Source organism: uncultured Cytophaga sp. (assembly GCF_937863595.1).
Taxonomy (GTDB): domain Bacteria; phylum Bacteroidota; class Bacteroidia; order Cytophagales; family Cytophagaceae; genus Cytophaga.
In genome coordinates this window covers 1-45522 of record NZ_CALMGQ010000076.1, presented here as the reverse complement: position 1 = coordinate 45522, position 45522 = coordinate 1, and the positions used below count along the sequence as shown (strand labels likewise).

The 45522-nt window shown below is 34.1% G+C and carries 33 protein-coding genes; 9 read left to right on the top strand and 24 right to left on the bottom strand.

From position 1 onward, the window contains the following. The 18 genes from Q0543_RS06785 to Q0543_RS06700 all read right to left on the bottom strand — a co-directional run. Positions 1-2563 (bottom strand): hypothetical protein (locus Q0543_RS06785; RefSeq protein WP_299250666.1); only part of this gene is annotated, 2563 nt, incomplete at its 3' end. Then, the gene (locus Q0543_RS06780; protein WP_299250664.1) at positions 2560-6270 is read right to left on the bottom strand and encodes an ATP-binding protein; all 3711 of its coding nucleotides are present in this window, start codon (positions 6268-6270) and stop codon (positions 2560-2562) included. The genes Q0543_RS06785 and Q0543_RS06780, both read right to left, overlap by 4 nt. 43 nt (positions 6271-6313) lie before the next feature. Continuing rightward, positions 6314-6562: a hypothetical protein gene (locus Q0543_RS06775; RefSeq protein WP_299250662.1), complete on the bottom strand. Its 249-nt coding sequence runs from the start codon at positions 6560-6562 to the stop codon at positions 6314-6316. A 20-nt stretch (positions 6563-6582) separates the two neighbouring features. Beyond that, entirely contained in the window at positions 6583-7122 is a 540-nt protein-coding gene (locus Q0543_RS06770) for a DUF420 domain-containing protein (RefSeq protein ID WP_299250660.1), read from the bottom strand. Further along, positions 7109-7777, bottom strand: coding sequence for an SCO family protein (locus tag Q0543_RS06765; RefSeq protein ID WP_299250658.1), 669 nt, complete (start codon positions 7775-7777; stop codon positions 7109-7111). Before Q0543_RS06765 ends, Q0543_RS06770 begins: the two co-directional genes overlap by 14 nt. Before the next feature lie 40 nt (positions 7778-7817). Then, positions 7818-8168: a cytochrome C oxidase subunit IV family protein gene (locus Q0543_RS06760; RefSeq protein ID WP_299250656.1), complete on the bottom strand. Its 351-nt coding sequence runs from the start codon at positions 8166-8168 to the stop codon at positions 7818-7820. Between the two features lie 29 nt (positions 8169-8197). Then, positions 8198-8956: a cytochrome c oxidase subunit 3 gene (locus tag Q0543_RS06755; protein ID WP_299250654.1), complete on the bottom strand. Its 759-nt coding sequence runs from the start codon at positions 8954-8956 to the stop codon at positions 8198-8200. A 53-nt stretch (positions 8957-9009) separates the two neighbouring features. After that, positions 9010-9588, bottom strand: a complete 579-nt coding sequence (locus Q0543_RS06750) for a cytochrome c oxidase subunit 3 (RefSeq protein WP_299250651.1) — start codon at positions 9586-9588, stop codon at positions 9010-9012. 5 nt (positions 9589-9593) lie between these two features. After that, complete coding sequence (gene cyoE / locus Q0543_RS06745; protein WP_299250649.1) at positions 9594-10496, bottom strand: heme o synthase; 903 nt, start codon at positions 10494-10496, stop codon at positions 9594-9596. Continuing rightward, a complete protein-coding gene (locus Q0543_RS06740; protein ID WP_299250647.1) occupies positions 10489-11481 on the bottom strand; it encodes a heme A synthase in 993 nt (330 codons plus the stop codon). The genes cyoE and Q0543_RS06740 overlap by 8 nt, the downstream gene beginning before the upstream one ends. A 126-nt stretch (positions 11482-11607) precedes the next feature. Next, complete coding sequence (locus Q0543_RS06735; protein WP_299250645.1) at positions 11608-13431, bottom strand: cbb3-type cytochrome c oxidase subunit I; 1824 nt, start codon at positions 13429-13431, stop codon at positions 11608-11610. A gap of 53 nt (positions 13432-13484) precedes the next feature. Continuing rightward, positions 13485-14612 carry a cytochrome c oxidase subunit II transmembrane domain-containing protein gene (locus Q0543_RS06730; protein WP_299250643.1) on the bottom strand — a complete coding sequence of 376 codons (1128 nt, stop codon included), beginning with the start codon at positions 14610-14612 and terminating at the stop codon, positions 13485-13487. Between the two features lie 29 nt (positions 14613-14641). Beyond that, positions 14642-16030: a quinol:cytochrome C oxidoreductase gene (locus Q0543_RS06725; RefSeq protein ID WP_299250641.1), complete on the bottom strand. Its 1389-nt coding sequence runs from the start codon at positions 16028-16030 to the stop codon at positions 14642-14644. A gap of 23 nt (positions 16031-16053) precedes the next feature. Further along, positions 16054-16650, bottom strand: coding sequence for a cytochrome c (locus Q0543_RS06720; RefSeq protein ID WP_299250639.1), 597 nt, complete (start codon positions 16648-16650; stop codon positions 16054-16056). A gap of 24 nt (positions 16651-16674) precedes the next feature. Further along, positions 16675-17205, bottom strand: coding sequence for a DUF3341 domain-containing protein (locus Q0543_RS06715; protein WP_299250637.1), 531 nt, complete (start codon positions 17203-17205; stop codon positions 16675-16677). 26 nt (positions 17206-17231) lie between these two features. After that, on the bottom strand, positions 17232-18587 hold the full coding sequence (nrfD, locus tag Q0543_RS06710) for an NrfD/PsrC family molybdoenzyme membrane anchor subunit (protein WP_299250635.1): 1356 nt from the start codon (positions 18585-18587) through the stop codon (positions 17232-17234). Positions 18588-18607: 20 nt separating this feature from the next. After that, entirely contained in the window at positions 18608-21676 is a 3069-nt protein-coding gene (locus Q0543_RS06705) for a TAT-variant-translocated molybdopterin oxidoreductase (RefSeq protein ID WP_299250633.1), read from the bottom strand. A gap of 33 nt (positions 21677-21709) precedes the next feature. Further along, positions 21710-22981, bottom strand: coding sequence for a c-type cytochrome (locus Q0543_RS06700; RefSeq protein WP_299250631.1), 1272 nt, complete (start codon positions 22979-22981; stop codon positions 21710-21712). Between the two features lie 328 nt (positions 22982-23309). Between Q0543_RS06700 and murB the strand changes: the two genes are divergently transcribed. Next, a complete protein-coding gene (gene murB / locus Q0543_RS06695) occupies positions 23310-24335 on the top strand; it encodes a UDP-N-acetylmuramate dehydrogenase (protein ID WP_299250629.1) in 1026 nt (341 codons plus the stop codon). Between the two features lie 63 nt (positions 24336-24398). On the opposite strand, the gene Q0543_RS06690 is transcribed toward murB, so the two are convergent. Beyond that, on the bottom strand, positions 24399-24881 hold the full coding sequence (locus Q0543_RS06690) for a dCMP deaminase family protein (RefSeq protein WP_299250626.1): 483 nt from the start codon (positions 24879-24881) through the stop codon (positions 24399-24401). Positions 24882-25032: 151 nt separating this feature from the next. Between Q0543_RS06690 and abc-f the strand changes: the two genes are divergently transcribed. Together abc-f and Q0543_RS06680 are read left to right on the top strand one after the other, a co-directional pair. Continuing rightward, on the top strand, positions 25033-26931 hold the full coding sequence (abc-f, locus tag Q0543_RS06685; RefSeq protein WP_299250624.1) for a ribosomal protection-like ABC-F family protein: 1899 nt from the start codon (positions 25033-25035) through the stop codon (positions 26929-26931). Positions 26932-26942: 11 nt separating this feature from the next. Continuing rightward, entirely contained in the window at positions 26943-28205 is a 1263-nt protein-coding gene (locus tag Q0543_RS06680) for a DUF5103 domain-containing protein (RefSeq protein WP_299250622.1), read from the top strand. Here the strand turns inward: Q0543_RS06680 and cas6 are convergent, their stop codons facing one another. The 3 genes from cas6 to Q0543_RS06665 all read right to left on the bottom strand — a co-directional run bounded on the left by cas6 (position 28206) and on the right by Q0543_RS06665 (position 30612). Beyond that, positions 28206-29006, bottom strand: a complete 801-nt coding sequence (gene cas6 / locus Q0543_RS06675) for a CRISPR-associated endoribonuclease Cas6 (RefSeq protein WP_299250621.1) — start codon at positions 29004-29006, stop codon at positions 28206-28208. A gap of 46 nt (positions 29007-29052) precedes the next feature. Beyond that, a complete protein-coding gene (gene ychF / locus Q0543_RS06670; RefSeq protein WP_299250620.1) occupies positions 29053-30150 on the bottom strand; it encodes a redox-regulated ATPase YchF in 1098 nt (365 codons plus the stop codon). Between the two features lie 117 nt (positions 30151-30267). Next, positions 30268-30612, bottom strand: coding sequence for a DUF3276 family protein (locus Q0543_RS06665; RefSeq protein WP_299250619.1), 345 nt, complete (start codon positions 30610-30612; stop codon positions 30268-30270). A 76-nt stretch (positions 30613-30688) separates the two neighbouring features. Here Q0543_RS06665 and Q0543_RS06660 point away from each other — a divergent pair, with 76 nt between their 5' ends. Further along, a complete protein-coding gene (locus tag Q0543_RS06660) occupies positions 30689-31420 on the top strand; it encodes a septal ring lytic transglycosylase RlpA family protein (RefSeq protein WP_299250617.1) in 732 nt (243 codons plus the stop codon). 1 nt (position 31421) lies between these two features. Beyond that, the gene (locus Q0543_RS06655) at positions 31422-32318 is read left to right on the top strand and encodes a DUF58 domain-containing protein (protein WP_299250615.1); all 897 of its coding nucleotides are present in this window, start codon (positions 31422-31424) and stop codon (positions 32316-32318) included. Between the two features lie 148 nt (positions 32319-32466). Here the strand turns inward: Q0543_RS06655 and Q0543_RS06650 are convergent, their stop codons facing one another. Continuing rightward, positions 32467-34734 (bottom strand): aconitate hydratase, encoded by a 2268-nt coding sequence (locus tag Q0543_RS06650; RefSeq protein ID WP_299250613.1) that lies wholly within the window; start codon positions 34732-34734, stop codon positions 32467-32469. A 272-nt stretch (positions 34735-35006) separates the two neighbouring features. On the opposite strand from Q0543_RS06650, the gene Q0543_RS06645 reads away from it, so the two are divergent. Both Q0543_RS06645 and Q0543_RS06640 read left to right on the top strand, forming a co-directional pair. Further along, on the top strand, positions 35007-35390 hold the full coding sequence (locus Q0543_RS06645) for a hypothetical protein (RefSeq protein WP_299250611.1): 384 nt from the start codon (positions 35007-35009) through the stop codon (positions 35388-35390). Positions 35391-35506: 116 nt separating this feature from the next. After that, positions 35507-42604: a gliding motility-associated C-terminal domain-containing protein gene (locus tag Q0543_RS06640; RefSeq protein ID WP_299250609.1), complete on the top strand. Its 7098-nt coding sequence runs from the start codon at positions 35507-35509 to the stop codon at positions 42602-42604. A gap of 65 nt (positions 42605-42669) precedes the next feature. On the opposite strand, the gene Q0543_RS06635 is transcribed toward Q0543_RS06640, so the two are convergent. Further along, entirely contained in the window at positions 42670-43686 is a 1017-nt protein-coding gene (locus tag Q0543_RS06635; protein WP_299250607.1) for an acyl-CoA reductase, read from the bottom strand. A 92-nt stretch (positions 43687-43778) separates the two neighbouring features. Here Q0543_RS06635 and Q0543_RS06630 point away from each other — a divergent pair, with 92 nt between their 5' ends. Together Q0543_RS06630 and Q0543_RS06625 are read left to right on the top strand one after the other, a co-directional pair. Continuing rightward, positions 43779-44126, top strand: a complete 348-nt coding sequence (locus Q0543_RS06630) for a 4Fe-4S dicluster domain-containing protein (protein ID WP_299250605.1) — start codon at positions 43779-43781, stop codon at positions 44124-44126. A gap of 114 nt (positions 44127-44240) precedes the next feature. After that, positions 44241-45425 (top strand): phosphoglycerate kinase, encoded by a 1185-nt coding sequence (locus Q0543_RS06625; RefSeq protein WP_299250603.1) that lies wholly within the window; start codon positions 44241-44243, stop codon positions 45423-45425. Positions 45426-45522 lie beyond the last annotated feature (97 nt).

The following is a 45522-nucleotide window of genomic DNA, read 5'->3' as shown; positions in this document are numbered from 1 at the left end:
TTTTGATAAACTCTGCTGTATCGTTATAAATCTTGGTAACGAATTCATTTATTTGTTGTATTCCATCATCGTTATAATCTCTCCAAATATAATTCCCCAAGCCTGTTGCTACTGGCTGAAACACAAATTGTTGCTTTGCCTGCCTACCTACACCTGTCGTTACAGTTAATTCAGAACGTACATGTCGTTTAAATGCACTAATACCCCAATCAACGCGTGACATAATTGTTTCATCATTGGGGGTTGCTACCGGACCCAAATAAGTCAAATATCGATACGTAGTAATAAAATTAAGTTGATGATCTGGACTAAATGTAATGCCACTCGTAAAATTAGTTGTTTGTGCACGCGTTGCTGGAGCTAATTCTCCCAAGTAGAGTTGTTTGTCAGACCTATCACTATAATCAATTTTAAATCGAAATTTTGAAGTATCATTTGATTCTATGTAGTATTTATATTCATCAAAGTACATTAAGGAGTTCGCTAATCTACCAGCAGAATCAAGAACTTTATTGCGTTCTGTACTATATTGAAAGCCAGGTGTAAAAATCTTCGATCGATAATACATGTTTGCACTATACTTTTCCCAATCTGCTTTTCCTTTTACATTATTATTAAACATGTTAAATAAATCGCCTTTAAAATAAAGGTTTCCTTTTTTTTGATACAACTTTGCTTCTTGTTGTAATCCAGACAAATCATTTGCTTTATCACGATAATTCGCTGAATAACTAATTAATTCATTTGCATTTTTAGCATAGCTGATGTTTCCAACAACCATCTGATTATTTCCAAGTCGAGTGATATCTTCATTCCAATAGCGTTCAAAATCAGCACTTCTAAATCGATCAATTGCAACAAAGTTAGCCTGGTTAAACTCATACGATAAAGACGATGTAAGCAAATAATTATTCAGTAACCCAATTTTACGTTTCGAACTTCTTATTCCCCCTCTAACAGATACACCATTGTCATTTTCTTTGTCTTCAGCTGAATAGAGATTCACATCATTTGTCGAATAAGCAATATCCGTAAATAGTTCTTCATGCTTGGATACCTGCTGCACAAGGGAACCTTGTATCATTTGTCTTTTCTTAGGCGTAGCAATATATTGAACAGGCTCATAAATACCATTCCCCGCTCCTACATATTTAAAAATACGTGCATTCGCAGTCGAGTTATCCAAGATGTAGCTACCCAAACCTACACCAGTTTGTGAAAACTTCACTTGAAACAATGCGCTGTCTGGATTGGTGGAATATTGATACACTACGACTCCAGCGACATCAATTTTCTTATACAAGGATACACCAGCTTTATAGCCAATCGAATCTTCACCAGAAATAAATGCTTTTGTTAAATCATCCCCAATCGTTGATAGGTAATTTTTATCTGCCAATGACAAGTCAAGTAATAAGGGATTGTTGCGATTGTCTTTTTCTGAATAATAATAAAATCCAAATTGACTTGTTTTACTTTTAATCGTTTGAGAAGCTTCTACATTCGTACGCGCATAGTTTTTATCCGTATATTCAAAATCAACACGCATGCGATTGTATCGTGTTACTAAAACATAAGGTGTAAATGTAATCTCAGCAGTATTATAATCGATTACATAATCATAATCGAAGCCTCGAGTTAATAATCGGCCATCAAAATATACTTTTTCTGAATTCGCAATTATAGTAATGAACGCTTCATTGTTAGCGCCCCTCAAACGGTAAGGCCCTTGTACCCCTTCTTGCAAAAAATCCTTTGTGCCTGGAGAGAACTGTATCGTATTAAACTTCCCTTTTGATATACCAACACCTAATTGACTTACGCTTTCAAATGTTGAATCACGGGTAACAGTATGGCTTATTTGTCCACCTTGTACATTCCGATAATATTTCAAAAAATATGGATCGCGTTGCTTTAAAACAATATCACCTACTGTTAATGCTGTTTGAGGCGTTTTTAATTGCACATACACCCGATCAAATTGTTGTAATTGTTGCGTGTTACCTTCAGGCTGAAACGGAATATTTTGATCTGAAATTACTGCTGTTAAGGTTATATTATCTGTTAACTTCCCATCAAGCTGCAAGTTTAATGTAGAATTCACAAAAACACTTTGATTGTTACCCGCAGAAATACCTCTAGAAATAACACCTGTTTTATTAATTCCAGGAGTAGAGAATAATTCTTCACGTTGTTGAGGTACGTTACCGTAACCACGCAAACGCATGATTTCTCGATACCCACCAATGGAATCATATAACGATAAATCTCTACGATAAACAGGTTTTGCTAAATCAAATGGATATACACGATAACAGATTAAAATTGAATCTGGAAGTGGACTGGGTGAAATAAGCAGTGTGTTTGTTGAAATAGTATAATTACTTGTATATCCACCAGGATATTTTATTTCAATGCTGCTGGGTACTACTGTTAACGTATCAATCTTTACGCCTTGTTCTGTTGGTTTAATCCACTTACAACGCAAGTTGCTGTATTGCGCATGACTAACATGCACAACAACGAAAAAAAATAATACTAGAATAAAATGAAGTTTGTTCATTCGATATAGTAAGGCATTTCAATAAAAAAAGAAGTGCCGTTTTGAAAAGAAGTTTCAAACCAAATTGCACCTTTCATATCTTCAACCAATCTCTTCGCTAGGGCCAATCCTATTCCTGATCCAGAATACTTTGTACTAAAATAAGGGACAAATATTTTATCTTGTAATTCTTCTGGAATTCCCATTCCATTATCTTTAATTTCAATCAAAATGCAGTCTACTTTTGCTTTTACAAAAATATCTATTTGTCTCGCTCTTCCTTCTGGAATACTTTGAATTGCATTTAATACTAAATTATTTAAAATATTTACAAACATTTTTCTATCTGCTCGTATATACGTTAATTGACTTGGAAGATGTGCATGAATACCACTAAATTCAATTTCTTGATGTAATACAGTCAATTCATAAATCAATTGATTCAGTTCAACACTTTCCAAATTCAACTCAGGTAATTTATAAAAGGATGAAAAGGAACTCGCTATTTCACTTAACGAATCTATTTGGGTTAAGATTGTTTTAAAGGACTCTTTAAATTCTTCATCGCTAGGTTTATTTTGATCCTTACCCAATCGATGAAGCAAATATTGAAGCTTCAATTTCATAGGAGTCAACGGATTTTTAATTTCATGCGCTACTTGACGCGCCATTTCTCTCCATGCACTTTCTTTTTCGGAGTGCGCTAAAATAGATTTGCTTTCATCTAATTTCACCAGCATCGAATTGTATTCATGAACCAATCGACCTATTTCATCAGAGGATTCCCACTTTATAGGTTCATTATCATACAATCCTGTTTTCTTAATACCTTGGGTTATGAGTTTTAATGGATACGTCAAATAATAGGCAACTAAATAAGATAATAGCAAGAGCAAAATAAATCCAAGAGAGAATATATTTAGTACAACTTTTAAGTATGTAGAAATTTGCTTGGTTACATCTTCTTTCGATTCAAAAAAAGGCAAATGTACAATCCCTGTTATTGTTCCAGAACCTGGTGCGCGAATGAGTCTGTAGATTGATTTATATGACAACAGACCAACCTTCTCATTAGACACGATGTATTGATTTCTGCTTTCAAGTAAAGCGGCTATAGCCTCTGGCTGAATGTTGGTTGACAATATCCCCTTTCTAAATACTTCAGGCTGATTTGTTGCCAACAACGTTCCTGTATTTGAATAAATATTTATATCCAATTGCTCCACGCGAGTCAAATCTGATTCTAACAATAATTCTGTAACTAAATTCTTATTGATCTTATCATTTTGAATTGTTCTAGATGAAATCAATGCAGATAATTTATCCGAATTACTTATAAAGCGATTCAATAACGTTTGCTCATAATTCTTATTTACAAAACCTAACGTAATCAAACTTACCAGAATTAACGGAATAAAAAAGGCTAGATTTAAATAGATCTGAACTTTTGTAGCATAACTCACTTGTCTATTTTGAGCATTTATTCGATACATATGAATCAATACAATAACAAAAACACCCAAAATATGAAATAAAAAATATATGGATGCATTCGATAGCATGATGTCAATAATGCCATATGGCTTGCTAACAACAATCCATGTATTATTTTCTCCTTTCAATACTACATGATAATATCCTTCAAATCTAAAGTCGCTCGTATTTTCATTAATCCGTTTCCGTAAATAATTAATGAATTTTTGATCGTAATTGAAAAAACCATAACTCGTCTCAAGTTTCGTTCCATCAAAAATACAATAATCAAAATCTTTGTAATGTTCTTGTACTTGCTTTTGATCTAAGACCAATTCTGGGAACACACTGTTTTTACTATACTTGCCAGATTCCAATTCAATCAATATATAGGCAATAATAACATCATAGGACATTATTTTATTAACAGAAATATACTTTCGCGTATTTGTAATGTGATCTACATAACTATATAGATCTAATTTACTTAGATAGGTAGATTTTTTTAATACGGAATTGTAATATTCATTATACGTTATTTGTCCGGTTTGATTATTGAATGGTTCACCTGTTGCATCTAATAGTTCAACGCGTACAGAGTAGTCGTTAAAATAATTCGACAAATACTTTTTTTGAATTTTATCTTTTACAATGGATAAATCTGAAAAGGGAGATAGAATTTTTTCTCGTATAAAACCATCTTTCTGAATATTAGAAGAAGCTTCTTGAAGTAGAAACTCTGTAATTTCATCTCTATCATATAATAGACGTTCACCGTAGCGTGCCATCTGTTGAATGGCTTTATTTCGACCATTAAAAAACAATACAGAACCGATTACTAAAGAAGAAGACAAACAAAATATAAAAATATAAATAAATGATTGGTATTTCATTTTACCCAATAAAGAAGGATATCCTTGTGTTAGGCTTAATAATGAAAAAACAAAAAGACTTGAACTTACCAAAACTAATTGTGGGTCAATAAACCAGCTAATTATGATTAGCAGTGCATATACAATTGCTACTCTAAATGTTTTTTTAAGGGAATATCTTTTATGGAGTCTCCATATAACTTGGAGTGTCAAATGAATTAAATAGAAAAAAATAAATGAGATGCTAATGATTGTAAAAACCAATATTATCCGAACTTCAGATATATTTAAATCATCAATTAAATTTAGGGTAACTGTTGAGTTTTTAACAATATTTTTTAAAATTGAATAATAGACTAAAATAAATATCCACGATAAGACTATGCATGCAATTATTTTAAACTGCACCAGCTGAACCGATTTATTTATGTAAATATATCTATAACATTCTTTACGTTGAAAAATTTGAATGCCTTCTATCAATAAATATGTCGAGAAAAATACATTTAAAATTAGATCAAAAATTGATTCGCTAAAAAAAGATGAAGCGTAAAATTCAGAGGAAAATAATTGATCCGAAGAAAAATATTCAGGAATATTAAATTCCAACAACAATAATCTAAGTACTATAAATAATAAAACCCGAACGATAATTCTTTTGTAGCCTGAACGATGATGAAGGAAAATATCTAATATGAAATAACACCAAACGCATAATAAAAGTATGATAAAATTAAACGTTGCTACTTGTCCATACATGTAATCTTGCCCCGGATTGCTACATTCATAGCTAAATAAATATTTAGCTTGCTGTGCAACAAAATGTCCATTTTTAAATTTTTGCGTTGTAAAAATTCGAATGGGTATATTTTGAAAATAGAAACTATTGGTATGGCTTTTAATGAATGCATTTTCAACGGGATAATTACGTTCCAATTCAATTAAAAAAAACAACTCGAAGGGTTTATTTTTAATAAAAAAAGTATCCTGATATACAATATACTTCCCTGCAGTATTGCTTATATAATTCCATATATAATTGCCACGTATGGAGTTGTAATTTGGTATGTACTCACTTGTTGACCAATAAAATGGTTTCCCTTTATCAAAAATATAAAACAAGGATTTGGTGGGTATTTTATTTAAATCTGTAAATGTCCCACCTTCTGTTTTGATTTGTTCAACAATGAGATCACTTGTATGAACTACATCATCCATGGATTTAGATAACCGCTTCTCTACTCTTGAATAATAAATGGATTGATCAATCTTAATTACAGAATCCCGAAAAAATAAAAGTAGTAATAGACTGATTGACAAAAAGACAATAGCCCATCGGATTAGATTAAAAATTTTATTAAATAATTTATTGGGCAGTACCATATACCTTAAAAATACGGAAATATGACAACACTTTGTACTTTATTTAACCATTCGTAACGGCTTTGCTTTTTAAAGAAGAACGATACCACATATAAGCGATAATAGCGATAATAATATATGGAAATAGCATTAAATACAATATCCCAGAATTGATGCCGGTATTTTTAGCATCTGGATTACTTGCACTCGTTTCTAACTGAGCTCTGCACATCGCACATTGAGCTTCTACATCAACATGCATGAAAAACATTACAATGAAAATGATAGAGAATAATATAAGTACTTTTTTCATATAATTATCAATTTAATAAATTACTTATAATACGGGCTGATCATGAAATAAACCAATACACCTGTAACAGAAACATACAACCAAATTGGGTATGCCCATCTTACAATTTTCTTATGACGAATAAAATCACCATTAAATGCAAAATAAAGTGCTTTCAAAACAAAGTATACAACAACAGCCGCTAGAATAATATGTGTTATTAATAAGAAATAATATACATATTTAATATCCGTTGTACCACCATATCTAGTGGATTGATGTGTTAAATGATATAAAAGATAGGTTACTAAAAAAAACAAACCTAATACAACACAAATCAACATAGAAGCTCTATGGACGGCTATATTACCTCTTCTAATAGCAGCAAATGCAATGATTAAGAAAAGTGATGTCAAACTATTGACCAATGCATTAATGTGCGGTAAAGTACCTGTCCAATCGCCCAAATTTAATTTAACAGGTAATCCTAATAATATAACTACTACAAGAGGAATCCCTATAGCAACGATATTTATATTTTTATCGTTCAGAAACTTCACAAATGGGTTATTGCTTTGCATTTTGTTCAATGGATTGGAGCACTTTTAATTCAATAATGAGTCTGTCAACTTCAAATTCATCTGTACCGTTATAATATCCTCTTATCCAACCATGTTTATCGACTAACACCATGCGTTCGCTATGCAAGAAGTCAGTTAAATCTTCTTCATTTTGTTTTGCTGTTAAAAAGAATTGGCGTTGCCCTAAGGTATAGATTGAGTCTTTTTCACCTGTTAGAAAAAACCATTTGCCTGGAATAGCATTATACTCTTTAGCATAATGTTTTAATACTTCTGGAGTATCATATTCAGGATCTACCGTTAAAGACAACAAAACAACTTCTCTATCATCTTTAAATGCTTCTTGAATACGTACCATCTGACTACTCATTTTAGGACAAATGCCTTCACAACGCGTAAATACAAAGTCATATACTTTGAAATACGTATCAACACTTCTACTGTCAAAGATAGATCCGTTTTGATCTGTTAATTTATAGTCAGGAATTTTGTGGGCTTCCGTTATAACATATTCCCGATCTGTTTTAATAGAGTCGTAAGCAAAGAACACAGGTAGTTTGTGATGCGTCTGAGCAAAAAAAGTAAATATCAAAATTAAAAAGATCGGTATCATTAGCGCTAGGCCTAGATACACGATCTTCTTAGTAGTATTCATAATAGTATATTTTAATTCCTTTTACAAGGAAATTAATTAATTATTTTCCAAAGATAAATACAATTGCTTCACGAACGAAATGTCCTTCCATAAGCAATGCTAAAACCAACCATGAAATTAAAATGATTGGAAGTACAATGATAGCTAATTTAAGCATTCTAACTTCATAGTTTAAGTGCATAAACTCACCAACAATATAAAATGTTTTTACAAATGTTAGTAATACAAATAATAGTGTCAATAAATGACCTCTAGGCATTGTAAATGCTAATACAAACTCTACTCCAGTTAAAACTGCTAGATATAGCGTAACCGTTAATAAATGTTTTACTTTAGCAGGATTTCTTGGCTGAACTTCTGAAGTGTGTGCCGCGTGATGTGTATGTCCCATTTTTATATAACAATTTTAAATACGATAAATTAAACCAAGTAAAAGAATGTAAATACAAACACCCAAACTAAATCGATAAAGTGCCAGTATAAACCAACTTTTTCTATCATTTCATACGAACCTAATCGCTGATAAGTTCCAAATGCGACATTGTAAAATACAATAATATTAATTACAACCCCAGATAAAACGTGTGTACCATGGAACCCAGTGATAAAGAAGAATAAATCTGCAAATAAACGTGGACCATATTCATTTTGAATAAGGTTAGCGCCAAATATATGACGAACTGTACCATCAGGATCGTTCACGATTAATCCTTCTGGAGTACCTGTAATAAAGATTGTCCATTCCCATGCTTGGCAACCTAAGAAAGCCATACCACCTAGGATAGTCCATAACATCCATTTCTGCACATCATTTTTATCATTACGGTGACCCGCTTCAACTGCTAATACCATGGTAACAGAAGATAGAATCAATATGAAAGTCATTAATCCCACAAATACCAATGGTGCATCAATATGGAAAAAAGGAATGTGGGTGAATATTTTTTCAGGAATTGGCCAATAGGCTACTGAAGTTTTGAAAGATGCTAAAGCACCTGTATAAGCATCATGTGAAAAACGTGCGAAACCATAGGTAGATAACAAACCAGTGAATGTTAATGCATCTGATAATAAAAAGAACCACATCATCAGTTTACCATAACTGGCTTTCATTGGTTCTGCATCTCCACCCCAAAGGGCTTTGTTTTCATTTTCGTCTATAATTGCTGCTGTTGCCATATAGTTAACAATAAATAATAAATAATATTTTATATAAAATTAATTCCTAGTTCCTAATTATTGAATTGTAAAAATACAAACAAATAAATCCAAAGCAAATCTAAAAAGTGCCAATAAGTTGTACACATCTCAATTTGCAATAAATTAGTTGAATTTACTCTACCTCTAATGCTTGAATATAAAACAATTAATAAATATATCAAACCTGATATAATATGGAAAGCGTGTAGACCTGAAATTACATACACGAAAGATCCCGCAGGGTTGCTGTAACGCCCTCCTAAGAAGATTTTTTCATCTACTAATTGTCCCCAACCTTTTACTTGTAAATATAAGAATAACAAACCCAAAATAGTCGTTACTGCCATTGAAGCAATGAGTAAATTCATTTTATTATTTGTGGCAAACCAATAAGCAAATTGAATGGTTACACTACTTAATAATATAATTGCAGTACTAGCCATAAACATGGGAGGCAAATCAAATTTTAACCAATCGCCATCAGAACTTCTCACAAGGTAAGCACTTGTTAAAGCAGCAAACATCATGATTATTGTTACTATAAATAGCCACAATAAAAACCTTTTAGGGTTTACTGTGAATGTAGGTTTTGGTTCTTCTATGGTAAGCATACAATTCAATAAATTTTATCTAAAACAAATGCAATTTGTACAATTGGCAAATATAAGAAAGAGCCAAACATTAATAACAACGCAGCTTTAACGGTACATTCTTTCCACAAATATAAGGTTTGAAAAAAGAATAAAATACTACAAGCGAAGGCAATATAAGCGGAATAAATACCGCAAACACCAAATAGATATGGCAAGAAACTAAGCGGTAATAAACACAGCGTATAGGTCATGATAATGGATGCAGTATGCTTATTTCGTCCTTCTTTAGTTGGCAATAATTTAATTCCTGCTTTTTTATAATCTTCATCTAATACCCAAGCTATAGCCCAAAAATGAGGGAATTGCCAGAAGAATTGAATTGCAAATAATATTCCAGGTTCCCAGCCATATTCACCACTTACTGCCAGCCAACCAATCATAGGCGGAAATGCTCCTGGAAATGCTCCAACAAAAACTGCTATAGGAGAAATTGTTTTTAATGGTGTATAGACGAATGAATAAAGAATCAATGAAATTAATGAAAGTATGAGTGCATTTAAGGTGCTAAATACAGCCAATATAACAATACCAGCAATAAGAAATAATATGGATGTTACCATGGCTTCATTTAAACCAATCAAACCTAATGGCATTGGTCTATTGGCCGTGCGTTTCATTAATTTATCTGAATCGCGTTCAATTATTTGATTAATTATATTTGCCGATACAGTTATACAAAACCCTCCTATTAAAAATATACACAAATTTAACCAATCAACTTTTCCATGTTCAGCCAATATATAACCCATACCAGAGGAGAATGCCACGGTAGAAGTTAAACGAAACTTCGTTAATTTGAAATATGCTTTTATTATAGAAGCCAACGGTGTTTTGATATGTATGTTTTGAGTCTGCAAGTTACACACTCCTTATGTTTTGTCCTACCATAAACCTAAAAACAAATGCCATTTGTAGGCCTAATAATATCGTTGCTAATAATAAATGTATTGGCTGCACCCAAGCAGGTAATGCACAATAAGATAAAATTATACCCGCTAGTATTTCAAAAAACATAACAATACAAATTGCCTTTGCATAATTAAAAGCAATAGGGTTTAATTGTCGTGTTTGGTAAATTTTATATGCAAATAAAGCCGTTGCCAATGTTAATACGATCGAATAGCTTCTATGAATAATAAATGCAATACCTATTCGATCAATCCAAGTTTCTTTTTCTTGATAATCTAATGCAAATGAAAGTACATCAATTTCTGAACGAACTTCTGTACCCAAAAAAATCTGTATGGCTGTCAATACGATAAACACCCACATGATACGTGAATATATTTTCGGAAGAGTTTCGGAGGATTTATTTAAATCTAAATTTATAGACTGGGTATTTATTTCAATTTTAACTGCAACAACCAACCAAACTAAAATGCCTAAAATTACTAAAGCAAAAAACATGTGTAGGGTTATTAACAAAGGCGCTAATAATGAATACACAACTTTAGCTCCTAACACTCCTTGTAAACCCATTAAGATTACCAACAAAAAAGAATACCAAAAGAATTTCGATTTGCTTTTAAAAAAACGAATTGCGTAAATGCATTGAAAGATAACAACGAGTCCTGAAATAGCACCTATTAACCTATTTCCATACTCAGTCCAAGTCTTATAAACATTAAACTCCGCAGGATGTCCTTTTACACTATAACGCACTTTATAGTTTGCAGGTAATTGTGATTCATGTGTAGGGGGAATATATGTATCAAAACATTTAGGCCAATCCGGACAGCCCATTCCAGAACCGGTACTTCGTACGATACTACCAGCAATAATCACTATATAAATAGTAACTATTGTAACAAGTACAATCTTATAAAACCGTTTCAATTGGTTTAAATACATAATTAAATCCTATACAATTCCAATAAAAAATCCAAAAGGTGTAGTGAGACTATAAAAAATCTAGACTAGTTCTTTTGGATTTACATGCATTAAAAAGACCAACCCGAAAGTTGGTCTCTATATATTTTAAATTTCGTCTACTTCGTTCGGGAAGTTAGATTCTGGAGTTTCAGAAAAAGGAACATTTTGAGGAATGAAATCTTCTTTTGAACCCGGTTTACTATAATCATATGGCCAACGATAAACAGTTGGTATAGCACCAGGCCAGTTTCCGTGACCAGGATTAATAGGTGTAGTCCACTCTAATGCATTTGATCTCCATGGATTCGCAGTAGCAACTCTACCTTTGTACATGCTGTAAAAGAAGTTGAATATGAAAATAAACTGAGCTACAAATGTTATGATAGCAGCAATACTTATAAACTGATTCAAATCTGTAAATGTGCTAAAAGCATCAAACCCAGTCCAAGAATAATAACGTCTTGGGAAACCAGCAATACCTATGTAGTGCATCGGGAAGAATATTAAATATACCCCAATAAATGTCAACCAAAAGTGAATATAACCTAAACGTTCATCCATCATTCTACCAAACATTTTAGGGAACCAATGATATACACCCGCCAACATACCAAAGAACGAAGCAGAACCCATTACAATGTGAAAGTGAGCTACTACAAAGTAGGTATCATGCAATTGAATATCTGAAGCAGAGTTACCTAATATGATACCAGTTAATCCACCAGAAAGGAAGAACGAAACAAGACCAATAGAGAACAACATTGCAGGAGTGAATATTATATTACCTCTCCATAAAGTAGCTATATAATTAAACGCTTTAACAGATGAAGGAATTGCGATAATTAATGTTAAGAACATGAATATCGAACCTAGGAAAGGATTCATACCCGAAACAAACATGTGATGGGCCCAAACTAAGAATGATAAGAATGCAATTGCGATCAAAGAGAAAATCATGGCTTTATATCCAAAGATTGGTTTACGAGAGTTCGTAGAAACAATTTCAGAAGTAATACCCAGTGCAGGTAAGATTACAATATACACTTCAGGGTGACCTAGGAACCAGAATAAGTGTTGAAATAAAACAGGACTACCACCTTCATGATGCAATGCTTCTCCACCAATATAAATTTCAGATAAGAAGAAACTCGTATCAAATGCTCTATCGAAAATCAACAACAATACAGCTGAAACTAATACGGGGAAAGATAATATACCTAAAATAGCAGTGATAAAGAATGCCCAAATTGTTAAAGGTAAACGAGTAAATGTCATCCCTTTTGTTCTAAGATTGATGATGGTTGTAACATAATTTAAACCACCCAATAACGTTGATGCAATAAATAAAACCATTGCACCTAACCACAATGACATTCCGAAACCTGAACCATTTACAGCTTGTGGCAATGCACTAAGCGGAGGATAAACCACCCAACCACCTGAAGCAGGTCCGGTCTTAATAAATAATGAGAACATCATGATTACACTTGACAAAAAGAATAACCAATAAGAAATCATATTTAAGAAACCCGATGCCATATCACGTGCACCAATTTGCAAGGGAATTAAAAAGTTACTAAATGTACCACTTAAGCCTGCCGTTAAAACAAAGAATACCATGATGGTACCATGCATTGTAACAAGCGCTAAATAAAATTCAGGATCTAATTTACCATTTTGTATCCACTCACCTAATAATGGTTTTAACCAAGATAAATCAGCATCTGGGAAACCTAATTGAATACGGAATAAAACAGAAAGCAATCCACCAATGATAGCCCAAATAATACCTGATACGAGGTATTGTTTAGCAATGTATTTATGGTCTTCACTAAATACATACTTACGAATCCAAGGTAGATCGTGATGATCGTGTTCATCGTGAGCATGTGCATCAGCACCAGAATGTGACAAATTTACAGCCGACATAGTATTTATGATAAATTGTTATAAATTTTTAATCTAATAATATTTAAAAGAGATTACATCCCTTTTACTACATTCATTGAAACAGTAGTAGAGTCCATTGAAGGAGTCATAATAGAAGTACTATCCGTTACAGATTGAGCTGTTGTTGGAAGAAACTCTTTAAGGTATTTGTCAACCAAAACTTTTGGAGCGTTTACTTTATTAGCTACGTATTCTGCATTTAAAGATGCCCATGTTTTTTGAGACTTTTTCCATTTTTCATAATCTGCAGGTTCATCTACAACTACTAAGAAACGCATAGCATAGTGACCACGACCACAAACTTCAGTACAAGCTAATTCATAATTGAATTCAGGATTACCTGTTTTCTCTCTCATTTCAGCTGTAGTAATTGTTGGTGTAAACCAGAATGTTGTTGGCATACCAGGAACTGCATCCATTTTCACTCTAAAGTGAGGCAAGAAAACAGAGTGAATTACATCTCTAGCACGAATTTGTAAGGAAACATTTTTTCCCTTAGGCATATGCAATTCCATTGGAACAAAATCGTCATAACTAGCAGAGTCATTAAAATCAATACCAAATTCATTTACAGCATCAATCTTTCTATAATGGTGTTTACCAAGTTTACCATCCGCACCTGGGTATCTAACTTGCCAAGCAAATTGTTTACCCATTACTTCAATAATTTCTGAATCTTGCGGTGCTGGTGCAGTAATAGCAGTCCATTCTTTGTAACCATAGACAACAAATCCAGCCATAATAATTGCTGGTATAATTGTCCAAATACGTTCTAGATTATGATTTTCAGGATAAAAATATGCTTTATTATCTTCCTTGAAACGATACATGAATGGGAAGAAATACAATACAGCATGCGTTAAAAGAAACGCTAATGTTAATACTGACATAATCACCCAGAACAATAAATCTGTCCGTACACCATGAGCAGAAGCTGCTTCTGGTAAGAAATATTTACTCGCGGACATGAAAGATAAGTAGAAGGCTAAAACACCTACCACAAATACAACAATGAATAAAAACGAATTTATCGTGTTACCAATACCAACTATTTTTTGGTATCGACCATTCATCACATTTGTTAATACACCAATTCTAAATATTAAATATAATATTGAAAGAATTAGAGCAATTGCTACAATTATAATTACAGAAGTCATTTTATCTATAGAGTTTTGTAATGGCTTAATTAAAATACATCATGATGGATACTTTCTTGAATCATTGGGTGATTCTTAGCAATCAGATTTAACTTAGCTAAAGCAGTTAAAACCATAAATAAGAATACACCTACGAATACCATACCTAATCCAAGTTCCATAAAGAAGAAGATACCATCTAATCCTCCATTTTGACCTAAGACTGGTGGAGTTGTCATCATATAGAAATCAAACCAGTGACCTAATATTACAACAACACAAACAATCTTCAACATAATGCCTAATCTTTTAGATCCTCTAGTCATCAATACTAAGAATGGAAAGAAGAAATTTAAGAATAATGTTAAGAAGAAAATTGGAGTATATGCATCCGATTTTAAACGTTGAACAAAATAACCAACCTCTTCAGGAATATTGGCATAATAAATTAACAAAAATTGTTCAAACCAAATATATGTCCAGAATATAGAGAAGGCGAAAATGAATTTACCTAAATCATGTAAATGGTTTTCATTAATGATACCCAAGTAACCATTTTCTTTCAAAATAACTACAATCAATGTTATGAAAGCAAGTGCAGTTACAAACCAACTAGCAAATACATACCAACCAAACATTGTACTAAAGAAATGTGGATCCATTGACATAGCCCAATCCCAAGCACACATAGAAGATGTAATACCAAATATGATTAAGAAGAATGCTGATGTTACAACACTTTTATGCCACCACTTCGTATCTCCATCAATATCTTCGTTTTTAGCAAATGATCTTAACTTTGACCAACAAAATATCCAAGAAGCAAAATAAATAACTGTTCTAATAATAAATCCTGGAACATTTAAGAATGCTTGCTTCCCTACTAATAATTCATCATAATGATCAGATCCTTCAACATACAAATCTGCATGTGTCCAGTGAAATAAGTCATGTCCAAAAACTACAAATAAGATAACAGTTAATGGAGCTGCAACCCAAAGGTAATTTCCAAATGCTGAAGGAACTCTTTTAATCCCTGCAGACCAGCCAGCCCATGCAACATAATTAAATGCAACAAAGAAAACTCCTAATATTGAAATACCTGCAAAGAAAATGTTGTTATGCCATAAGTTCTTAATTAAGCGTAAAGCCCAAACTGGTTTATGTTCTTCCCCATGAGAAGCATGAGCTTCTTCACCATGAGACGTAACATCTGCATGTGCATGATCGCCATGAGCATCTGCTACTAACGTTGAAGTTACTTCACTTGCATGATGACTAGCACCATGACCTGAATGTTCTGTACTCATTGCTAGAAGTATACCGATAATTGTCAGTATAACTCCTGCACCAATTAAAATAAATAGTTTTTTCTTTATCTCCGCAGAGAATACAAACTTTTCGTCTAGATTAACTGAAGTATTGTGATGATGTGCCATAAATCTACCTTCGTTCTAAATAGTTATTTTTTTTGTAGAACTTCTTTCACATAAAGTGAAATTTTCCATCTCTCTAAAGGATCTAATTGAGAAGCATGCTGAAGCATTCTTCCTTTTCCATAAGTAATTACATGGAATATGTGACCAGCGTTAACTGCTTTAAGTGCGCCTGATTGTAAATTTGCTACACCTTGTAATTTGTCATTTACAGGACCATCGCCTTCTCCACCCTTACCGTGACAATGAGAACAAAATCTGTCAAATAATACTTGACCTTCTGCTAAAACATCTTCTGTAGGTTGTATTGGAGAAACAAGAGTTGCATTTGCATACTCTAAAGAATCTTTAGAAATATGATACGGTATTGCGCCTCTTTTAATAGTACCAGCTACGGGCATACGTAAATTTGAACCATTATTATATGGCATCACATTGTATGCTTCAGGGAAATTTTCTACATCTTCCACTTGAGTAACAGGTTCGTATGCTTCCGAAACGTACATGTTAGGAGCATATTCTACCCTAGGTGTTTCGTGAACAGGAATCTGATCAAAGTTGTGATTACAAGATGAAATAGTTGCTGCAAAAATAATTGCTGCTGCTATATTGAAGGTATTCATTTTCATGGTATATGAAGACTTTCTTTAGTTTGCGATTGATTTCGTTGAAATTTCAGATGCGCCACTTTCTGAAAGTATTGAACTCAGCTCTGCTGAATCCTTCTTATTGCTAGCTAAATCGAAAGCAATAACAAATTTATCGTCTGTAGTTCTTGGATCAAACATATCGGGTGTTGACCAAGGATTTAAATTACTAGCGACGAAAAACGTACCAGTCATACCTAAAGCACAGAACAAAACTGTTAACTCAAATGTAATTGGAATGAATGCTGGTAGAGGAATATACGGCTTTCCACCAATATCCATAGGCCAGTCAAAACCCATCATCCAAATCATCATTGTTAATGCTGTAATGGTTCCACAAATACCAAATAAGAAACCAGCAATTGGTAAATTTGAATATTTATACCCCAAGGCATTATCCAATCCGTGAACTGGATATGGAGTATATACTTCATGTATTTTTACTCCTTTTGAACGTATTTGATCTACAGCAGACATTAATACTGTCTCTTCATCGTAAACGCCAAATACAAAATTCTTTCCTTTTTCCATATTATTTAAAGTATCCAGGATTTAGGTTATTTCTTTTCAGAAGATGAATCAATAATTGTTTTAACTTCAGCCATATTTATTACTGGGAAATACTTCGCAAATAATAAGAAACATGTAAAGAATAAACCAAACGTGAATAAGTAATCCCCTACATCATACATTGTTGGAGAGAAATAAGACCATGATGATGGAATGAAGTCTCTGTGCAATGATGTACAGATAATAACAAAACGTTCAAACCACATACCAATATTTACAACAATAGATAATCCAAATGTCCAAGCGATACTTGTACGAACTCTTTTGAACCAAAATAATTGTGGTGAAACTACGTTACATGTCATCATAGTTGCATATGCCCACCAATAAGGACCGAATGCACGGTTAATAAATGCAAATTTTTCGTAAGGAACACCAGAATACCATGCAATAAAGAACTCTGTTATATATGCTATACCAACAATTGAACCTGTTAATACAATGATTTTATTCATTGATTCCATGTGGTTAATTGTAATATAATCTTCTAGTTTAAATACACTACGAACTACTAACATCAATGTTAATACCATTGCGAAACCAGAGAAAATTGCACCGGCAACAAAGTATGGAGGAAATATAGTTGCGTGCCATCCAGGAATCAGAGACGTTGCAAAGTCCATTGATACAATTGTATGTACAGAAAGTACAAGAGGAGTTGCTACACCGGCTAATACTAATGATACGGCTTCATAACGTGACCATGTTTTTGCAGATCCATCCCAGTTCATGCTTAATGAACCGTAAATAACGCGACGTATACCTGTTGCTCTTTCACGAATTGTTGCAAAATCTGGAATCAAACCAACATACCAGAAAACTAAGGATACAGTGAAGTATGTAGAAATTGCGAACACATCCCACATTAAGGCAGAGTTAAAGTTTTGCCATAATGAACCATTGTTGTTGGGGAAAGGTAAAACCCAATGTCCTACCCACGGACGACCCATGTGGGCTATAATAAACGTAGCAGCACAAATAACGGCGAAGATAGTCATCGCTTCCGCAGCTCTGTTAATAGAGGTTCTCCACTTTTGACGGAATAATAATAGTACAGCAGATATCAATGTACCCGCGTGACCAATACCAACCCACCAAACGAAGTTTGTAATATCCCAAGACCAACCAATGGTCTTATTCAATCCCCACATACCAATACCAACATACCATGTAGTCCAAAGACAATATCCACCATACGCTAGTACAATCAATGACATTGTAAAGGATATTTTCCATGCTGTAGAAGGTGGCCCTTCTACTTGCTTACAAATATCGTTGGTAACGTCTTTTTTTGTTTTTCCGTTTGTAACCAACGGCGGCCTTACCGAAGAAGTAACTTGCATAATCTTAAATCTCGATTAAATTAGGCTTTAGAAATATTTCTGATTTTTGTCAAATAGGTAACATTCGGCTGCACATTCAATTCTTCAAGAACTGTATATGTACGCTCCTCATTGTTCATATTGCGTTCTTGGTATACGCTACTTTCAAGGTCTCTTAAATCACCGAAAAGTATTGCACCAGCAGCACAAGAAGCAGCACAAGCAGTAGTAACTTCACCATCCATTATGTGACGTTTCTCTTTCTTCGCTTTCAACTTACCTTCTTGTATTTTTTGCACACAGAATGAACATTTTTCCATTACACCACGAGAACGTACTGTAACGTCTGGGTTCAATACCATGCGGCCCAATGAAGTATTCATTGCAACGTTTTTGTCAAATTTCTCTTCGTTATCGAAGTATTTGAACCAGTTGAAACGACGAACTTTATATGGACAGTTGTTTGCACAATAACGTGTACCAATACAACGGTTATATGTCATTTGATTTAAACCTTCTGTACTGTGTGTTGTAGCAGCAACCGGACAAACCGTTTCACACGGAGCGTGGTTACAATGCTGACACATCATAGGTTGGAATGTAACCTGAGGATTTTCTGAAGGATCTTCTAGGGTGTCATAACCAATACCTGTTGCATTATTGGTAAAGTATGTTCCTGTTTCTTTAGGTTCAGCATCTGAACTGTAGTATCTATCGATACGAATCCAGTGCATCTCTCTAGAGTTCATTACTTCTCTCTTACCAACAACAGGTACGTTGTTTTCAGCTTGACAAGCAATAACACAAGCACCACAACCTAAACAAGAGTTCAAGTCAATTGACATGCTCCAAAGGTGATTCGGCTGATGGTGTTGATCTTTCCAGATATCAACCAATGCAGGAGCTACTTTTTTACCATCTGGAGTAGTAACTTTTGGGAAAAATCTACCTGCAGAAGGATCATTAATATATTCAGATAATAACGCGTCTTGAATAATCGGACGAGCCATTAATGTATGCTGAGTTTGCGTTTGAGCTAATTTCAATTTTTCTCCTGTAGGAGTAATTGTAATTCCAGTTACAAAGTTTAACAGACAACCATCGACAAGACGTGCGAATGGATAAGCATTAGCTCCTATTTCGTCTCCACATTTTCCAGTTTTTGTTCTACCGTAACCGATTGCTATAGATGCCGTATTGTACGCTTGTCCTGGTTGAACCAAAATTGGAACTTTAACTTCGTACGTTCCAGCTTTAACTACAACTTCATCTCCTTGTTCAAATTTATTGTCTGTTGCAAATTTTGCAGAAACAGCTAAATAATTATCCCAAGTAGCTTTAGAAATTGGATCTGGCAATTCTTGTAACCAAGGATTGTTTGCCTGTGAGCCACTACCTACACCAACTTTTTCGTATAACTTCAATTCAACCCCAGATGTATTTAGAGGATAATTTTTGGTAATGTTAGCCTCAACAATTGAACGATCAAATGTAGATGACGAAACGTCAACCGTATTAGATGTTGTTAGTTTAGGTTCAAAAACACCATCTTGTAATACTTGATCCCATGATGCGCCACCTAAAATAGTTGACCAATTTGATTTCAAGTATTTATAATAATCAGCTGTGTTACCAGACCAAGAAAGTAATGACTCTTGTGCTGCACGTGTTTTAAATATTGGGGAAATAGTTGGTTGACCTAAAGAATAAAATCCAGCTTTAGGCTCAGCATCATTCCACGCTTCTAGATAATGATGATCTGGTGCAATAAATTGAACCAATGAAGCTGTTTCATCTGCTCTATCTGCAAATGAAATTGATAATGAAACTTTTGACAATGCTTTTGCTAAATCAGCACCTCTTGCATGATCAAATACAGGATTCGCACCGTAGAAAATAACCGCTCCTACTTTTCCAGCAATTACATCATCAATAAATGTGTTCATTGCTTCATCATTCCCTTGTTTTTGGTTTGATGCAGTAGAAAGCGAAAGTGTATTACCGTAGTTGCCTAATTCTTTATTAATTTCATTTATTAAGATTTGAATGTTAACATCATTCGAACCAGAAACTACTAATGATTTACCTCTACTATTTAATAAAGCCGATGCAGCTTTATCTAATGTTTCGTTTTTAATAGATGCAGTACCTATTTTGGCCGCAACTATTTTATTATATAATTCAGCAACAAACAATCCTTCTTGAGAAGGTTTAATTGGTTGTCTGTAATCTGCATTACTACCTGTTAACGATAATGCTGTTTCAAATTGAAAATGCTGACTCATCGTTTTCTTAGATTTACTAAGTTTACGAGTAGCAGCATATTGTGTCATGAACTCTACGGGAGAAATCCATGTACCTAAGAAATCAGCGCCAAAACTAACAATTACGTCTGCTTTGCTGAAATCATAAGATGGTAGAGTTGCAGTACCAAATGATGATTTATTTGCTTTTAAAATACCATAAGCAGAGTTCGCATCGTATTGTACGTGCTCCGTGTTTGGATATTTAGCACTAAATTCTGCAATAACCTTTTTAGTTGTTGGACTTAAAATTGTCTGGGAAACAAGTTTAATTGAACCTCCAGAGGCAACAACAGCAGAAAGTTTGTTTGCAACTTGGCTGTCTAAATCAGACCAAGATGCTGCAGAACCTTTTATTAAAGGACCTTGAATACGTGCTGTATCATATAGGCTCAATACAGAAGCTTGAGCACGTGCATTTGTTCCGCCTTTAGTAATACTTGAAAGTTTATTTCCTTCAATTTTAATTGGGCGACCCTCACGTGTCTTTACCAATACACTGCAATATTCACCACCATCAACATATGTAGATGCATAGTAATTTGCAATACCTGGCTCAATATCTTCAGGCTTATTTAAATATGGAATAGCTTTCTTAACAGGAGCTTCACATGCAGCAAGAGAAACAGCTGCAACACTAAAGCCCAAAAGCTTTAAGAAATCTCTTCTATCCGTTCCGTTTGATTCTTCAGGAGAACTTTTAAGTGGAAGGAATTCTGGAAATTCATTTCGAGCATTCTTAGCGAATTCAGGGCTATTACCCAACTCTTCAACACCTTTCCAAAATACTTTGTTATTATCTTTCATATATATGAATAACTAGGCTTTCGAACTTTCTTATTAATAGTGACATTTTGAGCAATCTAAACCGCCGATTTGCTCAACAGTCATAGCGCCTTTTTTCTTAGACTCTTCGTGTACTTTCAACAAGCGATCGTAGTATGCATTGTCTTTACTGTTCACAGCAGTTTCTCTGTGACAGTTAATACACCAGCCCATTGTCAAATTAGAGAATTGTTTTACAACTTCCATTTCTTCAACCGGACCATGGCATTTTTGACATTCTAGACCAGCAACTTGAGTATGTTGAGAGTGATTGAAATAGGCTAAATCTGGAAGGTTATGAACTCTAACCCATCTAATTGGTGTTCCTTTTTCGTAAGCATCAACCAATTTCGCAATTTCCAATTTACCGTACTTAGGACCTTCTTTAATATATGTATGGCAATTCATACAAATATTTAAAGAAGGAATATTTGATTGCTTGCTCTTATATGCACCTGTATGGCAATAGTTACAATTAATTTGATTGTCGCCAGCGTGTAACTTGTGAGAGAAAGCTATTGGCTGTATCGGAGCATAATTTTGTTCGACAGCAACTTCTTGCATACTTACCCAACATGCTCTAACCGTAACACAAATAAAGATTAAAGCAACGATTGATATAAATCCTTTGCTACTTACAAAAGCTTTAATATCAAATTTTTGATTTAATAATTCTTTATCCTCACCATCTAAGCTTGTTTCTTTATCTTTTAAGTAACGCTTGATTACAGTTAAGAAAACAAACATTGCTACCATTACTAAAAGCAATACAATTACAATCAATGTTAAAACGATTGTATCATATTCTCCTCCAGATTGAGCAACTTGAGTTGTCCCCTCATTACCAGGCGTAGAAACTATAGGCTTTTCCTCAGGAACTGATTCTACATAAGCAATGATTGCATCAATATCTTCATTGCTAAATGTTGGAAAGCTTGTCATGGCTGCTTTATTATACTTTTCGTATAACGCCACTGCAGCTTTATCTCCTGAAGCAATTACGACTGTTGAGTTTTTAACCCAAGCATGTAACCATTTGGCATCGTGACGTTTAGAAACACCAGATAAGCCAGGTCCTACAGATTCACCGTGTACTTTGTGACACGCTTTACAATTTTCCTTGAATAATTGCTCTCCCTTGCCGTCAAGCGCTGGAGTTGTCGCTGGTGCTGCTGCACTTGAAGTTGTATCCGCTGCAAATGAGCTCGATAAACTTATAAATGAGAATGCTACCAACGTAAGGATTGATCTCGAAATTCTACTCATCAGAATAGGTAATCTATACATGTTTAACACTGTTTTTTTCGAAATTTTGGCCATACTTTGCCTAAAAGACTCACAAATCTATCATGCCAATTCGATTATTCAAACATTTTTTATCCCTCTACAAACAATATAATGGGATAAAAATCGTCAAACACATGCAAAAACTTGATTTACTATACTTTATGAAAACATAAAATATATAAACATTTTAATTTAGAATTATTACAAATAAAAAATCATACTTAAGTATGATAATTGTCATCTTTTTTCTCATTTAGGATTAAAATTGCAATGATTTGATGGTACGGAAAGAATTGTTCAAGTTTGCAGGAAAGAATTTTAGAATTAGATGAAAGCAACCATAGAGTCGAATAAAAATTTAAAAAAATACAATACTTTTTCAATTTCTGTTTCAGCAGAAAAGTTTTCAATTTTCAAATCTGAAACAGAACTCCTAGAACTCCTCGAAAGTATAAAAAAACATAACCTACCTTTATTGATTTTGGGTGGTGGAAGTAATATATTATTTACTTCTACTGTTTCTGGTTATGTTTTAAAAAATGAAATATTAGGCAAACAACTTTTAGAAGAAAATTCAGATTCAGTACTCGTAAAATGTGGTGCTGGGGAAGTATGGCATGAATTTGTTATTTACTGTGTTAATAAGGGCTGGGCTGGATTAGAAAATTTATCTTTAATACCAGGCACGGTTGGAGCCTGCCCTATTCAAAACATAGGTGCTTATGGTGTTGAAGTAAAGGACACAATTGAATCTGTTGAATGTATTGAAATTGAAACAGGATTAAAAAAACGTTTTACAAATACAGATTGTTTATTTGGATATAGAGACAGTATTTTTAAGAATATACTAAAAGGAAAATACGTTATTACACAGGTAGCTTTTAGATTAAAAAAACAATCCTCGGTAAACATTTCATACGGAGCAATACAACAAATATTAACGGAAAAGGGAATCACCGTACCCAATATACGAGATGTTAGCAGAGCTGTTGTTGAAATAAGAAGAAGCAAATTACCAAACCCAGCACAATTGGGAAATGCTGGTAGCTTTTTTAAAAATCCTGAAATCCCCTTGGATCAATTCAATACATTAAAAATCACATTTCCTGATATCGTTTCATATCCAGGAACAAAAGAAGGAATGATTAAACTACCTGCAGGATGGTTGATAGAAAAAAGTGGATGGAAAGGCAAAACCGTTGGTAATGTAGGCGTGCATCGTTTACAAGCACTTGTGATAGTAAACTATGGTGGTGCAACGGGTAATGAGATAATTGAATTGTCAAATGAAATTAGAAAATCTGTCTTTGATTTATTTCAAATTGACTTACTTCCTGAAGTAAATATCATTTAAATAGATCATTCATTTAATTATCAGTATAAGTCAATACTATTTCCTTATACTGATAATTAAATGTTATAAATTCTGAAATAGGCCTAAATCGCCTTGATATTTTTGAACCTCTACACCAAATTTTTCTAAAAAAGCATTTCCTTCGTCTAAATCCAGCCCCTTATATGCTGCATACGAATTCAAATAGATTACTTTTTTAATACCAGATGCATACATAAGTCTGGCACAGGAAATACATGGGGATAAGGTTACATACATGGTTGCTCCCTTAACCTCCGATCCATTCTTTACCGCAAATAATATTGCATTTTCTTCTGCATGTAATGCAAGCGAACAACTTCCTTTTGAATCTCTTGGGCACCCTTCTTCTGGCCATTCTTCATCACAATTATGCGTATTTTCTGGTGGCCCATTATAACCAATAGAAATGATACGTGTATGTTTTGTCAATACCGCGCCTACATGACGTTTGATGCAATGCGATCTTTTGCCAAGATTGACTGCAAGTTCCATATAGATATCATCAAAATCAGGTCTTTTATTCATTCTTCCATTAAAATAAAGAGGGATATAATTCAAAGATACACTTTCAAATGAATTTTTAATAATGCAAAAAGTTGACGCATTAAAGTGGTCATTGTAATATTTTATGTTCAAACAAATACTTATAGTGCTTAATTTTAGGTATTTTTGTAGTATGTTAACATTGAATAATATCTCCTATTTCATCGGCGGTCGTGCCTTATACAGAAACATTACATTACAAATAAAGCCAAAAGATAAAATTGGTTTGATTGGTGCAAATGGAACTGGAAAATCTACCCTTTTAAAAGTTATTACGGGTGAGTATACAGTCGATGAAGGAAATATTCAGAAAAGTAAAGATTGTACCATTGGTTTTTTGAATCAAGATTTACTTTCATTTCAAAGCGAAGAAAGTATTTTATCTGTTGCCATGGAAGCTTTTGAAGAAGCTACAAAAATTCAAATCCAAATGGATCACATCATCCACAAAATGGAGACGGATTACACGGAAGATTTGATTGATAAACTCAGTAATCTTCAAGAACGTTTCCAGGCACTTGAAGGATATACTATTCAATCCAAAGCTGAAAAAATATTAGAAGGTTTGGGTTTCTCTACAAACGATTTACAAAAGCCCTTAAAGAATTTTTCAGGTGGATGGAGAATGCGCGTAATGCTTGCAAAAATGCTACTCGCCAAGCCAGCGTTGCTTATGCTCGATGAACCTACCAATCACTTGGACTTACCTTCGATTCAGTGGTTAGAAAATTATTTAAGAGATTATGAAGGTGCTGTTGTTGTTGTTTCTCACGATAGAGAATTTATAGATAACTGCGTAAAAACAATTGTTGAAGTTGCGCAACAAACATTAAATATATACGCAGGCAATTATTCCTTTTATTTAGAAGAAAAAGAATTACGTTCTGAAATTCAAAAATCCTCTTTTGAAAACCAGCAAGCAAAAATAAAACAAACTGAAAAATTCATAGAGCGATTTAAAGCTAAGGCTAGTAAATCAAGTCAGGTTCAGTCACGCGTGAAAGCACTTGACCGAATGGATATGATTGAAGATGTTGTTGAAGATAACCAAGCAGTTAATTTTAGATTTACGTTTAAAGTACAACCAGGTAAAGTTATCAATGAACTTACAAATATATCTAAGAGTTACGGGGATTTGCATATTTTAAAAAACACAGATGCAAAAATTGAACGCGGTGATAAAATAGCTTTGATCGGTGCAAATGGTAAGGGAAAATCTACTGTACTCCGAATCCTTACGGGTGGAGAAAGTTCAGATGGTGAAGTAGCACTTGGTCACAATGTAATTTCATCATTCTATGCACAACATCAATTAGAATCATTAAATATCAACAATGAAATTTTAGAGGAATTAAAACAACATGGTTCTAATAAGACTGAAACAGAGCTTCGAAATGTATTGGGATGTTTTCTATTTTCAAATGATGATGCATTCAAAAAAATAAAAGTATTGTCGGGTGGGGAAAAATCAAGAGTAGCTTTAGCAAAAACATTAATTTCCGATGCCAATTATCTATTATTAGATGAACCTACCAATCACTTGGATATGGTTTCTGTAAACATCTTAATTCAAGCTCTACAACAGTATGAAGGCACGTTAATAGCTATTAGCCATGATAGACATTTCGTTTCTAGAATAGCTAACAAAATTTGGTATATAGAAGACCAACAAATTAAAGTGTATCCTGGTACATACGATGAATATAAATATTGGGTTGATAATGTTAAATCTGCTTCAACAAATACCCCTACAAAAGAAAAGAAAGCACCAGTTGCTGAAAAGAAAAAAGAAGTAAGCCAAACTATCAGCCCAGAAATAAAGAAAATAAAACAACAAATAAATTCGTTAGAAGAGAAAATAACGTTGCTAGAAAAGCAAAAAAAAGAAACGGAAACAGAACTAAGCAAACCAGAAATATTTGGAAACCCTGAGAAGTTGGCCAAAGTGAGCATGGATTTTGATACATTAACGAAAGAACTCGTACAATTTCAAAATGAATGGGAGTTGTGTATTGAAAAACTTGAAGCATAAATAATGTTATTATGAAATACTTGCAGTTACTTATTTTATTTTTAATCCTCTCTCATATTAATTCTTATGCAAAGGATATAAAACCAGAAGATCATATTTATTCTGACAATATAAAATCTGTATTGTTTTACGCACAGCCAGATGGTTCAAAAGGGGTTCCAATTGTCCCCTTTGATCAAAATACTAAGTTGATATTAGAGTTTGATGAATTAAGTAATAATCAAGAATATTATTATTATAAAATTTATCATTACAATGCAGACTGGACACAATCCTATTTGTCTTCAAGCCAATACCTATATGATTTCAATGAGTATCGCATCATGGATGCCGAGATGTCATTCAAAACTAGAACCTCTTATTACCATTATACCATTACGATTCCTAAAGTAAAAGTCAGTGGAAATTTTTTAATTAAGGTATATCGGAATTACGATGAAGATGATCTTCTATTAACGAAACAATTCATTATATACGAAAATATTGCTCCTGTATCATCGGTCATTTCTAGATCCATGGTACCTTCGGATGCATTTATAAAACAACAAGTAAATTTTCAAATTAATTATGGCTCTGCTGCCATTTCAAATCCTTACAATGACGTTAAGGTAATTGTAAGACAAAATTTCAAAAACTACAATGCCATTACGAACTTAAAACCGGCATTTATTAGAGATTATGATAAAACATTAGATTATCAATTCTTTAATAATGAAAATTCTTTTAATGGAGGTAACGAATTCCGGTTCTTTGATTTAAGAAGCGTTCTCTTTAATGGCATGTATATTAGTAGAGTTGTTCGTACAAATGACCGCACCGATGCATGGATACTCCCAGAAAAATCACGGAATAAAATTGCGTACTCCTTTTATGATGATATCAACGGAGCCTTTTTTCCTCAACTTTATGAAAATTTAAATAAAACGACAGACCCCGACTATGTTATGGTTCATTTTCAATTGATGAGTCCAGAACCTGCTCCTGGAGATGTTTATCTTATAGGCAGACTAACAAATTGGAAAACACTACCCGAATATAAACTAACCTATAACAGTACTGAAAAATATTATTCTGGAGAGTTTTTATTAAAGCAAGGGTATTATAACTATGCTTATAGTGTGGTAGATTCGAAAGGTGTAAGAGACGATATTTACTTTGAAGGCAATTCCTCATTAACAGAAAATGCCTATGACATCATCGTTTATGCACGTCTCCAAGGAGACATGTACGATCGTGCCATAGGCTATTACAGTCAACGATACAGAGGTCGTTGATTAATCTTTCTTTATTGGGTATGGAATAATTCTTAAGTTAGGATCCGTATTTGCTATATCAAGCATACCAAATCCTTTTTCGCCAAAAACCCCAAAACCACATGTAAATACAAATTCTTGAACTTTAGGATGTGCATAGAAGGTGAATGGGAACGTATACCCTCTCACTTCATGTTTCTCATCACCAAGGAATACTGGGAAGATACGTGCAAACTTTTTCTCTTCACCTTTAATCTTAGTCAAATAATCTTTATCTGGAACTAACTGAAATTGAAAATACTGTGCAATTTCATCTGGTGTAGCACCTGCACGCTCCATGCGATTCAATGTATTTTCATACAAGGCGTCAGAGAATACATCAAACGATGGATTGATAAAACGCTTTGCATCTACTGGATTGTCTTGTGGAGAAATGATTGCTAGTGGAGACAAACAAATGTATTTCATTTCATTTGTAAAATCTGCTAATTTTTCTTGATCCACATTAATTGGATTCAAAATCAATTTACCTAGATGCACTTCTTCTTCATTGAATAATTGATTCACCAAAGATTCAACCAAACCTGGATCATTAGATGAAAATATCAATGTCACTTTGCTTGAATAGAAATGCAAACCTTCTTTACCTACACGAGTCTGACCTTTAAGGGCAGAGAAATTATAGAATACTCTTGACGGTTCAGCAATTGAATTTAAATATTTTTCGACATACGGCGTCAAAAACTCTGTAATCAAATATTGGTGATGAAAAGGAACGTAAGAACCTTTATTCACTAGACCAAATATTAAACGAACTCTCATATTCTTAAATTAAAAATATTTAACATTATTTACCTCTAATTATTTATTATACATTGAAACGGAAGTGCATGATATCTCCATCTTGCACAACATATTCTTTGCCTTCTATTGAAATCTTACCTGCTTCTTTACAACCAGCTTCTGACTTGAATGTTTCGTAATCTTTGAATTTAATTACTTCTGCTTTTATAAATCCTTTCTCAAAATCATTGTGAATAACGCTTGCAGATTTGGGAGCTTTCCATCCTTTTGTGATTGTCCATGCTCTTACTTCTTTAACACCTGCAGTGAAATAGGTTATTAAGTCTAATAAGCTGTAAGAAGCGCGGATTAGCTTATTTAAGCCTGAGTCTGTTAAACCATATTCTTGCAAGAACATTGCTTTTTCTTCAGGATCTGTTAATTCTTGTATCTGAGCTTCAATAGCTGCACATACAATGACTAACTGTGCATTTTCCTTTTCTACTTCCTTTCTTAATATCTCAACAAACTTATTTCCATCAGGTAATGAATTCTCATCCACATTTGCTGCGTATATAACAGGTTTTATTGTCAATAAGTGCAAATCGTCTAAAACTAATTTATCTTCCTGTGGCAATTCTAAAGAACGAGCATTTTTTCCCTCTAATAAATGATTTCTATAAAGGGTTAAGGTTGCAAGATCTTTTTTAGCCTTCGCATCACCTGCTTTTGCAGCACGTTCTGTTTTTGATATCTTTTTTTCTACAGAATCTAAATCTTTCAATTGTAACTCTGTTTCAATTATTTCTTTATCTGATATAGGATTTACAGTACCATTGACATGAATGATGTTATCATCTTCAAAACAACGAATAACATGTACGATTGCATCTACTTCACGAATATTAGCTAAGAATTGATTACCCAAGCCCTCTCCTTTGCTAGCACCTTTAACCAAGCCTGCAATATCAACAAATTCAATAATTGCTGGAACGACTCTTTCAGGCTTAACAATTGTTTCTAAAATAACCAAACGAGGGTCTGGAACTGTAACTACACCAACATTCGGTTCGATTGTACAGAAAGGATAATTAGCTGCTTCGGCTTTCGCATTAGACAGCGCATTGAAAAGAGTTGATTTGCCAACATTCGGAAGACCAACGATACCACATTGTAAACTCATTTTATAAAAAATTTAATTTAATGAATACAAAAGTAAACAATATTCACCAAAAAAAATTTTACATGTACAAAAAATAGAATAATTGGCGTGTTTAGACGTATGTTGAAATGTAAGAAATCAATCCCATTTCAAATCAGTATCGAAAGAGTTATTCTCTTCATCATCGTTTTCTGCTTGTTTTTCAAATTGATCAAAATCAACTTCTGGCATCAATTCAGTCTTGATATGGTTTACAGACTGAGTTAACGCTGCAATGAATTTATTAAAATCTTCTTTATACAGAAATATTTTATGCTTTTCGTAATAAAACCCATCGTCTTTGAAGCGTTTTTTACTTTCTGTAATTGTCAAATAATAATCATTTGAACGTGTAGACTTCACATCAAAAAAATATGTTCTTTTCCCTGCCTTGATTCGTTGAGAATAAATCTCAACATTTTCATTGTCTTTTTTCTCTTCCACAATTCAAAAGTTAAATTTACTATGTAATAAAACTAATTTATTTTCTTTAAATTACAAATAAAATAAACCATTAACAATGAAGGTATTGAGAAACTTTAGTTTTAAATCAGAAGTGCCATTCCACTCAAACATGCCTTTATTGTCAATTTTAATGCTAGCTACTTTTTTCTATTTGTCTGTCCCATCATTTTCCCAACAGATATCAGGGAAAGCCAGTTTTTATTCAAACAATCTTCATGGGAAACGTACTGCATCAGGCGAAAAATACGATAAAAATAAGTATACGGCTGCTCATAAAACATACCCTTTTGGCACAAAACTAAAAATAACACATATTACAAATGGAAAGTCAACTCTTGTGACGGTTAATGATCGAGGTCCATATAGCAAAATGAGATTAATAGACCTATCCTACGCTGCAGCTAAAGAGCTTGATTTAGTAGCAAGTGGAATTGGTGATGTTATTATTGAAGTTGTTGACAATACCGATTCCATCCAATCTGCTGAAACACCAAATAAGAATACCTACATGGAAGGCTATTATTTCCCCAATTTAACATCGCCAGTTCTACTTAATTGCTTCTTACTTCAAACCGGGACATTTAATACAGCTGAAGATGCAATTTTTCAAATTTCAAACTATGAAAAATTGTATATTGGCATTCCCTACATACATATTTCACGTATAGGTGAAGAATTCGCATATCAAGTAGTTTACGCGGGGTACGAAACAGAATGGTCTGCAAGGGAGCAACAATGCAAGTTGATCGAAAGTGGAATTGAATCGTTGATTATTGAAATTAAATAACATGAATTTAGAAGATATAAGAGAATACGGCAATTTAGAATTATTAACAAAAAAATTGGTTGATGGTTTTATTACTGGAAAACACAAATCGCCTTATCATGGTTTTTCTGTAGAATTTGCAGAACATAGAAATTATAATCCCGGAGACAATACGCGCTTTATAGATTGGAAAGTATTTGCGAAGACAGATCGCCTCTATACGAAGCAGTTTGATGAAGAAACGAATTTGCGGTGTATGCTAGCTGTAGATATTAGTTCAAGCATGTATTTCCCAGCGGATACAAATGACAAATTACGTTTTTGTACGATTGCTGCAGGCTCTCTTGCTAATCTGCTTCAACGGCAACGTGATGCATTTGGCTTGTGTTTATTTAATGAAGACATCGAATATATTAGTCAAATCAAATCAACGTCTATTCACCTTCACAATACACTGATACAGCTCCAACAAAGATTAGAAACTAAAAACGAACAGAAAACTACCCATTTGCCAAAGGTATTACATGCCTTGGCAAATCAGCTTCATAGAAGATCTATGGTTGTTATTTTTACAGATTTTTTAGGTGAAGATAAACGGATGGAAGAATTATTTACATCCTTGCAACACTTAAAACATATGAAACACGATATTATACTTTTCCATGTCTGGGATTCCAAACAAGAAGAATTGTTTGAATTAGAAGACCGCCCCTATTTATTGACTGATGCAGAAAGTGGCGAACAAATTAAAGTATATCCACATGAAATAAAATATGATTATACTAAAAAAGTTCAAGCGTATTTTTATGAATTAAAATTAAAATTTGGTGATTATGGAATTGAATTTATTGAAGCGGATATTCGAAAAAGCTTTGACCAAATTTTTGTTCCTTTTTTGTTAAAGCGAAACGCAATATAAGTACTTAGTAAGGAGTACTTAGTACTAAGTACAGAACCTATAAATTATTTTAATTAAAAAAAACAAAAAAATAGCGCATTCAAATGTATCATTTGAAGCGCTATTTTTTTAAATACTTAGTACTCGATACTCCGTACTTTATACTTACTTATGCTACAACATTCTTACGAATGATATTCAACGCACCGCCTGCTTTAAACCATTCAATTTGTTGTTCGTTGTAGGTATGATTTGCTTTGATTTCATCCTTGCTGCCATCTTTGTGGTTTAACACGATAGTCAAAGGAACATCTGCACTAAAAGAAGTTAACCCTACAATATCAATTGAATCATCTTCCAATATTTTATTGTAATCTTCTTTGTTCGCGAATGTCAAACCAAGCATACCTTGTTTTTTCAAGTTTGTTTCGTGAATACGAGCAAATGATTTTACCAATACTGCACGAACACCTAAGTGACGAGGTTCCATGGCTGCATGTTCTCTAGAAGAACCTTCACCATAGTTTTCATCACCCACTACAATAGAACCAATACCTGCAGCTTTATACGCACGTTGCGTAGCAGGCACTGGACCATAAACTCCTGTTAATTGATTTTTAACATCATCCGTTTTTTCATTAAATATGTTAACTGCACCAATCAACATATTGTTCGAAATATTATCTAAGTGACCTCTATACTTCAACCATGGACCAGCCATAGAAATATGATCAGTTGTACATTTACCTTTCGCTTTAATCAATAATTTTAAGCCTTTAAGATCTGTACCTTCCCAAGCAGCAAATGGCTCTAGTAATTGTAAACGATCAGAAGTTGGAGCTACGACAACTTGAACACCAGATCCATCAGCAGCGGGAGCTTGGAACCCTGCATCTTCAACTGCAAAACCTTTAGAAGGTAATTCGTCACCAAATGGAGGATCTAATTTTACTCGTTCGCCTTTATTATTAATCAATGTATCCGTTAATGGATTGAATGATAAATCTCCAGCAATTGCAATAGCCGCAACCATTTCAGGAGAAGCTACGAAAGCGAAGGTATTTGGATTACCATCCGCACGTTTTGCGAAGTTACGATTGAAGGAGTGAACAATCGTGTTTTTTTCCTTTTTCTCAGCACCAACACGATCCCACATACCAATACATGGTCCACAAGCGTTGGTAAATATTTTCGCATTTAAATCTTTAAATGTTCCTAATAATCCATCTCTATCAGCAGTATAACGTACTTGTTCAGAACCTGGATTGATACCAAATTCAGATTTAGTAACAAGTCCTTTTGCAATTGCTTGTTTTGCAATGGATGCAGCTCTTGATAAATCTTCGTAAGAAGAGTTTGTACAAGAACCAATCAAGCCCCATTCAACTTTCAATGGCCAACCGTTTTTAGCAGCTTCTTCTTTCATTTTAGAAACAGGAGTTGCCAAATCAGGTGTAAATGGACCGTTTAAATGTGGTTCTAATTCAGATAAATTTAATTCAATAACTTCATCAAAATATTTTTCTGGAGAAGCATATACTTCTGGATCTGCATTTAAATGTTGTTTAATTCCGTTTGCTAAATCAGCAATATCGGCACGGCCAGTAGCACGAAGATAGCGCTCCATAGATTCATCGTAACCGAAAGTTGATGTTGTAGCACCAATTTCAGCACCCATGTTACAAATTGTACCTTTACCAGTACAAGACATAGAAGTAGCACCCTCGCCGAAATATTCAACAATTGCACCTGTACCGCCTTTTACAGTTAAGATACCAGCTACCTTAAGAATAACATCTTTAGGTGCAGTCCAACCATTTAACTTACCTGTTAATTTTACACCAATCAACTTAGGGAATTTCAACTCCCAAGGTAAACCAGCCATTACATCACATGCATCAGCACCACCAACACCAATTGCTAACATACCCAAACCACCTGCATTCACAGTGTGAGAATCTGTACCAATCATCATACCACCAGGGAAAGCATAGTTTTCTAACACTACTTGATGGATAATCCCTGCACCAGGTTTCCAGAATCCAATACCATATTTATTAGATACAGAACCTAAGAAATCAAAAACTTCTTTACTTTCTTTGTTTGCAAAAGGTAAATCTTTTGTTGCACCTTCTCTTGCTGTGATTAAGTGATCACAATGTACCGTGGAAGGTACAGCGACTTTGGGTCTACCTGCTTGCATAAATTGCAACAATGCCATCTGAGCTGTTGCATCTTGCATTGCAACTCTATCTGGATTAAAATCAACATAAGATACGCCTCTTTCATAAACCTTTGTAGCTGCTCCCTCATCCAAATGCGAATAAAGAATCTTCTCTGTTAGCGTTAAAGGTTTGCCTATTAACTTTTTTGCTGCCTCAATTCTTTGAGGCATAAGAGAATAGACTTTTTTTATCATCTCTAAATCAAATGCCATAATCCTATTTCGTTTTATATTAAATATTAATCACTTCTAATTAGACAAAAATACGAAAAGAAACAATAATAAAAATTCAAAGTTTTATATTATCATTGCAAAATTTCAAATGTTAATCCCTTGTAAGCATTTTAGTTAACATTTAAATGCATTAAAAACTGTGTAGATTCTTACATTATCTATTGTTAACAAAGATACAAAAGAATAAAAAATAAGAACATTCGACTAGGGATTGCGTTAAAAATCAATACTTGGAAACAAACGAATGAACTATGGTAGATATTTACTCATTTAAAAAGAAATTTTATACTGCATTAGGCATCTTTTCTTTTTTTGCTCTTTGTGGTTTCTTGAGTGCTCCAATAAATGCACACACTGGATTTTTGAATCAAAATGCAGTAGAAGAAAGTTTAGACTTTTCCTTAAACGGAATTCAACCAATGATTGGAAAAGAAAATGGTTCAATTGAAATTATTATTACAGGCAGCAATGCTCCATATAAAATATTGATTTACTCAACCACAATACCCGTTAAAGAATATCAAGTAAAGCGCGAATTAACAATAAACAATTTGTCAGTTGGGGAATATATGATTGTTGTGAGTGGTGGGAATAATGAATACAAAAGTAAAACAATCACATTAAGAGAAGAATAATTTTGGGAACGATAAAAAAAATATCGATTTATTTTAACATTTTGTTTGGACTATTTTTAATACTCCAAACAAATAGTACATACGCACAAATATGTAGTTCACCTTCATTGGTTTCAATGACGGTGAACACACAAGATTTACGTTGTAACGGAGATAACTCTGGCAGTATTACTGTATCCATTACAGGTGGATCAAACCCGAGCTATACCTATTCCTTATATAGTGTGGTATTGGATCCAATAATTATTAATAACCACCCTATAAATAATTATACCTTTTCAAATCTGCCTGCAGATAATAATTATTTTCTTGTAATTCAGGTACCAATAGGTGGCGGTGCTTTTGCTTTTTGTAGCCAATCAATTACATTAACTCAACCACCACCTCTTTCAATTTCAAGCGGAACCATAACTAATGTTACATGTAATGGTGGAAACGACGGTGCCATTGATGCTATTGTTACAGGAGGGCCAACCACACCATATACCTATTCATGGAGCAATGGAGCAGTTACCGAAGATATATCTGGATTGATTGCCGGTGATTATACATTAACTATAATTGATGGAAATAACTGTACTTTGGATGAAACATTTTCCGTTAATGAGCCTATATCAATAAGTGTTTCGAGCATTATAACAAATGTTTCTTGTAAAGGAGGATCGAATGGAGCAATAGACATTACACCATCTGGAGGAGTATCCCCATATATATCTACGGTCTGGAGCAACGGTGCAACTACAGAAGATATTTCGGGGTTAATTGCAGGTACATACTCTGTACTTGTAACCGACAAAAATAATTGCACGAAAAATGTATCGTTTATCATTACAGAACCATTAACGCTTATTTCAGCAACACATACTACCACTAACATTGACTGTAATGGGGCATCTACTGGGGCTGTAAACTTAAGTGCTGCTGGCGGAACAGCTCCTTATTCTTTTTTATGGACCAATGGACAAACAACGGAAGATTTATCTAATGTTAAAGCAGGCACCTATGCAGTTACTATCACAGACAGTAAAGGTTGTTTCACTACTATTAGTGGCATAACTATTACAGAGAACCCTCCATTAGCTTTGCTTGGTGGACCAACCATTACAAATGTTGTATGTAATGGCTCAAGTACTGGAGGGATTTCTATCAACCCAACTGGAGGCATTGCTCCTTACACGTATTTATGGACGAATGGAGCAACAACAAAAAACATCACCAATGTAGCTGCAGGAGCATTCTCTGTTCTAGTAACAGATAGTAAAGGATGCCCAATGACATTTGGTCCATTTACTATAACAGAACCTATAGCTATAACAGCTGCTCCAAATACGACACCTGTAAATTGTCACGGAACAAATACAGGAGCAATCAATTTAAATCCATCAGGTGGTGTTCTACCATACAGCTTTACATGGAGTAATGGTGCATCCACGCAGAATATAACAAACTTAATTGCTGGATCTTATTCTGTAACAATTAAAGATAAAAATGGATGTACTTTAATTGTTGGACCAATAGTTATTACTGAACCAGTGGCTATAAACGCTACAAGCACAATTAATAATGTTTCATGTAATGGCACTTCAACAGGTTCCATAGCATTAACCAATATAACTGGAGGTACTGCACCCTATTCCTATTCATGGAATACAGGTGCTACAACTGGGATTATTTCAGGTTTAGCTGCAGGATCCTTTACCGTAACAATTAAAGATTTCAATGGTTGTTCTAGCATACTTCCAACATTTACAATCACTGAACCATCCGTAATAACTGCAACTAATGCAATAACAAATATTCTTTGCAATGGCACTTCTGCTGGAGCAATTGATATTACTCCTTCAGGTGGAACTGCTCCATATACTTTTGCTTGGACAAATACAGCTACCTCTGAAGATTTAACGGCTGTTGCAGCTGGTTCTTATTCTGTAACTATTACGGATAGTAAAGGATGCTCTAAGCCATTTGGGCCATTTACTATTTCTCAAAGTCCACCAATTACATTAGCTACTCTTCCTATAATTACCAATGTAAATTGTGCTGGTGGAATTACTGGGTCCATCACAATTACCCCAACTGGAGGAACTGCTCCTTACACCTATTCTTGGACAAATGGTAGTACAACTCAAAATATTACAGCCTTAACTGCTGGAATCTATTCTGTAACGATTACTGACGCTACAAGCTGCTCTAAAATATTCGGGCCATATACGATTACTGAACCAGCCACCATTACGGCTACTTCAAGTATTACAAATGCTTCTTGTAATGGAAGTAATACAGGTGCAATTAATATTACACCTGCTGGCGGTACTCCTAATTACACGTATTTATGGAGCAATGGGGCAACTAGTCAAAATATCGCTGGTTTAATTGCAGGATCGTACTCAGTAACCATCACAGATAAAAACGCCTGTTCAAAAGTAATTGGACCATTTGTAATTAATCAACCCATTCCTATTAGTGCCACAGGAATTATTACAAACGTATCTTGCAATGCAGGAGCAACCGGATCGATTACCTTATCCACTCCTACTGGCGGAACAGCTCCGTTTACTTATACTTGGAATAACGGTGCTACTTCAAAAGATTTAACGGCTGTAATTGCTGGAACCTATACGGTAACAATTAAAGATTTCAATAATTGCTCTAGCACATTACCAGCATTTACAATTACGGAACCAACTTTAATCACGATCACCAATTCTATAACAAACATTACTTGTAATGGTGGTTCAACAGGTGCTATTAACATTACTCCTACAGGTGGAACTGCTCCATATACTTTTGCTTGGACCAATGGAGCTACTTCTGAAGATTTAACGGTTGTTGCTGCTGGTACTTATTCTGTAACAATTTCAGATAGTAAAGGCTGCTCTAAGGTATTTGGACCATTTACAATTACTCAAAGCCCACCGATTACTTTAACTAGCCTTCCAACAATTACCAATGTGAATTGTAATGGTGCAAGTACTGGATCCATCACAATTAATCCTAGTGGAGGAACTGCTCCTTATACCTATTCTTGGACAAATGGTAATACAACTCAAAACATTACAGCCTTAACTGCTGGAACATATTCTGTAACTATTACTGACGCTACAAGTTGTTCTAAAACCTTCGGTCCATATACGATTACTGAACCAGCACCAATTACGGCGACCTCAAGTATTATAAATGCATCTTGTAATGGAACCAACACGGGTGCAATTAATATTACACCTGCTGGTGGAACGCCTACTTACACGTATTTATGGAGCAATGGGGCAACAAGTCAAAATATCGCTGGTTTAATTGCAGGGTCATATACAGTAACAATCACAGATAAAAATTTCTGTTCAAAAGTAATTGGGCCATTTGTAATTAGTCAGCCTGTTCCTGTTACAGCTACAGGAATTGTTACAAACGTTTCTTGTAATGCAGGCGCAACTGGATCGATCACCTTATCCACTCCCACTGGTGGATCAGCTCCATATACGTACACTTGGAATAACGGTGCGACTTCAAAAGATTTAACGGGTGTTATTGCTGGAACGTATACAGTAACTATTAAAGATTTCAATAATTGCTCTAACACATTGCCGGCATTTACAATTACAGAGCCAACCGTAATTTCAAGTACTGGAGCTATAACAGACGTAGTTTGTAATGGAACGTCTACTGGTGCAATCAATATTACTTCTGCAATTGGCGGCGTTGGACCCTATACCTATTCCTGGTCAAATGGAGTTACGACACAAAATAATATAAATATTCCTGCTGGAAATTATATCCTGACAATTACCGATGCAAGTAGCTGTCCGTTAAAAATGTCATTTGTAATTAAAGAACCTAGTCCCATTGTTAGTTCACCATCTAATTCGAACGCAACATGTAATGGAACAGCAGACGGTTTAATTTCCCTAACGAACCCAATAGGAGGCAGTGGGCCATTTACATACGTTTGGAATAATGGTGCAACAACACAAAATCTAACAAATATCGTTGCAGGAAGTTATTCCGTTATAATTACTGATAGTAAAGGATGTACAAAATCTGTTGGTCCTATAACCATAACTGAGCCTGCATCTATATCCACTACAGGCACTACAACAGATCCTTCTTGTAATGGATCTGCTTCAGGTTCAATCATCCTTAGTACTCCATCAGGTGGAACTGCTGCTTACACGTATTCTTGGAGTAATGGTGCAATAACAAAGGATTTAATCAATGTAGTTGCAGGAACATATACGGTTGTCATAACAGATAAAAAAGGATGTTCGAATCCAGTACCTATTTCATTTACTTTAAATAACGGCACTGCTATAATAGGTACAGCAACAGCTAGCCCATCCATTGTATGTTCTGGAGCAAGTACAACAGTTACTGCAAACATAGACCCTGCGTATACTCCAGCGGCATCCCCATATTCTTTTAACGGTGGTGTTACATTCCAAAACGCAGCAACATTTATTATTGCTCACATAACAGGTGACACTACAGTTACAGTTGTTGTGAAAGATATTAATGGATGTTTAAGTAATCCCATTTTAGTTCAAATCAATACAAACAAAATTGCTGGAGCGTTAACCATTACGAACACAATTTCTTGCTTTGGATCAACTGATGGAGAGTTAACAATGAATATCACTGGAAGTTCTCTTGGATATCTATATTCTATAAATGGTGCTGCATTCCAATCTTCAAACGTATTCTCTAACTTATCTAAAGGTATATACACAATCGTAATTGATGATGGAACAGCATGTAAGTCTAGTTATACGATTACGTTAACAGAACCTTCCTTATTAACAATGGGAATTAAAAAAATTATAGATAACGACCCATGTTTAGCTACAGATAATGGTTCTATTTTAGTGACAACCAATGGAGGAAATACTGGAAAACAATTTACTATTACTCCTTCAGGATTAGCACAGACAGATAGCTTGTTCACCAATTTAGTAGGAAATACATATACGATTGTCGTTACTGATTCCAAAGGTTGTTCTGCAACAGTAAATACAACCATCAATCAACCAACTCCTATAACAATTACATCTATCAATACACCTATCAACTGCACCAATCCACTTTCGGGTGCTATTGATGTTAATGTAGCAGGTGGTGTTGCTCCATTTACCTATTTATGGAATACTGGAAGTACAAATCAAGACTTAATAAACTTAACAGCTGGCACATACAAAGTAGTTGTTACGGATAGCAAAAATTGTAAAGACTCATTAACAGTAACGATTAATGAAGCGCCCACTGTTATAGGAACAGCTACAGCGAATCCGGCAATAGTTTGTTCTGAACAAGGCACTGTAATTACTGCTGTTATTGATCCGTTATTTATTGCTGGTGTGAACGCATATTCATTTAATGGAGGGTTAACATATCAGACTAGTTCTGTGTTTCCGATTGCTAGCGTACAAGGAGATACAACTGTATCCGTAGTTATTAAAGATGTTAATGGTTGTATCAGCAATCCAATTATTGTTGTAATAAAAACAACTAAAATAAGTGCCACCGTTGACATAAGTAAAGAAATATCTTGTGTGGGTGCTGCAGATGGATCGCTCACAGTAACTGTTTCTGGACCATCAACTGGATTTACCTATGCACTTAATGGAGGAACTCCTCAAACTTTGCCTATTTTCAGTAATCTCTCTAAAGGTAGTTATACCATTGTAATAGATGACGGTACCGCTTGTAAGTCTAGTTATACAAGTCTATTAATTGATCCAGCACCAATAACAATTGGAATTAAATCAGTAACGAATGTTTCACCTTGTGCAGGAGGTAGTAATGGTTCTATTGTAGTAACAGTAAATGGTGGTTCTCCAATATATAGCTTCACTCTTACCCCTGGAGGTTCTACTCAATCAGATAGCACCTTCTCGAATTTAATTGCAGCCAATTACTCTATAGTTGTTACAGATTTAAAAGGTTGCTCTGCAAATACGACTGCCACAATTATTCAACCTATGGGAGTTGATACGTCATTAATAACAAAAACAATTGTAAATAATATTTGTGCTGGAAATAATAATGGAAGCATCCAAATTGCAAATATTACTGGTGGTGTTCCCCCTTATTCATTTACACTAAATGGATTAACAAATACAAATGGCTTCTTTGATAAATTATTATCTGGTAAAGATACCATGGTTATTACAGATGCTGGTGGTTGCCTTACTAAATATGTATTTATAATAACAGAACCGCTTCCAATCTTATTTGCGACAAATAATATTGCATCTTCCTGTGTTCTTGCAGATGGTAGCATTGAAATATTTAATGTAACAGGAGGAACACCTCCTTACAGATATAGCATTAACGACGGTACAACATATGGAAATACAAAACTGTTTTCAAATTTAGGTCTAGGAAGTTATCCTGTTCGAGTGGCTGATCAGAAAGGTTGTTCATATGCATACGTTGTTAACCTAACGAATAAACCAGCACCCGTTCCCTATGTTCGTATAACTGAACCAAGATGTAATAAAGGAACAAATGGATTTATTGTATTGGATTCAATTTCTGGAGGTATTCCATTATTTCAATATACGTTCAATGATATTCAAGTTGGATCATCAACAGTATATTCAAATCTAAGTGCTGGAGACTATTCATTAACAATCAAAGATCAATCATGTACCTATAACATCGATAGCTTCTTTGTATACAATAAAAAAACAATGGTTTACGATACCTTGTCTTCAACAAGATTAACTGTAAAAGAACCAAAACCAATAACTGCATCTGTTATTTCTGTAAAAGCAGATAGATATCAAAATACAGGTGTTGCAGGTATTTATAATATAGCTGGCGGCACTCCAGGATATTTATGGAGTGAAAACAATAGTGTATTTACAAAAGTTAGTAAAGACACCGTTTATTTAAATCATTTGCCTAGAGGTAATCATTCAATATTTGTTTTAGATACAAACGGTTGTAAAGCAACCTTCACAATTAGTATTGAAGTAGAATTCTTTATTCCAAACTTGATTACACCAAACAATGACGACAAAAATGATCGATTCGAAATTATGGCATTACCTGTTGGAAGCGAATTGTTGATTGTAAATAGATGGGGAAATCGAGTATTTATAGACAGTAACTATGATAACTCTTGGGATGCCGATGAAGATAGTGACGGGGTTTATTACTATGAATTAACCTTACCCAATGGTGCAAAACATAAAGGTTGGGTTGAAGTAACGCGCTAATATTGTATTCGGAAAAATTTATTTAAATAGGCTGATAGATTCATAATCTATCAGCCTATTTAAATTTATAGACTTACTAAAAAAGCCATTGTATCAACACCATCTGCAAAATCAGAAATGGATGGACGTTGAGTAGCGCCAATTCTTACTGTATTATAATATGAAGAATTAATCGATGAAACTACGCATTGCAATTGATTTGCCTTCTCAGTAAAAATCTCTAACAAGTCATTTTCTGATTTATAAAATGAATACGTTAAGGTAGCAATTTGTGAAAAGATACCTTCAGCTTCTTTTAATAAAATATATCCCGCATCCAAATGTGGAACAAGATCAATTAATAAGATTGCTTTATTGTATTCATAATTATTCATGTACTTGTTGTGATTACAGAAGTTATTATATGTACCTTCCCACGCAGTTAAAATAGTTGTTGGATCATAATTCATGGGTAAAAAAAGATGCGAAACATTTCTACAACCCAATCCAAAATAACTAAATACATCTTCACCTAATGTTATTAACTCTTGTTGACTTTCTTTACCATCTATGATTGCAACAGAGGTTCTATTTTTACGAATGATATGTGGGGTGTTTCTGAAATAATATTCAAAATGTTTTGCTGAGTTATCACTACCCGTTGTAATATATGCATCCATATTTTTTAATTGGTCTACAAAAAATAAGCGTTCCGTATAAGATGGATTAATTTTTATTAAGACCTCTCCTATCTTCTTTAATAAGATTGTATCCTCCGAACTTAATTTTGCATATAATATATTACCCGATAATAACACGCATAATAAATCATGAAAACCCACTGCAGGAATATTACCGGCCATTATAACCCCTATTTTTTTTTCTTGAGCTATAATTTTATATGTAGTGAAAAAATTTTCTAATGCTTTGGGGTCTAGTAAATCAATAATTCCGATTAAAGCAGATTTTACATTTTCTTGTGTAAACCAAGGATTATTCGCTTCAGCACGATAAAGCCATTCATTTAATTCTTCGTTTCCAATGTTTTTCAAATAATCTTGTAATAGAACAAAGGTCTGTAAATCTGTATGTAAACTTTTCATCAAGAATTTTTGTTAGTGTATTAATTGTAAATATAATTTGAACCTAAGGAATTTGTATCTAATTTTGCAAGCAATTACTAGAATAAGAGAATATGGCTATAATAATTACTGACGAATGCATTAATTGTGGTGCATGTGAACCTGAATGTCCGAATACTGCAATATACGAAGGTGGGGTTGAATGGAACTATGCTGGAGGAACTAGTTTGAAAGAGATTCAAATGGAAGATGGATCAACAGTTGATGCTAAAGATCCTCAAGAAGCTGTTTCAAATGAATTCTATTATATCGTTCCAAATAAATGCACAGAATGTACTGGTTTTCACGAAGAACCTCAGTGTGCAGCTGTTTGCCCTGTCGATTGTTGCGTGGATGATCCGGACAATATTGAAACCACAGAAGAATTAGCAGCTAAAAAAGCTTGGCTCCACGCGGAATAAGCTCATTATCAATAACTAATAAATTAATTTAAAAAGGTGGCCTCGGTCGCCTTTTTTAATTTAAAAGGTATTGCTATTTTAGGAGAAGAATTGAGACAATTATAAAAAACCACCATGAAAACAGTAGACAGTTTTAACTTTTCAGGCAAAAAAGCCCTGATACGCGTTGATTTTAACGTACCTCTTAATAAAAGTTTCGAAATTACAGATGATACAAGATTAAAAGCAGTATTTCCTACTGTTTCTAAAGTCTTGAAAGATGGTGGTTCAGCTATATTAATGTCACACTTTGGTAGACCAAAAGGTGGACCAGAAGATAAATATTCCTTAAAACACGTACTTGCTTATTTGAACAATATGTTTGGGCAAGAAGTATTGTTTGCAGCAGATTGTATTGGAGATGATGCTAAAGCAAAAGCAGCAGCATTGAAACCAGGACAAATATTATTATTAGAAAACTTACGTTTTTATTCTGAAGAAGAAAAAGGTGACGTTGAGTTTGCAAAAAAACTTTCTACACTTGGTGATGTTTGGGTGAACGATGCATTTGGCGCAGCACACAGAGCACATGCTTCTACTGCAGTAATTGGTCAATTCTTTAAAGACAAAGTTGCTGGTTATGTAATGGAGGCTGAACTTAAGAATGCGAATAAATTATTAACGAGTGGCGAAAAACCGAGAACAGCTGTAATGGGTGGTTCTAAAATCTCTGATAAAATTATGGTTATTGAAAACTTACTTGACAAAGTTGATAACATAATTATTGGTGGTGGTATGTCATATACATTTACGAAAGCAATGGGTGGCAATATTGGCAAATCGATTTGCGAATTGGATAAATTAGACCTTGCGTTATCTTTAATTGAAAAAGCGAAAGCGAAAGGTGTTCAATTGATTTTGCCAGTTGACAACGTTATAGCAGATGATTTTAATAATGATGCCAATCGTAAGGTAGTTGCAAGAGGTACTATCCCTGATGGTTGGGAAGGTTTAGATATCGGACCAGAATCAATCAAACTATTTAGCGGTGTAGTTGAAAGTTCTAAAACAATTCTTTGGAACGGACCAATGGGTGTATTTGAAATGCCAAACTTTGCAACTGGGACTATAGCAATTGCAAATGCAGTGAAGAATGCTACTCAAAAAGGAGCATACTCGCTAATTGGTGGTGGTGATTCTGCGGCAGCAATCAACAACTTAGGTTTTGGTAATGACGTTTCTTATGTATCAACAGGTGGTGGTGCATTGTTAGAATATTTCGAAGGAAAGACGCTTCCAGGTGTTGCAGCTTTGAACTAGCTTCTAGGTACTAGTTTCTAGAAGAGAAAAGTACGAAGTATAGAGTACCAAGTATAGAGTATAAAAAGAGAAAGCCGCTGATATCTATCAGCGGCTT

What these genes read in the sequence shown, in the direction of transcription:
- Q0543_RS06730 (WP_299250643.1), bottom strand. Translation starts at nt 14,612, where the DNA reads ATGACTTCTGTAATTATAATTGTAGCAATTGCTCTAATTCTTTCAATA.
- Q0543_RS06715 (WP_299250637.1), bottom strand. Translation starts at nt 17,205, where the DNA reads ATGGAAAAAGGAAAGAATTTTGTATTTGGCGTTTACGATGAAGAGACA.
- Q0543_RS06750 (WP_299250651.1), bottom strand. Translation starts at nt 9,588, where the DNA reads ATGCTTACCATAGAAGAACCAAAACCTACATTCACAGTAAACCCTAAA.
- Q0543_RS06700 (WP_299250631.1), bottom strand. Translation starts at nt 22,981, where the DNA reads ATGTATAGATTACCTATTCTGATGAGTAGAATTTCGAGATCAATCCTT.
- Q0543_RS06705 (WP_299250633.1), bottom strand. Translation starts at nt 21,676, where the DNA reads ATGAAAGATAATAACAAAGTATTTTGGAAAGGTGTTGAAGAGTTGGGT.
- Q0543_RS06765 (WP_299250658.1), bottom strand. Translation starts at nt 7,777, where the DNA reads ATGAATACTACTAAGAAGATCGTGTATCTAGGCCTAGCGCTAATGATA.
- Q0543_RS06740 (WP_299250647.1), bottom strand. Translation starts at nt 11,481, where the DNA reads ATGTATTTAAACCAATTGAAACGGTTTTATAAGATTGTACTTGTTACA.
- Q0543_RS06680 (WP_299250622.1), top strand. Translation starts at nt 26,943, where the DNA reads ATGAAATACTTGCAGTTACTTATTTTATTTTTAATCCTCTCTCATATT.
- Q0543_RS06645 (WP_299250611.1), top strand. Translation starts at nt 35,007, where the DNA reads ATGGTAGATATTTACTCATTTAAAAAGAAATTTTATACTGCATTAGGC.
- Q0543_RS06640 (WP_299250609.1), top strand. Translation starts at nt 35,507, where the DNA reads ATGACGGTGAACACACAAGATTTACGTTGTAACGGAGATAACTCTGGC.
- Q0543_RS06635 (WP_299250607.1), bottom strand. Translation starts at nt 43,686, where the DNA reads ATGAAAAGTTTACATACAGATTTACAGACCTTTGTTCTATTACAAGAT.
- Q0543_RS06690 (WP_299250626.1), bottom strand. Translation starts at nt 24,881, where the DNA reads ATGAATAAAAGACCTGATTTTGATGATATCTATATGGAACTTGCAGTC.
- Q0543_RS06735 (WP_299250645.1), bottom strand. Translation starts at nt 13,431, where the DNA reads ATGTCGGCTGTAAATTTGTCACATTCTGGTGCTGATGCACATGCTCAC.
- Q0543_RS06625 (WP_299250603.1), top strand. Translation starts at nt 44,241, where the DNA reads ATGAAAACAGTAGACAGTTTTAACTTTTCAGGCAAAAAAGCCCTGATA.
- ychF (WP_299250620.1), bottom strand. Translation starts at nt 30,150, where the DNA reads ATGAGTTTACAATGTGGTATCGTTGGTCTTCCGAATGTTGGCAAATCA.
- nrfD (WP_299250635.1), bottom strand. Translation starts at nt 18,587, where the DNA reads ATGCAAGTTACTTCTTCGGTAAGGCCGCCGTTGGTTACAAACGGAAAA.
- Q0543_RS06655 (WP_299250615.1), top strand. Translation starts at nt 31,422, where the DNA reads ATGAATTTAGAAGATATAAGAGAATACGGCAATTTAGAATTATTAACA.
- abc-f (WP_299250624.1), top strand. Translation starts at nt 25,033, where the DNA reads ATGTTAACATTGAATAATATCTCCTATTTCATCGGCGGTCGTGCCTTA.
- Q0543_RS06720 (WP_299250639.1), bottom strand. Translation starts at nt 16,650, where the DNA reads ATGAATACCTTCAATATAGCAGCAGCAATTATTTTTGCAGCAACTATT.
- Q0543_RS06650 (WP_299250613.1), bottom strand. Translation starts at nt 34,734, where the DNA reads ATGGCATTTGATTTAGAGATGATAAAAAAAGTCTATTCTCTTATGCCT.
- Q0543_RS06725 (WP_299250641.1), bottom strand. Translation starts at nt 16,030, where the DNA reads ATGGCACATCATCACAATACTTCAGTTAATCTAGACGAAAAGTTTGTA.
- Q0543_RS06775 (WP_299250662.1), bottom strand. Translation starts at nt 6,562, where the DNA reads ATGAAAAAAGTACTTATATTATTCTCTATCATTTTCATTGTAATGTTT.
- murB (WP_299250629.1), top strand. Translation starts at nt 23,310, where the DNA reads ATGAAAGCAACCATAGAGTCGAATAAAAATTTAAAAAAATACAATACT.
- cas6 (WP_299250621.1), bottom strand. Translation starts at nt 29,006, where the DNA reads ATGAGAGTTCGTTTAATATTTGGTCTAGTGAATAAAGGTTCTTACGTT.
- Q0543_RS06780 (WP_299250664.1), bottom strand. Translation starts at nt 6,270, where the DNA reads ATGGTACTGCCCAATAAATTATTTAATAAAATTTTTAATCTAATCCGA.
- Q0543_RS06660 (WP_299250617.1), top strand. Translation starts at nt 30,689, where the DNA reads ATGAAGGTATTGAGAAACTTTAGTTTTAAATCAGAAGTGCCATTCCAC.
- Q0543_RS06760 (WP_299250656.1), bottom strand. Translation starts at nt 8,168, where the DNA reads ATGGGACATACACATCACGCGGCACACACTTCAGAAGTTCAGCCAAGA.
- Q0543_RS06630 (WP_299250605.1), top strand. Translation starts at nt 43,779, where the DNA reads ATGGCTATAATAATTACTGACGAATGCATTAATTGTGGTGCATGTGAA.
- Q0543_RS06755 (WP_299250654.1), bottom strand. Translation starts at nt 8,956, where the DNA reads ATGGCAACAGCAGCAATTATAGACGAAAATGAAAACAAAGCCCTTTGG.
- Q0543_RS06770 (WP_299250660.1), bottom strand. Translation starts at nt 7,122, where the DNA reads ATGCAAAGCAATAACCCATTTGTGAAGTTTCTGAACGATAAAAATATA.